Genomic DNA, 57,671 nt, shown 5'->3' on the forward strand with positions numbered 1-57,671 from the left:
GGCATCGGCAGCGTCTCGATGCTCAGGGCGAATTGGGTCGACTCGGGCACCAGATCAATCAGACCCGGCGTCGAATCCGCCGCCCACATCATCGGCCGCAGATACAGCTCGGCACCCGGCGCAAACATCTTGCAGCCTTCCTCCAGCAAGCCCTGCACGGTCTCGCCGTCCACCGGCGCAATCATGCCCATCGCCTCGGCGGATTTGACGATCCGCGCCGAATGCAGATCGAGGTCCGGGCGCACGCCGTCAAACTGCCGCGCGCCGTCAAACACACCCGAGCCAAGCCACGCGCCATGATCGGCGGCCTTGATCACCGCCACATCGCCGCGATGCCATTTGCCCTCAAACCAGGTTGCGATTTCCTTGCCGACTGCCATGTTGCGCCCTCCAATGCTGGGGGCGGATGTATCTGGCCCCCTGCAAGGCGTCAACGGTTGGCGCGGTCAGGACTGCTTGCGATCCCAGACACCCGGCAACGGCCCGGTTCCCTCGGGTTTGCGCATCGACTCCAGCAGCTTGAACGGCAGACCGAACACAGGGCCCAGCACCGGCGAGGCTTTGACCTTGGCCTTGGTTTTCTCGAAATTCATCACCCCGGCGATGCGACGATCCAGAAAAGCCCAGGTATCCGCGTGACCGGCGCTCTCATCGCCCAGCCAATACAGCACCGTCGAGGAATACACCGCCGACAGGATCGCGCGTTTCGAATACCAGTTGCCATCCTCCGAGGTATCGCCCAGCGCGTTCCAGATCGCATCCGCCGTGTTCCACATCGCGCGCGCGGCCTCGGGGGCGTTTTGCGGCAGCGCCATCAGCGTTGCGGCGCGGCGCACCACCTCGCGATCCGCCGCCTCCAGCCGCAGGCGCAGGGCCAGAGTCACGCGTTCAGAATAGCGCAGCGCCGCAAGGTCGGTCGACGCCAGTCCCGCCAGCATCGCCGCATCGCCGCGCCGATGATAGGCCAGCGCCAGATCCAGCCCGCCGCGTGGATAGATCACCCGCGCCAGCGCCAGATCCAGCCCGGTCTCTTGCGCCGCGGCGGCCAGCGTCGCCTCGGACCAGCCGTCAAACGGCACATGGTCCAGCGCGGCGTCCAGCAGGCGGTCGGCGGCGGTCTTTTGGTCGGTGGTCATGGCAGCCCCCTCTGGTGTTCCCTTTGATTTAGGCCGATGCGCACCAAAGGCCAAGGCCCGGATTTTGACAGCACCCGATCCTCTTGCGCGGATTCAAACGTAGACAAAGCCGCCAAGGCTTGCTAAGGGGGCGCTTCCTGCACTTTATGAAACTCTAACTTAGGAAGGTGGTGAAAACCACATGCAGGTAAGTGTTCGTGATAACAACGTTGAGCAAGCTCTTCGTGCTCTGAAGAAGAAACTTCAGCGTGAGGGTGTCTTTCGCGAGATGAAGCTCAAGCAGCATTTCGAAAAGCCCTCGGTCAAGAAAGCTCGGGAGCAAGCCGAAGCCGTCCGTCGTGCGCGTAAATTGGCGCGCAAGAAGGCACAACGCGAAGGCATGGTCTGAGTTACGTTGGCCTTTATGGCAAACGCAGACAGAACCCCCGGACCTTTGGGCCCGGGGGTTCTTTTTTGTCGTGCAGGTCGCTTACATCTCGTGGATTTCCGCGACTTCCACGGAGCCGGAGCCGTCAATCACCATCGGGCAGCCCGAGGCCATGAGCTTGGCCGCCTCGATATCGGTGGCGCTGACCACCGTGTAGCCAGACACCGGGTTGGCCCCGCCATGCGCCACAGAACCGCTGGCAGACACGGTGTGCGATTGCGAGACCGGGTTGCCCGGATCAACCACCGCGTCGCCCATCTCGGAATACCAGGTATTCCACGCGGCCATCATCCGCTCGCCTTCTTCTTGCGTCGCAGGCATGCCGCCGCCGTGATAAATATACAGATATTTTGCCATCGGTCTCTCTCCCTTGTTGAATCTGGTGCGCCCACCACAACCCGATCCGGCGCGCGCAGGCTCAAGGTCCAACCCTCGGCGTGGCGCAGAACCTGATCGTCGTCGGGCAAGTCTGCATGGCTCGGGACAAACTCGGTCCCGCCGTCGTTTTCGCGGCGCGTCAATGCCACATGCCTTTCAAAACCGCGCCTGTCGCTCCGATCTTGCCAGCCGCAAGTGAAACCCATGACATGCAGCGGGTCAACCTCGGTGCCGGAACCCTTGAAACGCCCCCCCGCGGCATCGGTCCACGTTTTGCGTCATGGGTCATGACTGGCGACCAAGGGCACGCCAACCATCGGTTTTTCGAAATACCCAGAATTCCGGTCAATCAACCGAAAGCTGAAAACGCACGCGCGCCGGCGTTCCGGGCGCCAAGCCATTGACGCATCAGCCAAGATCATCGACAAAGATCGCCTTGTAGCGTGAGAGTCCATGTCTGGAAATCCTGCCCCTTCAGCCCCGAGAATTCTCATTGTTGCAGACAATGCCTCGGCGCTTTTCGGCGGTGAGGCGATCTTGCCGCTCAAGTATTTCACCTTGTTGGCCCGCCGTGGGCGCGATGTGCACCTGATCACCCATGCGCGCAATCGCGACGCGCTGAACGCCGCACTCCCCGACCTGACCGACCGCATCACCTATTCCCCCGACACCAAGATCCATCGCGTCTTGTGGCGCATCGGCGCGCGCTTTCCCGGCGTGATCCGCGACCATTTGTTCGGCAATCTCATGGGGTTTGTGACCGGCTGGCAGCAGCGCAAGCTGGCGCGCGCCATGGTGCGCGCGGGCCGCGTCGATCTGGTGCATCAACCGATCCCCGTATCGCCCGCCGCGCCGTCGATGCTGTATGATCTTGGCGTGCCGGTGGTGATTGGCCCGATGAATGGCGGCATGAATTATCCCCCGGACTATCAGGATTTCGAGGGCCGCGCCGCGCACTGGTTCGTCAGCCTGGCGCGGCCGTTGGCAGGCCTGGTCAACCGTCTGATCCCCGGCAAACGCCGCGCCGCGATGCTTTTGGTCGCCAATGCCCGCACTGCCGCCGCCCTGCCCCTGCGGCACCCGCAGGTGATAGAACTGGTTGAAAATGCGGTTGATTTCGACCTCTGGGGCAACACGCCCGCCGCGGCATCGTCGGGCAATACCTTTCGGCTGGTGTTCATGGGGCGGCTGCAGGCCCTCAAGGGCCTTGCGCAAACCATTGATGCGCTGGCCCTCGCCCGCGAACGCCTGCCCGACATCACCCTGTCGCTGGATATCCTTGGCGATGGGCCGGAAATGCAGGCGTTGCAGGCGCAGGTTGCGCGTTTGGGCCTTGACGATGCGGTGCGCTTTCCCGGCTTTCTGCCGCAAAAGGACTGCGCCCGGTATCTTGCCAATGCCGATGCGCTGATCCTCGCCAGCCTGCGCGAATGCGGCGGTGCCGTGGTGCTCGAGGCGATGGCGATGGGGCTGGCGGTGATCGCCAGCGATTGGGGCGGCCCGGCGGATTATATCGACCAGAGCTGCGGCCTCCTCGTGCCGCCCTCGCCACGCGCGGGGTTTGTCGATCGCCTGGCGCAGGCAATCGCAACACTGGCCACGAACCCGGAGCTGACTCGCGCCCTGGGTCAGGCGGGTGCTGTGCGGGCGCGCGACCATTTTGACTGGAACGGCAAGATCGACCGGATCGAAGCGCTCTATCGGCAAGCGCTGCCCCCCCGCGGCACGCCGCTATAAATCCAGCGCCGTCGTCTTGACCACCGTGCGCAAGGCGAAAGAGCTTTGCATCTGCGCGACACCCGGCAAACGCGCCAGATATTGCCGGTGAATCCGCGCGAAGTCCTCGGTATGCTCGACGATCAGCTTGAGCAGATAATCGGCGCTCCCCGCCATCAGATGACACTCCAGCACATCCGGAATCCGCGCCACGCCCTTTTCAAACGCCTCCAACACCTCGTCGGACTGGCTGCTCAGCTTGATCTCGACATAAACCGTCGTCGGCTTGCCCAGCTTGCGCGGGTCCAGAATCGCGACATAGCCGGCAATGAACCCGTCGCTTTCCAGCCGGTGCACACGCCGATGACAGGCCGAGGGAGACAGGGCGACCTGCTCTGCCAGATCGGCATTCGAGATCCGGCCGTCGCGTTGCAGAACCCGCAAGATCCGGCGGTCTGTGGCGTCTAGCTGCATCGCAGCGCAATCATCATCGAAGAATTCCCGTTTTCGTCGTCATTTCTTGCCAAGTTCTGCGGAAATTCGGGCAAAAAATCAACCATTCGCGCCGCGCTTGCCGTACTCTTTTCAAAAAACACCCAACCCAACAGGAGACCCATGATGCTCATCGGATGCCCAAAGGAAATCAAGCCGCAAGAATTCCGCGTCGGCATGACCCCCGCCGCCGCGCAAGAGGCCATTGCCGCGGGGCATACGGTGATCATCGAGACGAACGCGGGTTTGGGGTCGGGGTTTACCGATGATGACTACACCGCTGCCGGGGCCGGGATCGTGGACACCGCCGCCGAAATCTTTGCCACCGCCGAGATGGTGGTCAAGGTGAAAGAGCCTCAGCCCTCGGAGCGCAAGCAATTGCGGGAAAATCAGGTGTTGTTCACCTATCTCCACCTCGCCCCGGACCCCGACCAGACCCGCGATCTGCTGGACAGCGGCTGCACCGCCATCGCCTATGAAACCGTCACCGACGCCAATGGGGGCTTGCCGCTGCTGGCGCCCATGTCCGAGGTTGCCGGGCGTCTTGCGCCACAGGTCGGCGCCTGGACGCTGCAAAAGGCGAATGGTGGGCTGGGCGTGCTGATGGGCGGCGTTCCGGGCGTGCGCCCCGCCAATGTGGTGATCATCGGCGGCGGGGTGGTCGGCACGGCGGCAGCGCGGGTTGCCGTGGGGATGGGCGCGAATGTCACGGTGATGGATCGCTCGATTCCGCGCATGTCCTATCTGGATGACATCTTTCAGGGTCGCTTGACCACGCAATATTCCAACGCCGCGGGCCTCGCCTCGCGGCTGCCCACGGCGGATATGGTGATCGGCGCGGTGCTGATCCACGGGGCCGCCGCGCCCAAGCTGGTGACCCGCGCGCAGCTGTCGATCATGCAGCCCGGCGCGGTGATCGTCGATGTCGCCATTGACCAGGGCGGCTGCTTTGAAACCTCCCGCGCCACGACCCATCAAGACCCGATCTACGCGGTCGATGGAGTGATGCACTACTGCGTTGCCAACATGCCCGGCGCGGTGGCCCGGACATCGACAATCGCGCTCGGCAATGCCACGTTGCCGTTCCTGATGCGGCTGGCGAACAAGGGTTGGCGACAGGCCTGTGACGAGGATGAACATTTGCTGCATGGCCTGAATGTCCACGCCGGCAATCTGACCTATGAGGCGGTCGGCACCGCCCTGAACCTGCCCGTCATTTCTGCGCGCGAGGCCCTGCGACTCTGATCAACGCCAAGCCCGGTTTTCACCCGAAAAATCGCATCTCGAACCGGCGGAAGGATCAAGCCTTTCCGCCGGTTTTTCCGACACGGGGCTTTGATGCGCATATCACGCGTCGCGGGTATAGCGTTCTTCCAGAACGTCGAACGGCACGCCCGGCTCGTCCTTGGCGCAGCGGATCACCAGCGAGGTTTTCACGCTGTCCACATTGTCGGCCGCCAACAGGCTCTCGGTCAGGAACGACTGGAAGGTGGACAGATCCGGGGCCACGCATTTCAGGATAAAGTCGATCTCGCCATTCAGCATGTGGCACTCGCGCACCAGCGACCACGCGCGGCAGCGATCCTCGAAGGCGCGCAGGTCGGCCTCGTTCTGACGATGCAGCCCGACCATGGCAAAGACCTGCACCTCAAAGCCCAATTCGCGCACATCAACGCGCGCATGATAGCCTTGGATATAGCCCGCCTCCTCCAGCGTGCGCACACGGCGCAAACAGGGCGGCGCCGAAATCCCCACGCGCTTGGCCAGTTCCACATTGGTCATGCGTCCATCGGCCTGCAGTTCGGCCAGAATCTTGCGGTCGATAGGATCGAGTTTCGCGCCGGGCATGTCGGCAGTTCTCCGTTCAGGTTTGCGCTTATGTAGGCCCGATAACCTCTGTGCGCAATATTGTTTCGCCGCCAAGCAACAATTGTTCTCGAAGGTTTTGCGCTCACGTCCGATCCGGCACAGGCCAGCTTGCCTTGGGGTGGCGCAAAGCGTTAGGACGCTTTCAACCCCTTGCACGGCCCGCAAAGCCTATTACATGCAGGATATCGAATATATATGGAGCGACCCGATGTCTGACGCCACCCACACCCGCCTGTTGATTATCGGCTCTGGTCCCGCCGGCTATACCGCCGGGATCTATGCGGCCCGCGCGATGTTGGAGCCCATTCTGGTGCAAGGCATCCAGCCCGGCGGCCAGTTGACCATCACCACCGATGTCGAAAACTGGCCCGGCGACACCTCGGTCATGGGCCCGGACCTGATGCTGCGCATGGAGGCGCACGCCAAAGAGATGGGCACAACCATCATCACCGATGTGATCACCGCGCTGGACCTGTCCAAACGCCCCTTCACCGCGCAAAGCGACAGCGGCACGGTCTATACCGCCGACGCGGTGGTCCTGGCGACCGGCGCACAAGCCCGCTGGTTGGGCCTGCCGTCCGAGGAAAAATTCAAGGGCTTCGGCGTCTCGGCCTGCGCCACCTGCGACGGGTTCTTTTATCGCGGCAAGGAAATCGTCGTGGTCGGTGGCGGCAACACCGCCGTCGAGGAGGCGCTGTTCCTGACCAATTTCGCCAGCAAGGTGACACTGGTGCACCGCCGCGACAGTCTGCGCGCCGAAAAGATCATGCAAGACCGCCTGTTCAAACACCCCAAGATCGAGGTCATCTGGGATCACGAGGTCGCCGAGATCCAGGGCACCGAAATGCCGCTGGGCGTCACCGGCGTGACACTCCGCCATGTCACCACCGGCACAGAGCAGACCGTGCCCTGCGACGGGTTCTTCGTCGCCATCGGCCACGCGCCCGCCTCGGAACTGGTCCGGGATCAGTTGAAACTGCATTCGGGCAACTACGTCTGGGTCGAACCAGGCAGCACACGCACCTCGATCGAGGGCGTCTTCGCGGCGGGCGATCTCACCGATGACAAATATCGCCAAGCCGTCACCTCGGCCGGCATGGGCTGCATGGCGGCGCTGGACGCCGAACACTGGCTGGCCGCACAGGGTTAACGCGACGCGCGGTCACCGCAAACGCCGGCGGCAAGACCTCGCGCCCGCCCCTCTGTCTGACCACATCATCTTGCCAAAAAATACTCTGGGGGTGAGGGCCGCAGGCCCGAGGGGGCAACGCCCCCTTCTCCGCGCGCCGATCATCATGCGCCACCGACACCCCAGGATCGCACGACACATCGGCGTCAACTCGCCTAACACGCGACTATGGGCTGGAAAAACAGGCGGCAATGGCCCATAATCCGGCTGCTTTAAATCGGAACCCTTTGCGACACGGTCATTTGCCGGACAAGCGTCCGTCACGATGCATCGATACCTGTCGAATGTATTTCAAATAGGCCATTATGCTGTCGTCTCTCACGACTCTTTCGCGCCCGGTCAAGAAAGCGATCCTGTTGGCGCTGGACGTCCTTCTGGTTCCGCTTTCCTTTGTGCTGTCCATCACCATCGCGTCGGGCAGCGTGCCAACGATGGCGTTTTTGCAAGCGGATTGGCCGGTCTTGCTCTTGCTCACCACAACTGCGGCAATCTTGTCGGTCGCATTGGGCCTGCCGCGTGTGCAACTCAAGTCCTATGAGCTTTCGGCCTTGGGGCGCAGCGCCGCCCTGGGCTCTGTTCTGGCCGGGGTTCTGGCAAGTATGGTGCTGCTTGGCCAGACCGATGTCGAGGTCGGTGTGCCCGTCATTTTCGCATTGATCTACCTCGCGTTATCCGCTGCTTCACGGTTGATCTTGCTGCAGATTCTGATTTCCATTTATCGCCATGGAACGCGCGAAACCCGCATTCTGATTTATGGTGCGGGCAAAACCGGCGTGCAGTTGGCGATGGCCTTCAAGGCAACCGAGGCGATCCGCATTGTCGGCTTCGTCGATGACAGCACGGTTTTGCAAGGCATGACGGTTGCCGGCCTCACCGTTCACCCCGCCAAGCGCATCGAGGCGCTGATTACCGCACACGCCATCGACAAGGTGCTGCTGGCGATGCCGTCGCTCAGCCTGCCACGCCAAGCCCAGATTGCGCGCCGTGTCGCCGCGATGAACGTCGAGGTGCAGACGCTCCCCTCCTTCGCGCAGCTCATCGGCGAAGAGCGCATCGTCGACAAACTGGCCGCGGTGCTGCCGACATCGGTTCTGGGTCGGGCACAGATGAAGGACAAACTGAGGGATGGCTGCACCGCCTATGCGGGCCGCGTCGTGATGATCACCGGTGCGGGTGGATCGATCGGGTCAGAGCTGTGTCGGCAGATTCTGAATTGCGAGCCCGCAAAGCTGGTGTTGCTGGAGTTGACAGAATTCGCGCTGTTCCAGATCGAACGGGAATTGCGCGCGCTGACCGAAGGGACCCGTTGTGTCATCGTCCCGATCCTGGGCTCGATCCTGGACCAGCGCCTTGTCAAGGGTGCAATCCAAAAACAGGGTGTTCAGGTGATCTTGCACGCCGCCGCCTACAAACATGTGCCGATGGTCGAACTCAACCCGGTAGCGGGCGTTCAAAACAACATATTCGGCACCCAGCAATTGGCACAAGCCGCACTCGAGGCGAATATCGAGCGTTTCGTGCTGGTCTCGACCGACAAGGCAGTGCGACCGCTGGGCGTCATGGGGGCGACCAAGCGGATGGCGGAAACCGTGATCGGCGACATGGCACGACGTTCGAAAACCACGGTATTTTCCATGGTGCGGTTCGGCAATGTCCTTGGGTCTTCGGGGTCGGTCGTGCCGATCTTCGAAGAACAAATCGCCCGCGGTGGCCCGATCACCGTGACCGATGCCGAGGTCACGCGCTATTTCATGACCGTGCAAGAGGCATGCCGCCTGGTGCTTTGGGCCGGAACCCTGTCCGAGGGCGGCGAAATCTTCGTGCTGGATATGGGCAAGCCGATCCGCATCATCGACCTTGCCCGCCAAATCGTTGCGTACGCCGGATATACGGTGCGCAACGCCGACAACCCGGATGGCGATATCGAGATCATCACCACCGGCCTGCGCGTTGGCGAGAAGCTGCACGAAGAACTGACCATCAGCCCAAGGCTGGAGGCCACGAGCCATCCGAAACTGTCCTGCGCGCGTGAAGTCTACCTGTCGGAATTCGAGTTGGCCCGCGCGTTGCAGGCGCTCGCCACCGCGGCAGAACAAGGGGACGAGGTTCGGCTGGTCGAAGAACTGATGCGGTGGGTTCAGCGTGATCTTGAAGCCAACCTGCTCCAGGTAAACGCGCGCCTTGATCCATAAGGTTGGCGCGCGCCGCAGTATTTACATGAATTCAAGGCTGTTGACCAACCCGTCCAGATCGTTGAATCCGTCCAGCACGATTACCGCACCGCCGACGTCGGTGAAGTCCAGCACGATATTGCCATCGCTATCCACGGATCCGAACCGTTCGACCACCTGCGCCGATGTCAGCGTGCCATATGACGCCCACATCGCGTCATCAAGCCGCAGACGGTCGCCTTCGGCCGGGTCAAAATCCATGATCCAGCCGGTGTCGTGATCGCCAAAGAATTCAAACACGTCTGCGCCACTCCCACCCCATAGCGCGTCGGTCCCTTGCCCGCCGCGCAACGTGTCATTCCCCGCACCACCATAGATGAAATCATCACCGCTTTCGCCGCTCAGCCAGTCATCCCCGGCGCCGCCGTTGATCAGATCATTGCCACCGCCGCCCCAGATGGCATCGGCACCCGCGTCGCCATAGATCGTATCATCGCCTACCGAGGCGCGCAGGACATCATCGCCGTCGCCGCCATAGATGACGTCATCGCCGTCGCCGCCCCAGATGGTGTCGTCGCCCGAGCCTCCGTCCAGCCAGTCATTGCCAGAGCCGCCAAACATGAGGTCGTTGCCCCCGCCCCCTTCGACATAGTCGTCACCTTTGCCTGCGCCCAACGTGTCATTGCTGACCCCGCCAAATATTGTGTCGTTGCCAGAGCCGCCGAAGATATGATCACTGCCAGAGCCGCCCATGGCCCAGTCGTCGCCGTCCGCCAGGCCGATCCGGTTGGTGCCGCCGCCTCCGTAGACAACATCGTCACCCGCGCCGGCCCAAAGCTGATCGTTGCCGGCGCCCCCGAAGATGGTGTCATTCCCGTTGCCACCCATGATCAGGTCGTTGCCGCCCTCGCCATAGATGTAGTCATTGCCACCGCCACCGTATATGACGTCTTTTCCACCGCCCCCGTAAACGGTGTCGGCGCCGTCTCCGGCCATGATCTTGTCACTGCCGGCGCCGCCTTCGATCCAATCATGCCCGTCGCCGCCATAGATCTCGTCGTTGCCACGAAACCCCTTGAGCGTATCGTCGCCGTCCGAGCCACGCAGAATGTTGCGGTACTGGTTTCCGCTATAGGTCTGCCCCGGCGTCAAATTGGTTGGTCCCGCGCCCTCACGAGGGTTCAGGTCCAACCCGTGGGGGCCGGGCTCTGGTGGCCTCGGCCCCGGTCTGTCATAGCCGTCCGGATCGGGGTCTGGGCCCGGATCTGGATCGGGGTCTGGGTCTGGGTCTGGGTCTGGGTCTGGGTCTGGTGCCACATCATCGGGCGGATAAAAATCAAAGTGATCCCCCCCTGCAAGACCATCTGGAAACACGTCGGATGGGCGCAGCGGCTGTCCGTCGGCCGAGTTAATGGTGATCGTATGTCCCCGATACTCAAGGCGCGCGCCCGTTGCCGTTGTCGTGAAGGTCAGTTGCGCCAGGTCCCGCAACATGGGCAAATCCGACAGGTCCAACCGGTCGCCGCCGCGTTCAAAATCGGTGATTGTGCTGGTGCCGCTGCCGTCGCCAATGACAAAGGTATCCGCGCCGGAACCACCGGTCAGTGTGGTGCGGTCATCCCCCGCCACCAGCACATCATCTCCGGCACCCCCGGTCAGGCGGTCGCCTTGCCCGACGGCGATCAGGATGTCGTCACCGCTGCCGCCGACCAAGGTTTCCTGAGCTGTGGTGCCAAGTTGCAAATCCCCCAACCGCGAGAGGTCCAGCGTGAAATGCGTGAGGCCCGCATCGTTTTGCGAGCCGACAAAGACGTGCAGTTGATCGCCATCGACCACAACCTCGATCGCGGTCACGGTGTGCATTGACGTCGATCCGGTATCCGCGATGGTCTGCAGATGGATCAGCGATCCATCGGGCAGCAGCAGAAACAACGACACACCATTATCCGCGCCTCCGGCCACGACGAATGTATGGTCGCCCGATTGCGCAATGGCCACATCCTGCACGCCTTCGAACCGCGTTGTACCGTTGTCGAGAACATGATCCGTTGGCACGAACCGACCGTCCTCTGTGACCCGCAACACCGAGAGCGACGAGGTTCCCGCCGAGGCCACGACAACAAAGTTCTGGCCGTTGATCTCGACCACATCCATCGCCGTTGGCGCGTCGATCCCCAGCCCTTGCAGCGCCCCCATCACGCCGGTTTCGGTCATTTCCCCGGTCTGTTGATTGACCCGGAACGCGGTGATTTCATTGTCAAGTTCACTGGCGGTCAGGACATAGACCTGCCCATTGATCGTGACACTGACCAGATCGACAACTTGCGAGCAATCAAAGCCGGTCGGGAACAGGCTTGGCGCCTGATCGGCCAGCAGGACCATGGCTTCGGTCATGGTCAGGTTGCCACCATCGACCATCGCCTGCACTTGTGCCCAATTGATTTGCGAACCGTCGGTCAACCCCTGTGCGTTCACACCATAGCCGAACAGCCCCTGCGCCGTGTCCCCGACATACAAGACAACGCCCGAGTCGGTCTCGGCGAACACCAGCCGATCACTGGCCGACAGGGTCAGGTTGGGCGGAAAGATCACGGTCGTTGTCATCGTGGCATTGCCATTTGCATCCAACTGATAGGCCGCCAACCCACCGTTGCGACCCGTGCTGGAAAACACATGCACCACACCATCGATAACCGTGACAGCGATATCCTTGATGCCCCGGTCCAAGAGCGACTCGCCAGTGTCAATTGTTTCACGCAGTTGCAAACGCATACCAGCCTCCTGTTCGCCTGCGTTTACACTCGCTGTCGGTGGTGGCCGATCGGGGGGTCAAAACATGGCGAAAACGCGGCTTTCACCTTGCATTTGATCTGCATTTTCACGGCCCACACGGCCCGACCCGCCACCAGACGCAGGGTCTCAGGGTTTGACAGCGCCGCAAGAACATGGCCTAGCAAGGCAGATCGAACGAGGCGCGACATGACCCTGACCGACACACAGATCACCCGGGAACGTCTGGTTGCCGCGGTGGTGACACATCAACGGCTGCCACAGTTGCAGACCACGGTGCGCGCGCTGCTGGCCCAGCCCGGTGCCGATCTGGCCGCGGTGCTGGTGGTCGACAACGCCTCGACCGATGGCACCGCCGATTGGCTGGCGCAACAGCAAGACCCGCGGCTGGTGGTTGTGCACAGTGCCGACAACCTTGGCGGGGCGGGCGGTTTTGCGCTGGGGATGCGGCACGCGATGGAAACCCTGTCGCCCGATTGGATCGTCGTCATGGATGACGATGCGCGCCCGGAACCGGGGGCCTTTGCCGCGTTTCACGCCTTGGATATGACCGGCTATGACGGATTTGCCGCCGCGGTGCGCCACCCGGACGGCACGATCTGCGAGATGAACCGGCCAACCTACAATCCATTCTGGCACAAGAAAGTGCTGGCCCGGACCCTGTTGGGCGGCGGCCGGGGGGCGTTCCATCTTGGCCCCAAGGAGTTCGCGACACCCGGCTTGCGCGCGGTCGACGGGGCGTCCTTCGTCGGCTTTTTCGTGCGCGCCCGCACCATCAACCAGCGCGGCTATCCAGACCCGCGGTTGTTTCTCTATGGCGACGACGCGATCTATACCATGAGCCTGACCCGCGCCGGGCACCGCATCGGGTTTGATCCCTCGGTCCGCTTCGAGCATGACAGCTCAACCTATTCCGTCGCCGACCCGCGCATCCGTCCGCTGTGGAAGGTCTATTATTACCACCGCAACCTGCTGATCCTGTACCGCATCGCCACCGGGATCTTCTTTGTCCCGGTGCTGTTGCTGTATGTGCCCAGATGGCTGCTGAAGCTGCGCCACTACCCCGGCGAGCGTCGCCGTTTCCTGCGTCTGTTCGCACTGGCACTGCGCGACGGATTGCTCGGGCGGACAACAACGCCGCACGCCGCCGTGCTGGCCATCGTGCAGGACGCCACCGTTAGCGAATAAGCAGCTCTCGGTTGTGACGCCGCAACAGAACAAGCCCCAAGACCATTGGCACCATGCTGCAGATCAGCACGAAGGTCACGGACACATATTGCGGTTCATACACGGAATAAAACCCGGCGCGCATCATCCCGACGGTGTGCACCAGCGGGTTGTACCACAGGATATCTTGCGCAAATTGCGGCATGTCATCGAACAAAATGAGGATGCCCGACACCAACATCAGCGGTCCGGTCAGGATTTGCCACAGGTTTCCGTAGACGTCGAACCGTTCCATCATGAAGGCGTTGAAAACACCGAATCCAAAAGCCATCAAGGCGGTCAACGCAACCGCGCTCAGGATCATGTTCCAATCCAGGATCAAACTGACCCCTTCGATCCAGATATCGCCGGCCAGAATGATGATCGTCACGATGATCGTGACCAGAAGATTCAAGAGGAATCGCGCCAGCACCGCGTCGATCCAGGTCACGCCCGGATAGGAAAGCAGCGCGCGCGAATAGCTCAGTGAGCTTCCAACCATGCGCGCCGGCACAACGAACAACTGAAGAATCATCATGCCGGTGGCCTTGAACAGGATAAAGCTGACCCCCAGCGAGGGCACCCGCGCCAGCACCGCGAACGCCATCGCCATCAACACGATCATGGCCAGGGGTTGCAGGATTGCCCAGATATAGCCGCCGGGCTGGCGGCCAAACCGGGTGCTCATCTCACGCAGCATGAGCGCCGCAATCGTCCGAGAGGCCGGAAAACTGCGCGTCATGGCATAAGGCCGCGCACCATTCGGCGCAAAAGCGTCGGCGTCCATCAGCGATGATTCCTTTTTCTGGTCTTTGCAGCGGCGAATATGTAGAAAACCACCTGATCACGCAAATAATCCTTTGGAGAGCCGTGTGGATGATGCCCAACTAGACGCCGCTCAAAAGAAAAAGCGACGCGCCGCACGATTGAAGGCGGAAGCAGAACTGCAATCGCTGCAGGCCAGGGGACAGGACCAAATGCAACCAGTGGCGCGACCGGCGCAACAAAAGCAGCCCAATCGGCCGGCCCCGTCGCCTGTCCGCCCGCCGGCACGGCCCGCACGGATCAAACCCCGGCATCGCCGCCTGCGGCTGGGTTTTGTCGTGTTCGTGATGCTGCCGATACTGGTCGTCACGATCTATCTTTATGCTTTTGCCAGCGATCGCTATGCGTCGAATACCGGCTTCACGGTCCGCAGTGAGGAAACCAGCTCTGCGACAGAGCTTGCGGGGGGGCTTTCCGCGTTGGTGGGCGGCAGCAGCTCGTCAAATGCGAATGTGCTTTACGCCTATATTCAAAGTCAGGATATGGTCGAGCGCGTGCAAGCCCAACTGGATATCCGCGCCCATTTCTCGGAAAACTGGGCGACTGACCCGGTCTATTCGATTTGGCCCGACGCCACGATCGAGGACCTGTTGTGGTTCTGGGGTCGGATCATGCGCATTTCCTTCGATTCCGGGACCGGGTTGATGGACGTGCAAATCCGGGCGAATTCGGCGCAATTCGCCCAGGATATCGCCCGCACCGTCGTCCGCGAGAGCGAACGCATGATCAACGACTTGAACGCTCAGGCGCGCACGGACAGCATGGCGATGGCCAATGCCGATCTGGACGCCGCCCTCGAGCGTCTGCGCAGCGCCCGCGAGGAACTGGCAGCCTTTCGGGCACGCACCCAGATTGTTGACCCGCAGGCCGATATTCAAGGGCGGATGGGCGTGATCAACAACCTGCAACAGCAGTTGGCGCAGGCCCTCGTGGACCATGACCTGCTGTTGCAAACCACCGCCGAGACCGACCCGCGCGTGCGGCAAGCGGAACGCCGGATCGAGGTGATCCAGGAACGCATCAGTTCGGAGCGTCTGAATTTTGCCACGCAGGATGTCACGGTGTTCGACACCGATTATCCGCGCCTGATCGCCCAGTTCGAAAGCCTGATGGTCAACCAGGAATTTGCCGAACGCACCTATACGGCGTCGCTGACCGCGCTTGACGCCGCGCGCTCCAATATCCAGCGCCAAAGCCTCTATGTCGCAACCTATATCCGCCCGACTCTGGCACAGAGCGCCGAATTTCCGCAGCGGAAATTGACCATAATATTATGTGCCATCTTCTTGATCCTGATCTGGGCCGCCATCACGTTGATATACTACAGCCTACGCGATAGAGGCTGACCCAAGCGCATCAGGATCGGGGCCGGGATCAGGCGATGATACAGTTCGACCAACTCAGCAAAGGGTTTTGGCTGCGCAATCATTTTGCGCCCGTCATCGACAACCTGACGCTGACCTTGCCCACCGGCAAATCCCTGGCCTTGTTGGGGGGCAATGGTGCGGGCAAATCGACGCTGCTCGAACTGATTGCCGGCACCATGCGCCCCGATTCCGGCAGCGTCTGGAGCGATGGCAGCATTTCTTGGCCGATCGGCTTCGGCGGCAGCTTCAACCGCGATCTCACCGGGGCGCAGAACACCCGGTTCCTGGCCCGCGTCTACGGCGTCGATACCGACGAACTGGCGGATTATGTTCAGGATTTCGCCGAAATCGGCCGCCATTTTCATATGCCCATCCGGACCTATTCCGCGGGTATGAAATCCCGCCTGACATTTGGCATTTCGATGGGCATCCCGTTCGACACCTATCTCGTCGATGAGGTGACTGCGGTCGGTGACCGACGCTTTCGCCGCAAGAGCAGCCAGGTCTTTGCGGATCGGATGAAGACATCCAGCGCCATTCTTGTTAGCCACAATCTGAACGAACTGCGCGAGTTCTGCGATGCGGCGATTTTGCTGCACCAAGGGCATTTGACCTATTTCACGGACCTGGCCGAAGCCGTCGCACGGCATGAGGAACTCATGGCATGATCCGTGAGTCATTTGGAAAAGTTTGAATTTATGACGACCCCACCGACGCTTATCCTTCACATCGGCCATTTCAAGACCGGCACCACGGCGCTGCAGGAATTCTGCATGGACAATCTGAAAGATATGGAGCGTCAGGGCGTGGTGTATTCGCCCTTTCCGCAACATCTCAACAAGCACTCGATGCTGGCGTACGCCTTGCTCTCCGAGGCCGGGGTCAAAAGCGTCGACCGGATGTTCCAATCGGAAAACAGCGCCGAGGAAGTCTGGACGCAGTTGTTCGAGGTCGTGCGCGCGCTTGACGACGGGCAATCCCTGCTTGTCAGCACCGAGGAATTCATGCGCATCGGCGAACACCCCGCCGCCGTGACCCGCCTGCGCGAGATTTTCGCCACGGCGCCCGACATCCCGGTCAAGATTGTGGCCTATCTGCGATCCCCCAACAGCCACCTGCACGCCTGGTACAACCAACTGGTCAAGCTGGGCAGCAAACATGGCAACTTCGACACCTGTGTGCAGTCGGGCATGGAACGCATCCATTGGGATTATGCCCGCGCCTTGCAGCCGTGGATCGAAATTTTTGGCGCGGAACAGGTGACGATCCGGCATTTCCACCGTGATTTGCGCCAAGACAACGCCCTGTTCATTGATTTCCTCTCGGCGATCGGATGCGAGTTCCTGCCGACCATGACCATTCCGCCGCGCGATCCGAACCCGCGGCTCGATGATCGGGTCGTGGACCTGAAGCGCGCCTATCTGCATGCCAATCTTCCCGACCCGATGATTGATTGGGCCGTCACCCGCGCCACGAAAAACCTCGAGGCCGAGACCGCGCCCAAACCCAACCGGCCGGAAACGGATTTTGACACCATCCGCGACGCCTCGAAAGCGGGGATCGCGGCTTTGGCGGACTTGCCGCACGCAAACCTGGATACCGCGCAACTCATTCAGGACCTGCCGCGCCCGCTGGCGGATGACGCCCGCAGGATGAGCGATCTGGTCGCCTTGCTGGGCGGCGAACTGGCGTCGGTGCGGTTACAGATGCGCGAGATGGGCCGGCGTCTCCATGCCTTGGAAAATCCAGCGACCCACGATGAGCCATCGGGGGAAACGCCTTGAGGATCCTGTATTACAACTGGGCCGATTATCGCGATGCGGAAAATCGCGGCGGCGGCGTCAGTGTCTACCAGCGCAACGTGATCGACGGGCTCGCCCAGCGTGGCGGCTTTGAAACGGCGTTTCTGTCGGCCGGGCTTGCGCATGATTTGCATCGTCGAAAGCCCCATGTCGTGACCCTGGAGGCTGGCGCAAGCCCGCGATATTGCATGGTCAACTCCGGCATCCTGGCCCCGTCACATGCAGAATTCGGCGGCGCGGCACAGCTGGATCACCCGGAAACCGAAGCCGCCTTTGCCGCTTTCGTGGACAAGACCGGCCCCTGGGATGTGATCCATTTCAACAATCTCGAAGGCCTGCCCGCGCATGTCCTGGCCCTCAAACCGCGCTGGCCGAACACGAAATTCATCCTGTCGCTGCACAATTATTACCCGATTTGCCCGCAGGTGAACCTGTGGCAGAGCGAATTGCGCCATTGCAGCGATTTCGACGGCGGCGCGCGCTGCACCACCTGCCTGCCCGCCAAGCCAGAGCCGCGCTCGGTGCGGGTTGCCTATGCCATGGGCTGGACCCTGTCGCGCATCGGTGCCGGGCCGGGCACTGCGTTTTATGAAAAGCTGTTCCGCCCCTCGGTTGGCTTTGCCTGGCGCCAACTGCGCGCCGTCTTGCACGCGCGACACACGCGCCGCGCCGCGGCGGCCCCGGTGCCGCCAAACCAAACCGTCACGCCATCAACCGCCGCGGCGCCGCACGCCATCACATCCGACACCATCGCGCCGCAGCCCGCCTCGCGCAGACCCGCCCCCAAAGCCCCGCTCTCCGAGGCTGCCGCCGCGTTTGGCGCCCGCCGCCGTCGCATGGTGGCGCTGATCAACACCCATTGCGACGCCGTGGTCTGCGTCTCGGACCGGGTGCGCCAGATCGCCGTGCATTACGGCATTGATCACAGCATCGCGTTGACCCGCTACATCGGCACCCGCGAGGCGGAGCAGTGGCACCATACCCACCCGCGCGACAGCTTTCTGCGCCCCGACGGCACCATTCATCTGGCGTTTCTGGGCTATATGCGCCGCGACAAGGGGTTCTATTTCCTGATGCGCGCGCTCAATGCCTTGCCGCCAAAGATCGCCAGCCGTGTGCGGCTGACCGTCGCCGCCCGGACCGGTGACGCCGAAGCCATTCGCCTGATGGCCGAGGTCGCCCCCCGTTTGGCCTCGTTGCGGCACAGGAACGGCTATACCCACGACGACCTGCGTGAACTTCTCAGTGACGTGGATGTCGGTCTGGTGCCCGTGCAATGGGAAGACAACCTGCCCCAGGTCGCCATCGAGATGCATTCCCGGCATATCCCGCTTCTGACCTCGGATCGCGGCGGCGCGCAAGAGCTGGGCGCGTGTCCGGATCTGGTGTTCAAAGCCGGCGACACGGCGGATTTCGCGCATGTGCTCACACGGATCCTGGACGGCACCACCACCACGGCGATGTATTGGTCGCGCGCCAATCCACCCGTTGAAATGCCCGAACATCTGGACGCCCTGATCGCGCTCTACAAAGCCGCCGCATGAAGGCGATCATCCATATCGGAACCCAGAAAACCGGGACCACGACGATCCAGTCGTTTCTGATGCAGAACCGCGCCGCGCTGATCCGCCAGGGGATTCGCTATCAGCCCTTGTCACCGCGCCGCACCGCGCAGATGGAGCTGGGGCTGGCCGGTATCGTCCGCGCGGGCGGCGTGCTGGCGGTGCCCAACAAGCAGCGCGCGCTGGGGGTGCGCGGGCAAGCCAGTCAGGCGGCGTTCGTCGACCGCTTCGACGACAGCCTGCGCGAGGGTGTCAAGACATGGCCCGAGCAGACCTATCTCGCCTCCAGCGAACAAATCCACGCGTGGCTCCACACCGCCGAGCGGATGCAAGCGATGCATCAGATGCTCGCCAAGCATTTCACGCAGGTGCGCTATGTCGTCTATTATCGCGCGCAGGAGGAGTTCATGCTCTCCACCTATTCCGAGGCCATACGGCGCGGCGAGATGAGCACGCTTGATCAGCATATCGACGCCTATCTGCCGCACATGAACTACCACCACCGCGCCATGCTCTGGGCCTCGGTGGTCGGGCGCGAAAACCTGACGGTGCGCCTGTTCGCCAAAGACGCGCTGCGCAACGGCGATTTGCTGGATGATTTTTGCGACGTGACCGGCATTGACCGTGGCCCGCTGTCAACGCCGACGCGCAAGAACCCCTCGCTCAGTGTCGAGGAAATCGCGCTTGCACGGCGCTTGGCGCAACGCTTGCCCGCCTATCTGCCAACCGGCCATCCAAACCCGGTGTTCCGGCTGGCCAACGCGATCCTGCGGCGCAAGCTGCCAAAACCGGGCACCCCGGTCACGCTGACACAGGCGCAAGCGCTCCGCATCCGCGAGGCCAACGCCGACGCCAACGAAAAGCTGCGCGCCGAGTTCTTTCCTGACCGTGAAACCCTGTTTTAATCCGTCAACCGCGCCCGCACGAACGCGCAGCGATCCCAGCGCACCGAGATCTCGGGATCAAACACCACATCGCGCCCCTCGGAAATCAGCGCCAGATATTTGCGGTATTCCTCGGCGTCGTTGAAATGCTGCTGGCGGGCGACTTCGGTTTCGGCCTTGGCGCGGAAGGCCGCGTTGTATTTGAAATGCGCAAACAGCAACTCGCGGTGCGACGGTTTGATATCCGCCACGAAATGCAACCCGGCCGACAGACGCATCCACGGCTGGTATTTCAACAGCGCATATTTCTGCGCCACAAACAGCTCGGCCCGCGAACCGGGGATCAGCCGGTGGCGCAGTGCGCTGGTCCAGATCCTTGAGTTGGAAAAAGGCCCGCGCGCGCCCGAAGTCGTCAGGAACGGATCGCGGTCCACGAACCCGGCTTGCGCGAACGGGTCCGCGGTCTTGAAATCGGCACCCGCCAGCGAGCCTTGCGGATACATGTCCAGCATGAAGATCCGCGCAGCATCGGCCCCCTCGGCGTCCAGGTCCTTGACCAGATCGGGCAGCGACCCCGTGTGCGCGGCGTTCCAGAACAGGAACTCATCGGCATCCGCCGCCAGCGACCAGCGCCCGACGCGGAAATTGCTGATCAGCGCCTGTTGCCAGGCCACGCCATAATGCGACAGCCGGTATTCGGTATCGACCGCGAACAAGGCCACATCGGGTTGCGCGTCGAGATATTCGAAACTGCCATCATCCGAGCCATTGTCGGCAATCAGGAACCCCTGCACGCCAAGCGTTCGATAATGCGCCAGAAACTGCGGCAGCATGAACATCTCGTTGCGCAGACAGGCAACCACCGCGACCGGCGCGGTATTCACCGCCGCCAGCTTTTCGGGCGTCGAGATCAGGTCCAGGGTGTTGCTGTTCCACCCCAGTTGGACCGGCTGAAAACTGGGCCACACCTTGTAGGCTTGCGGCCAGGGCGTGCGACTGCCAGCCAGAACTTCGTCCTGCTTTTCATGGCCGTCCAGATGCGCCAGCTTCACGCCAGAGCCCGCAAACGGCAAGAACCCGTTCTGCCACGCCGGAACCAGCGGCCCGCCCGGTTTCGTGCGGCGCAGCACCGCAATGCGGTAATCTTCGCCCGACACCGGGATGCCACCCATCTTGAGCAAATCCCCGGTCAGCTTGTCTTCCATGAACGAGGTATGGATCAGCTCTTGGCCCAGCGGCGTCTCGGCGATTTTGCAAAGCACTTCCATTGCCCGCCGCGACAGCGTGTACCCCGATCCGCCATCGGCATAGACCGAGGGTTCGGGCGATTTGTCCAGTTCCAACCGCCCGCGCGGATGGGACGATTTCGCCATATGCCAGGTGCGATCCATGTTCCCGCGATGTCGGATCAGCGGGCGGCCATAATAGTTGTGTTTCTGATAGGCGAGATCGCTGAAATAGGCCTGCGGGTCCAGAAAACAGTCGTCATCCACCTTGACCATGTAGGAATAGCGCGTGTTTTCAAACACCCAGCGCACCATCGCCAGGGTTTTCTGCGGCAGACCCTCATAATCGTCGGGCGCATCGAGGCTCACGATATCGCCGTTGCGCTCACCCTCGCCGCCGCCGACAAAAATCAGACAGGGCACCCCGATATCAGCCAACAGCCGCATCCAGCCCGCGCGGATCACCGCCACCCGTGTGTGCAGATTGGCGCGACAGGTGTACAGGCACACCACCGTGTCCAGCATCGGGTTTGTGTCCGGCTTTCGCGGCTGTGCCTTGGGGTGCAACAATTCCGCATGGGTCGAGCGGCCCAGCGCCTCCTGCGCCAGCCCGGTCAGCGGGTGATCCGGGTGCGCCTCTCGCAGCCTGAGCATCGCCAAATCGGGGGCGGGCGCAACAATCAATTCCTGCCGCATCCAATCCTCGGGCAAGGCCGCCACCAGATCCACCACCCGCCGCACCAGCGTTTCAGCCTCCGCCTCGCGGTTCTGCGACAACAGGAGGTTGGCCAGGATCAGCCCGATACCGATGCCCAAATAGCGGGCGGGCGCGCTTGCCGTGGTCTCCATCGCGCTGATGACATCTTGCAAGACCACCTTATCCGGGCGCTCCAGCAACACGGGCGCCTGTTTGAACAGCAAGACCTGCGCCGCATACTGAGGCGAATGCTCCACGACTTGATGCGCCGCAATCAGCCCCTGTGCCGCCGCCGCCGAGATCGCGGCAGTCGGTGGTCCGTCGGGGCGCGTGATCGACGGGTGCGCCAGATACCGCAAGGCGGCTTCGTTGGCGTCGATGCCGGTCTGGCGGCAGGCCTCGAAACCGGGCAGCGCGCCGGGTTCATGGCTCTCGCCCGCTGGCCCCAGCAACTCGCGCCCATAGTGCTGGCGACCCTTCACACGCCACTTGTGAAACCGATGCAACAGCGTCTCGATCTCGCGGCGGGCTTCCGGCGTGGTGGTCGCGCCGCTTTCGAGCCGCGCCCGGAGTTCGTCGAACGCCGCCCGCGCGTGCTGCAATTCCAACGGCAAGGTCCAGCGATGCGCGTCGAGCGATTGATCCACGGCCTCCCAAAACGACGGCGTCAACGCATAGGTCCGCAACAGCGCTCCTTGCAACGCATCCGCGCGGTGCGGCGACAAGATCTCTGCGCGGGACAGCAACGCGACCATCCCCGCGATCACGCAACGACACGGCGTGCGCTCCCAATATTGACCGGCGCGCGCCTTGAGCCAGATCACGGCATTCAAGACAATCGCCTCCTTCTGCGCGCTGGAGGCAAGGCGACCGTCGATATCCGGCGCGTTTCGCGCGGTTTCTTGCAGCACCCAGCCGATATTCGGCGTCAAGACCCAGCCTGTGCTCACAAGGGCCAACTGCCGCAGCGCAAGGGCAACGGCATCGAATTGACCCTGCGCATAGTAAAACGGCAGCAAAGCCGAGGTTGTCCATGCATCCTGTTCGGCCTCGGGCGCGGTCAATCCCGGCAGGTTCAGGTCGCGCCAAAGCCGCGCCAGATCCGACATTCCGCCATTGAGGCAGAACCACTCGGTCATCGCCGTCAGCAAGGTGACGATCGCCTCGGGGCGCAGCGCATTTTCCGCGATCCCCGATCGCAGCAGCGCGATGGCGTCGGTCTGTGGGGCGTCGCGCAGGGTCTGCATGACATGGTTGCGCAACGCCTCCACCCGCTGCCCCTGATCGTCAACCGTCAGCGACGGCAGATCACGCGTCAAGACCTCGGGCTCGGGGGCGGCGTCCAGCAGGTATCGCGCCAGCCGGAACCGATCAGCGACCGCAAGCAGTACCCGCATCTGGTCCTGCGTCAGCAAAGGCAGAAGACCCGCGTGGCGCGCGTGTTCGATGGCCAGCAAGGCCGCGCGATCATTCAAGTCCAGCCCGCCCGAGTCCGCCAGCCCGCCGATCCGGGCCGCAAGGTCTTCACGCGACACGGTAATCTGCGCCAGCACCCCGCCAGCCCCATCGGTGAACGTCATCGCCAGCCGGTCCAGACCGGCATCCCATACCCGACCGGGCACAATCGCGGCCAACTCGTGCGCGCGCCGCCGTTGCGGATCCTGCGGCAACAGATACACCAGCGGCAGCAGAACCGCGGGGATATCGCTCTCGAAGCCCTCGATCTGCAACACAGGCTTGCAACCCTTGGGCAAGGAGTCCTCGGTCATGCCTTGCAGCACCACCTCAAGCGAGTCGTTCAGCCGGGGAATGCCGGTATAGGCGATGGCAAACGCCGGGCTTTCGATCTCGAGGCTTTCATGGACCATAGGCCCTTCGATATCGACAAAGGCAATCTTGCGTAAATCCTTGAATCCCCGACGCAAAAAGAATCGCCCAGCACGATCGAATCGCGGCATTCCATCGAATCGCCCGACTTTCTCGCCGCCGACCGACACAATCACACGGCCGCGGGCAAAGGTGATCTCGACAGAAACCGGGCGGCGCTGAAACACTCGTGGAAATCTGATTTCCCGGTGCCATCCCGCCGCACTGCGTCGATTGATGACGATCAGGTTCTCATCACGGCGCACGGAAACATGGAACAAAATCGACTTGCCCGCGCTGTCGTAGAAGTCGAGATTCAGCGCCCACCAACTCGAAAAGTCGGCCTCGCATCGGAAGATCGCGCCAAGGCTCGTGCGAAACGGGATCATGGGAACAGCCTTGGAAGCCCGAGGAAATCTAGGCGCTTTTATGGCGGGTTCAGCGCCGCGATGCAACCGCACCGCGCGCTAGCGGTGCCGCAAGGCCCGGTACACCCAGCGCGGGTACTCATGGTCAGGGTCCACGCCGCGCTCGGCACGACCAAAGCCCATCAGCCACGCCACGCACACCACCCAAAGCCACGCCAAACGCCCGGCCTTGCCACCCAGTTGCGCCCGCACCATCCGCAAAAACAGCGTGCCGCGCCAACCCGCAGGCAGGTCTGCGTCGTGACGTGCCGGAAGCGCGCGCGCCCAGATCGCGCAGGTCAACGGCGTCGCCGTCCCGGTTGGCGCTTGCGCCAGCGTGGCAACCGGCAAGCGCGTATAGCCCACGCGATCCGTGGCCAGGGCACTGAACAGCACCGCGCCCTGAACCGCGCAAAGGTCCATGTTTTTGCCGGCTAAAGCGGGGATACTCCGCAACAGGTCCGGCCGCATGATCCGATTGCCCAGCATTGGATACAGCCGCAGCGCCTGCTGCGCGCCCATCGGGATCAATGCGCCCAGAAACGGCAACTCGGCCAGGTCGCATCCTGCCACGCGGTTATCGACCCATCCGTCATGGAACCCGCCCCGGTCACGATCAAGGGCCGCAAAAGCCAGTGCCGCGCCGCTGTCCTCCAAGGTGTTCACAAGCCACATCAATCCATCCGGCACGGGCTGCTCGCCCGGCGCATAGATCACCACCGCCGCCCCCATGAGGCGGCCCTGCAGCGCGTCGATCTGCGCCAGATCGACCCGCTCGACAGGCTGCCCGCAGGCCAGATGCGCCGGAACCGCAACGTCAGGCGGGGCCAGCACCAACAGTTGGAAATCGGCCATGCTTTGCTGCTCCAGGGCCTGCAATCCGCGCGCCAGCGCGTCGGGCTGCGCCGGGTCCGCCACCACAATCACCGACACCGGCGTTTTCCCCGCCAGCGCAAGCCCCAGCCCGCGGCTGATCGTCAGGTCGCCATGCGGCGTATAGGCAATGCCCCAAGCCTTGAAATGCGTGGTGATCGCCGCCAGGAACCGGCGCCGCCGCGCCCGATCCTTGACGACCAGCGCGCGCTCATGCACCAACCGCGTTGCCAGACGGGCAAACCCCGTCGCCGCATTGTCAAACCCGCCCCCCAGAACGAGGGGCCGCAGCCGCTCCAACACCGCGAATTGCTCGAACACGCGGTCGCTGTCGGTGCCGGTAATCTGCCCGTCACGGTCGCGCCGGTGGCGATAGAGCGGCCGCGCCACATAGGCAAGCCGCGGATGGGCCGCCGCAAAGGCCCAATAGACCTCGTGATCCTCGTACCAACTGCCCTCGGGAAACCGCAGCGCCCCCCAGGCCGCGCGCCGAAAGAGCTTGTTCCAGGCCGAGGGAAAAACCTGCACCGCAGCGCAGGCATCCGACAGATCGAGGCTGCGATCCGCGCCCCAGGCCTCTGCCCCGTGCAGGGCGGTATGCGGCACCACCGCGCCGTCAGGATAGGTCAGATCAACGCCGCACGCCGCCCATGCCGTGCCCTCGCGCTCGATCGCGGCATGCAGCGCGCCCAGGAACGCCGGCGCAAGGGTATCATCGCCGTCCAGAAAGGTCAGAAACTGCCCGCGCGCCAGCGCCAGCCCGGTGTTGCGCGCGCCCGACAGCCCCATGTTACGCTGCTGGATCAGCCGGAATCGCGGGTCATCGCCCCAGGCCTGCGCCGCGATCTCGCCCGAGCCATCGCGTGAGCCATCGTCGATCACCAGGGCCTCGAAATCGGCAAAGCTCTGGGATTGCAGGCTCGCGATAGCCTCGGCGATGTGGTCCCGGACGTTATAGACTGCGACAATAACCGACACAGCAGGAGGAGGAGAAATCACGGTCATGCCGCAGGTTTCGCACTCCCATGCATCGCCGTAAAGGCCCGTTTCGCGGCGCTGCATTTTGGGTTGGCAGGGGTCCGGGATGCGTATATCGGTAAAGGCCACGCTGACAATTGTAGCGACCCAAAATGGTGCCGAAAATTTCTGATAAAACTCAGCAAATTGAAAAGTTCGTGTTTGTCGTCACTTACGGTCGCTCTGGCTCGACGCTGATGCAAAACCTCCTGAACTCGCTGGATGGGGCCTGCGTGCGGGGCGAAAATGCCCACGCGCTGGAACCCCTTGCGCTGGCTTGGAATACTGTTCTGAATAACCCAAATTTGCGCAGGATGCAGCGGCGCGATAGCCCCTCGCCGCCGACAATCCCTTGGTATGGTGGCGAAAGAATAAACCCGGACCTTTATGGCCGCGCCTTGGCTGAGGTGTTTACCAATCAGATCCTGTCGCCGCCCGAGGGCACCCGGATCAGCGGTTTCAAAGAGATTCGCTGGGCCCAAAACCCCAAGAATTTCAACATCACACTCGATTTCGCCCGTACATTCTTCCCCAATGCGCGGTTCATTTTCAACACCCGCGATCATGGCGAGGTCACAAGGTCTGGCTGGTGGGTCACGACCCCGGAAGACACGGTACGCAGCCAATTGGTCAGCGCCGAGGCCCTCTTTGACGCCTATCTGTCCAAGCATCCGGACAGCGGAATTCGCATGCATTATAACGATTACGTCCGAGACCATGACGCTCTGCGGCCGTTGTTTACCTTTCTGGACGAACCCTTCGATCCAGACTCAGTCGCCCGTGTCATGAGCCAGAAATTGGCTCACCTCAAAACAGAAGAATAGCCCGAATGCTGATAGGTGTAAGAAAACGGTTCGTCTTTGTCGCGAACACCAAAACCGCATCGACGTCGATTGACTCCGTGTTGTGCCTGCATGCCGAAATCATGCGGGCGGGATCGCCAGAACGCAAACACATGAAGCTGGGGGCCATCGCGGCCGAGTATGGGTTTTTGTTCCGAAATCCCAAATTCAATTTCGACACGTTCTTCAAATTCGGCGTGATGCGCGAGCCGCTGTCCTGGATCAATTCCTGGTATCGGTATCGCCGGGGAAACAACGTCGATAGCCCGCTGCGCGCCGATATGACATTCGAAGAATTCTGGCACGCCCGCGACTGGAATACGCAGCGCGAAGGCGGCAAGAAATACCTGCAGAGCAATTTTTTTGTCGATGCCGAAGGCAAAAATCTGGCAGATGTGATCATCCCCTATGAGCGGATGAACGACTATATCCCCGAGATTTTCGCGGCCCTGAAAGTGTCAGGCACTTTGCCCCGTCAGAACGTCAGCGAGGTCCGCGAGACCCCGTTGCACTTGTCGCCCGAGCTGCGCGCCGAGATGCTGGATTTCTATGCGCCGGACTATGAGATCTACAATCAACTGGATCAAATAAACGCGGTCGGCATGGAGAAACTGCGGGAAATGACCCAAAAGTAGGGCCAAAACGAAAACGGGCCGCCGTCGCAGGCAGCCCGTTTCCCTTTGCCTTTGGTTGGCGCTTAGCCCTTTTTCAGGCAGCGCTGCCCCAGAACTTCGGCGATCTGCACCGCATTCAGCGCAGCACCCTTGCGCAGGTTGTCCGACACGCACCACAGGTTGATGCCGTTCTCGATGGTCGAATCCTGACGGATACGGCTGATATAGGTGGCATAATCGCCGACGCATTCGATCGGCGTGATGTAACCGCCGGCCTCGCGCTTGTCGACAACCATGATGCCGGGGGCCTCGCGCAGGATCTCGCGGGCCTCATCCTCGGCCAGGAAATCCTCGAACTCGATGTTGATCGACTCCGAGTGCCCCACGAACACCGGCACCCGCACGCAGGTCGCGGTGACCTTGATCGCCGGGTCCAGGATTTTCTTGGTCTCGGCAACCATTTTCCATTCTTCCTTGGTATCGCCGGAATCCAGGAACACGTCGATATGCGGGATCACGTTGAAGGCGATCTGCTTGGGGTAGACCGAGGGCGCAACCTCTTGACCCGGCACGAAAATGCCCTTGGTCTGGTTCCACAGCTCGTCAATCGCCTCCTTGCCGGTGCCGGACACGGATTGATAGGTGCTCACCACCACGCGCTTGATGCGCGCCCGGTCATGCAATGGCTTGAGTGCCACAACCATCTGCGCGGTCGAGCAATTCGGGTTGGCGATGATCATCTTCTTTTGATAGCCCAGCACCGCATCCGCGTTCACCTCGGGCACGATCAGCGGCACATCGGGGTCATAGCGATACAGCGACGAGTTATCGATCACCACGCAGCCCGACGCGGCCGCTTTGGGCGCGTAAATCTTGGTCGCCTCAGAGCCAACCGCGAACAAGGCAATATCCCAGCCGGTGAAATCGAACTGCTCCAGATCCTTGCATTTCAGTGTTTTATCACCAAAGCTGATTTCAGTCCCAAGGCTGCGACGTGACGCCAAAGCGGCGATCTCGTCGACAGGGAACTCCCGTTCAGCAAGAATGTTCAGAATTTCGCGACCCACGTTGCCCGTGGCGCCCACTACGACAATCCGATAACCCATGAGGATATCTCCAAACAACCGCCCCATCTCATCAGGGACGCCGCCGTATATCGTGCGCACAGCGCAAGGAAAAGCACGAAACGACCGCCCCCGGGCAATCGGCGAACGCCTAGGGATTCGCGGCACCAATCCGGTCCAGAAACGCCAGAACCGTGCGATCCTCGACGGTGTCGGCCTCGATGGCGTCGACGATGCGCATCACCCGGCGCGCGTGTTTTTCGGCCTCGACGTCCGAAATCGCGCCGCCCTTGATCTTGGCCTGCAATTCGGCATCCGAGCGCGTGTAATAATGGTTCAGTTGCAGCCGCTCGCGCGAGGCAAAATCGGGGTTCTTGCGGTCCTTGTGTGCCGCAGGTCGGCCGGCATCATTGACGCCCTCATTCTTGCCATCCACACCAAAGCCATGCACGCCGATTTCCGTCAACCGCGCCGGATCAACGAGACATTTGAAATTCAGCCCGTGGCGCAGCGCGAACGGGTCTGCCGCCCGCTGCAGATAATTGCGCAAGACCGCACCATCGGTCGGCTGGGTATTGCCGCAGCGCCCGAACATCTGCCACGGCAACGAGACATGCGCGTGCGCGTCCAACCCCTCCAGCGCCTCGGGGATCGAGCGGGCGGTCACCGGAACCAGAAACTCATCGACATCAATGAACGCCAACCAGCGGAAATCGGCGCCGAAATTCACCGCCGCATGGGCATAGGCCAACACCTGATTGTGAATCTCGCGGCCTCGTTGCGTGCGAAACCGCTTCTGCGCCCAGGGCACGACCGTCACGGCATCCGCGGGCAGCGCGGCGCGCAGGACCTCGGCGGTGCCATCGGTGCTGGCGTTGTCATACACAAAGACATGGCGCACCCCGGCACGGTGATGAAACTGCGCCCATTCGGTGATGTGGCGCGCCTCGTTCTTGGCGATCAGGACAATCGCCACGCCCGATCGCCCCGGCGCGGGGATCGGTGGCGTGATGCGCAACCGGCTGATTGCGCGCAAGAAAAACGAAAGTGCCATGCGATCTCATGTGCCACAGGGTTTCAGATGATGTCGCGAACAGGCACGCTTGGCAACGCCTATCCGGGCAGGCCACGCGCCTGTGCCAATTTTGCGGCAAAGGCGGCCTTGTCGAACCTCGGTGGCTGGCCCTTGGACCATTCGAACACCGGGTAATAGACCTGATCCAGCCAGTTCATGACCTGCGCCCGAAACCGTGCGTCAAAGCGCAGTTCCTGCGGCGCGGCAAACAAATCCTCCAACTCGGCTTGCCCGGCCGCCGGGGTCACCAATCCGGGCAGCGCCCAGAACGCGCGCCCCAAGGACACCACCGGCTTGTCGTGGAAAAACGCCTGCAATCCCATTGAGGAATTCAGCGTGACGACCCCACGGCTGGCGGCGATCTGCGCGAAACTGTCGCTGGCATTGTCCAGCACAACGCGCCCTGCCCGCAGCAGCGGCTCAATCAGCGGCTGCAACGAGTGTCGCGCGCTGGGGTGCTCCTTGAGGCGCAGGTGCCACCCGTCGGGCAGGTGGTTTGCTGCATGGCCAAGCGCGGCGACAAAGCCCACCATATCGCCGCACCAGCCCGAGAACAGCGTCACCTGGCTGTCATCGGGCACCTGCAACGGGCAAAACAGGAATGGCGTGTCAGGGAGCGCGTCCGAGCCCTGCCCAACATCGCTGCGACGGCTGGGCCGCGCGGTCATGCCCTGCCCGACCGCGCGCCAACCGTCGCCGTTGCGCTGCGCGTCCTGTCCCGCCCAGGCGGCATAGAACGCGGGGTCCTGTGGCACGCTGCTTTGTGCGTTCACGCCGTTCGGGTCCAGCGTGACGCGGCCCGGAAAAGGGGCCAGCTCGGCATAAAGCACCCCCGCCCCGGCATCGCGCGCGCCTTGCAAGAACGCGCCACGCGACCCGCCCAGCCCGTTCCACGCGACGGCCAGTCGATCCGGGTGCCGCGCAAAGTATCGCCGCGCGCCATTGTATTGACCGCGCACCAGCCAGTGTTTCAGCGCCTTCGCCACCCGGCCCGCCGGCTGTTTCTTGGCGCGACTCAAGGCGGCGGTGACCCGGCCCTCGGTCTCGGGGAAATCGCGATAGGACACCATCGGCAGGCGCAGCCGGTGCCCGCCGCCGTCCATCTGCGCCAAGGCGGCAAAAAGCGCCTCCTTGCGGGCGTTGAATTCGGCGGGATAGGTGATCATGCGCAATGGTCCCTCAGTCGGTGCGGTCCTGACTGAACAGGTAAATGGCACAACCGATCAGCATAAGCACGCCGAACATCAGGAAAATCGCCTGATAGGGGGCCTCGGGCGGGATCGGCGCCACGCTGCCATGCACCCGCGCCGAAACCGACTGCATGACGCCCACACCGCCGATGCCGAACAGGTTCATCAAGGTCACGCCACGGCCCAGCGTCTTGGGCGGCATGAAGCTGCGGCCATGCGCCATCAGCAGCGGGAACGACGCCCCGAACAGGCCCACCGCCGCCAACAGCAGCGTCGAGGTCCAATAGCCCGACGCCGGCGCGGCCCAGAGCGCCAACATCGCAGAGGCACACATCAGGTTGCCGCCCAGCACCACCCATTTGCGCGTCCTGAACAGCCGATCCAGCGGGCCATAGGTGAACGACCCCACCACCATCGCCATCGCCATGACCAGCGTCACCCAGCCGATGCTGATCGCATTCGCGCCGTAGACATCCGCGAAATACGGCCCCGCCCACAACCCGCGCATACCGGCGGCGGGCACATAGTTGACCGCCATCAGCGGGAAAATCAGCCACAGCGCCCGTATTTTCAGAATATCCAGCAACGAGCCCTTGCCGGTGCCGGTATCCTCGACGGCGGGCGGGTCCTGCACGAAGCGAAACAGCGCCAGGGCGACGATCACGGTGACCAGCGCCAGCGCGCCGACGGTTTGCCGCCAGCCGAATGTCTCGGCGGCCCAGGCCAGCGGAAAGGCTCCGGCCAGGTTGCCCAGCGTGCCGAAGCCGATGATCGCCCCGGCCAGTGTGGCAAACACCGCCGCCGGGTACATGCGGCCAAAGATGTAATAGGCGGCCATCAACACCGGCGAACAGCCGATGCCGATCAGGATCATCGCCAGATGAATATGCATCGGGCCTTGCGCCAGGGCGAACAGCAGCGCGCCGCCCCCCCCCCGCCACGCCCAGCAGCCACGCCGCCGTGCGCCGCGGGCCCAGCGTATCCAGCGCCCAGCCAACCGGGATCTGCATGGCTGCAAAGGTCAGGAACCAAAGCCCCGAGGACACCGCCAGATTCTCGGGCAGCGCGCCGATTTCGGCCCCCAGCACCGGGCTGAGGACCGCCAGGAACGCGCGGTAAAACTGGCTGAGCACATAGGCGATCACCAGAAAGAAGATCCCGAGTTTCATGGGCTGTCGTTCCTGCATCTGTTAAGTGTTGCGCGACTTTCGCCCAAAATCGCCGCCACGTCCAGCGGCTTCCAACGACGCGCGCACCGGCAATTGGTCTTGCAATCCGGGGCCCGATGCCATGTCATCACGCCATGACACAAAACATCCGCGCGGTTCTGTCTTCGGTGAAATCCCTGCTTGGCGGCACCGCTGCCTTCATGCTGGGCAACAGTCTGCTGGGCGTCGTTTTGCCGCTGCGCATGGAGGCGGCGAATTACCCCGTGGCGCTGACCGGGGCTGTCATGGCCGCCTATTATCTGGGGTTGGCGCTTGGCGGGTTGCGCGCCAAACATGTGTTTTTCCGCATCGGCCATATCCGCGCCTTTGCCGTGTTCGCCGCGCTCACCGCGGCAACCACCCTCGCCTATGCGGCGTTCTTCCATCCCGTCGCGTGGATACTCTTTCGCGTTATCAACGGGTTCTGCATCGCTGGCATGACCGCCGGCATCGAGAGTTGGCTCAACACCCGCGCCAGCAATGAGACACGCGGTCGGGTGCTCAGTTTCTACATGCTGACCTTCTACATCGCCATCGCGACCGGACAAACCATGGTCAATCTGGCCGATGTCGCCGGGCCCGACCTGTTCATGCTCGCCGCCGCCATGATCGGCCTGTCGCTGATCCCCATCGCCATGACCAGCCTTGGCGAGCCGAACCTCAGCAACAGTGGGGTGCTGCGCGTGCGCGATCTTTTTGCCGCCTCCAAGGTCGGCGTTGTCGGGGCCGCCGTCGCCGGTCTGATGGTTGGCTCGTTCTATGCGCTGGGCATCGTTTTCGCGCGCCGCATCGGGCTTGGCGTCTCCGAGGCCGCCCTGTTCATGAGCGTCGTGGTGCTGGGCGGGTTGATCGCCCAGCTTCCGATCGGCGTGCTGGCGGATCGCTATGATCGCCGCCTTGTCATGGCGGGGACGCTTCTGGCCGTCGGGGCGGCGTGGGGCACACTCGCCAGCTTTGTCGCGTCCGGCTTGCCATTTTTCGCCTTGCTGATTGTCGCCGGGGCGTTTGGCGGCGCGATGAGCAGCGTTTATCCGCTTTGCGTCGCACAAACCTTTGACCGGCTGGAACGGCGGTTTTACATCGCCGCCTCGGGGCGCTTGCTGATGGTCTATTCCGTCGGCGCGACACTGGGCCCGCTGCTGGCCTCGGCGCTCATGTCGGCCTTTGGCCCCTCCAGCTTTTTCCTGTTCGAATCCGGCGTGGCAATCCTCTATGCACTCTTTGTCTTGTACCGCGTGCGCACCGCGCCCTGCGTGCCCGAAGATCAGCGCGAGAAATATGTGCCTCTGCCGGACGTGACACCGGTGGCAATGGCGCTCGATCCGCGCACCGACCCCAAAGAGCAGCACGAGGCAGCCACTGCCTGACAGGGCACGCCGCTTGAAAACCGCGTCCGGGCCTTTTACGATGCCCGGGTCAAACCGAGGGGGGAAATGACAATGGACAAGCGCCACCGGTAATCCGGCAAACCGCTTTTCACAGGCACCGCGCGTCACCGACGACCGGTGTTTGCTCTGCATTTTCCAACCCCAAGGACGACACATGCCAAGACTCAGCGGAAAAACCGCCCTCGTGACCGGGGCCGCGCGCGGCATCGGTGCGGCCATTGCCCGGGCCTTTCAGGCGGAGGGCGCGCAGGTCATTGTCACCGATATTGACGGTGCAACCGGCCAGGCAACCGCCGACGCCATCGGCGCGCGTTTCGCACGGCTCGACGTCGCATCCGAGGCCGATTGGGCCGCGCTTGCCAAGGAGTTTCCCACCCTCGATGTGCTGGTGAACAACGCCGGCATCACCGGATTCGAGGGGCCGCACACTGGCGCGCCGCCGTCCCACGACCCCGAAAACGCGCAACTGGCCGATTGGCGCGCGGTCCATGCCGTGAACCTTGACGGCACGTTTCTGGGCTGTCGCTATGCCATTCGCGCGATGCGGCCAAAGGGGGCAGGTTCCATCGTGAATATCTCGTCGCGCTCCGGGATGGTGGGAATTCCCATGGCCGCCGCCTATGCCGCGTCAAAGGCCGCGATCCGCAATCATACCAAGAGTGTCGCGCTCTATTGCGCAAGTCAGGGGCTGAATATCCGCTGCAACTCGATCCACCCCGCCGCCATCCTGACCCCGATGTGGGAGCCGATGTTGGGCAATGGTCCCGACCGCGCCGACCGTGCCGCCGCGATGGTTGCCGACACGCCGATGCGGCGTTTCGGCACCCCACAAGAGGTCGCGGCAATCGCCGTGCTGCTGGCCTCGGACGAGGCGGCCTATATGACCGGGGCGGAACTCACCGTTGACGGCGGCATCCTTGCAGGATCAGCGGCGACACCGGGTTAGGGCGCGGTTTTGTCCGTGACGGGGTGAAAGGCGTTAAAATGCGGTAAACGCTGCATGGTAAGCCCTTGATTTTACAAGTCTCACGATCTGTCCCACGGGGGGACAGCAGGCGTCTCTCAGTCCAGATAAGGCCGGAACTGCGCCACCACCTGCCGATAGATATCGCGTTTGAAAGGCACGATCTTCTCGACGATTTCCCCCGACGGAATCCAGCGCCATTCGCTGAATTCCGGGTGCGGCTGGGCCAGATTTATCTGATCATCGCGGCCCAGATAGCGCAGCAGATACCATTTCTGTTTCTGCCCCCGATAACGCCCCTTCCAGATCCGCGGCACGATTTCCAGCGGCAGATCATAGGTCAGCCAATCGGGCGTTTCCGCGACCACCTGAACCAGCGCGGGCGGCACACCGATTTCTTCCTCCAACTCCCGCAGCGCGGCCTTTTGCGGGTCCTCCCCCTCATCAATGCCACCCTGCGGCATCTGCCACGCCGGCACTTCGGAATCGAAGCGCTGCGCGGCAAAGATCAGCCGGTTGTCATTGATCAGCATCACGCCGACATTCGGACGATACGGCAGGCCCTTGACCGCGTCAGAGTTCATCCGCGCCCCCCTCAGCGACCGCGTATCGCCGCCAGCCCGCGCAGGATATCCAAAGCATAGGCCAGTTGATAATCCTCGGTGCGAAGCTGGGCGACTTCTTCGGCGGCGCGCTCCTCTTCTTCGATCTGGCGGCGCTCATCGTCGGTGATGGTGCCGTTTCGCAACGATCCGCGCAGCGAGGATTCGGTGCGCTCCGGGCGCGCCTCCTCTTCGGGAGCAACCGGATCATCCAGGCGGCGCGGCTGATGCACGACGATATCGGGGGCCACGCCCAGCGCCTGAATCGAGCGACCCGACGGCGTGTAATACAGCGCCGTCGTCAGCCGCATCGCACCATTGCCGCGCAACGGGATCAGTGATTGCACCGACCCTTTGCCAAAGCTGCGCTCGCCGACAACAACCGCCCGGTTGTGATCTTGCAGCGCACCCGCCACGATTTCCGACGCCGACGCCGAACCGCCGTTGATCAGCACCACCATCGGCCGCCCCTCGATCAGGTCGCCGGGGGTCGCGTTGTGGCGCTCGCCTTCGGTCTCATCGCGGCCACGGGTGGAGACGATCTCGCCGCGCTCCAGGAACGCATCCGATACACTGATCGCTTGCAGCAACAGACCCCCCGGATTGTTGCGCAGGTCCAGAACCACGCCTTGCAGGTTCTCGATCCCGCCAAGCTCGGCAATGGCCTCTTCCAGCTGCTGGGCCAGATTGTCATAGGTCTGTTCGTTGAACGTGGTCACCCGCATCACGGCGATACTGCCCTCGATCCGGCTGCGCACCGCGCGAATCTGAATCGTGTCGCGGATGATTGACAGGTCGAACGGCTCGGCCACGCCTTCGCGCAGCAGGGTGACGATGATCTCGGAGCCAACCGGGCCGCGCATCAGATCCACCGCTTCGGGCAAGGTCAGCCCCAGCAGCGAGACCCCATCAACCGCCGTGATCAGATCACCGGGCTGCACGCCGGCATGAAACGCAGGTGTGTCGTCGATCGGTGTGATGACGCGGACATAGCCCTCTTGCTGGGTGATCTCGATGCCCAGCCCGCCAAACGCGCCGCGGGTCTGGACGCGCATGTCTTCATAGTCTTCGGGCGGCAGGTAGCTGGAATGCGGATCGAGCGAATTCAGCATCCCGTTGATCGCCGCGTTGATCAGCGCACCCGAATCCGCCTCGGTCACATATTGCGAGCGGATGCGTTCGAACACGTCGCCGAACAGATCGAGCTGCTCATAGATCGTCGTCTCGCTTTCCTGCTCTTGCGCAAGCAGCGGGCCAACCCACTGCGTCGTGATCAATGCGCCGCTCAGAACACCGGCGCAGACGGCCACAAGATATTTCTTCATCATTCTTTCCCGTCTCGCTGGACCCATCCCGCGCCCAGAGAGGCGGCGGTGGTGCCGTGTCAGATCATCTCTCACTCAAATCGAACCACTCGCCGGGGTCAATGGCCAGCCCGTTCTCTCTGAGTTCCAGATACAAGGTTTCACTGCGTCCCGCTACCGGGTCTCTTTGCACAAACTCGTCACCGGACTGCTCGCCGCCGGGCATCAGACCCAGCGCATCGCCTTGCGCCAGAACTTCGCCCATGCGGGGATAGACCACATCCAGCCCGGCCAGAATGATCAACCACCCTTCGCCGGGTTCGATCAAGATCACGTTGCCATAATCCAGCAAGGGGCCGCGATAGCGTACCGAGCCGTGCCACGGCGACACCACCAGGGCCCCCGGTTCGGTCGCCAGCACAAGACCGGGGCGGATGATCCCGGCGGCGTCGGCCCCTCCGGCGCGGTGCAGGACCGTGCCGACCACCGGCAAGGGCAGCCGCCCGCGCGAAGCTTCGAACACCGGCAAATTGGCGGAGACGCCGGCGGGGCGCATCGCCAGCCCGGTGGCCAGTTCCTCCAGGGTGCGCACCGATTCCAGCAAGACCATCATGCGGGTTTCATCCTCGGCCACGCGCGGCGGCAGGTTCCGGCGATCCGCCATCGCCTGCGACAACTCGGTGCGCGCGCCTTGCAGACTGGCCAGACCCAGATCGAGCGTTTCGATCGCGACCTGTTGCAGCCCGCGCAATTCCGCCAACTCGCGCGCCAATTGGCCGATGGTCTGCGCGCGGGCCTGCATCGCGGGGGCCAGGTCGGCCATCATCATGCCCGCGCGCGCCGTCGCCAGCGGGCCTTGCGGATGCACCAGCATCACCGGGCCTTCGATGCGCTCGACCGCCATCATTGCGCCCAACAGCCGCGACACGTCGGCCTGTTGGCGCTCCAGAACCCGGTTGATCGTCGCCTCGCGCAGCGTCGCATCGCGCAGCCCGGCCCGCAGCGCCGACAACCCGGCTTCATGCGCCTGAATCGCGCTGGTCAGGGCAATCACCTGATCGGGCGCGTCGTGGGCATCGGCCAGCCCATCAATCGCCGAGAGCAGGGACAAAGCCGCCGCGCGCGCGGTTTCCACCGGGTCGCCGGTTTCGGCCAAAGCCGGAGCCCCAGCCAGACAAGCCGCAATCGCCAAGGCCCGTGCAAACCGCATCCTCAGCCCCGCGCCATCAGGCTATGGCCGGTCATTTCAGGCGGTTGTTCCAGCCCCATCATCTCCAGCAGCGTTGGCGCGACATCGGCCAGTCGGCCCCTGTTCAGCGTCACAGCCTCTGGCCAGCCGATCAGCGCCACGGGCACCGGGTTGACGGTGTGCGCGGTGTGCGGGCCGCCGGTTTCCGGGTCGATCATCATCTCGCAATTGCCGTGGTCGGCGGTCAGCAGCATCGCGCCGCCCGCCGCCTCGAGCGCCGCCATGACCCGGCCAAGCCCCGCGTCAACCGCCTCGACGGCCTTGATCCCCGCCGCGACAATGCCGGTGTGCCCGACCATATCGGGGTTGGCGTAATTGACGACAATCAGGTCATAGCCATGCTCGATTGCCGCGACAAACCGATCCGTCACCTCGGCCGAGGACATCTCGGGCTGCAAATCATACGTCGCAACCTTGGGGCTGGCGGGCATGAAACGATCCTCGCCCTCCTCGGGCAACTCGCGGCCACCGTTCAGGAAAAACGTGACATGCGGGTATTTCTCGGTCTCGGCCAGCCGGAATTGCGTGCGCCCTTGCGCCGCAACCCAATGGCCCAGCGTGTTGACAATGGTCTTTTTGGGATACGCCGTATGCATGAAGGCAATATGCGCCACCGAGTAATCGACCATGCCCAGCATCATCGCCCATTTCACCCGGTGCCCCACATGAAACCCGTTGAACGAGGGCGCACCGACGGCGGCGAGGATCTCGCGGGCGCGGTCGGCGCGGAAATTGAGGCAAAAGAACCCGTCTCCGCCGCGTGCGCCGGCAAAGCCGTCGATCACGGTGGGCGGGATGAACTCGTCGGTTTCGCCCGCGTCATAGGCCTGATCAATGGCCGTCAGCGGATCGGCGGCCAGTTGCCCCTCGCCGCGCACAATTGCCTTGTAGGCGCGCTGCACGCGCTCCCACCGCGAATCGCGGTCCATCGCCCAATAGCGCCCGACCACGGTGCCGACCCGCGCGCCTTCGGGCAGATCTGCCAACAGGTCCTGCATATAGCCCGCCGCTGATTTTGGCGCGACGTCGCGGCCATCGGTGATCGCGTGGATCACCACCGGTACGCCCGCCTCGGTGATCGCGCGCACGGCGGCTTTCAGGTGGTTGATATGCCCATGCACGCCGCCATCCGACACCACGCCCATCAGATGCGCGGTGCCGCCAGAGCCTTGCAGCGTCGTGATGAATTCCTGCAAGGCGGGGTTCTTGGCGAACGAGCCATCCTCGACCGCCAGATCAATCTGGCCAAGGTCCATCGCCACCACCCGGCCCGCGCCAATGTTGGTGTGCCCGACCTCGGAATTGCCCATTTGCCCGGTCGGCAGCCCGACATCGGGGCCAAAGGTGGTCAACGTGGCATGCGGACAGGTCGCCATCACCCGGTCAAAATTCGGCGTATTCGCCAGGGCAACCGCGTTTCCCTCGGTGTTCGGGTTGATCCCCCAGCCATCGAGAATGCACAGTACGACGGGTTTCACTTGGCGTTTCGTCTGGGTCATCGGGTGTCTCCGCTTCTTGGCACTGTCTAAGCACTGCATGGCCAAGGGGCAATGCCCAGATCAAGCGGGAGAGCGGCCTCAAGCCCGGTGATACGGGCTTCCGGCCAGGATCGTTGCGGCGCGGTAAAGCTGTTCCGCCAGCATCACCCGCGCCAAAGCATGGGGCCAGACCATCGCCCCCAGTGACAGCGCAGCATCGGCACCCGCGCGCAGATCGGGGGCCAAGCCATCCGCCCCGCCAATCAGCAACGCCAGATCCTGCGCGCCTTGATCACGCCAGCGGGCCAGACGCGCGGCAAAGTCGGGCGAGGTCATCATCTCGCCGCGCTCATCCAGCACCACCCGCACCGCCCCCGAAGGACAGGCCCGGTCCAGCAAGGCCGCTTCGGCCTCCATGCCGCCGCCGCGTTTGTCCTCGACCTCATGCTCGCGCACCGGACCAAGGCCCAGCGCCCGCCCGGTGCGGTCAAACCGTTTGAGATAATCGTCGATCAAGGCGCGTTCGGGGCCGGACCGTATCCGCCCCACGGCACACAGATGCAGCCGCATCTATGCGGCGTCCGGCGCCACCTGCCACATGCTTTCGAGTTGATAGAACTCGCGCACTTCGGGGCGGAAGATATGAACAACCACGTCGCCCGTATCCAGCAGCACCCAATCGCCGGTTTCCTTGCCTTCCGAACGCGCGGTCAGGCGGAACTCATCTTTCAGCCGAACCAGCAACTTTTCGGAAATGGCAGCCACCTGACGAGACGAGCGGCCGGAACAGATCACCATGTAATCAGCCATGGCAGTGCGGCCGCGCAGATCAATCTGCACGACGTCTTCTGCCTTGTCGTCGTCAAGGGATTGCAGGACCAGTGCCAGAACGTCATCGGCCGTATAGGTCGGGGCCGTGGGTTTCGGGGCGGGGGCCGCAGAGGCGGCCGGGTCGATGTAAGACAGAGAACTGCCCTCCTGCATTTGATGTTGATCCCAATGTAACAATTGACGCCGGGAATCTCAATGCTTCGCAGGTGCAGCACGGCAAACTTACGCCGGAGGGGTGCGCAACCGGGAATTGCTGTTTTCCCGCAGGACGTTTTCTGCCACTCTGCGGCCAACGCCAGCCAAGGACCCCGCCATGTTTCGCCTTCGCCGCAAACCGCCCGCCGCGCCTACGCCCCCGACGCCCCAAGCGGCCACGCCGGGCAAATCCAGCCATTGGATCGACGGCCCGTCGGAAATGGTCAAGGCGTCGATGCAGTATTTCGATACGCCCGACCGCAGCCAGGAGATGCTGCTGGATGCGGTGCGCGCGCTTGTACCCTTTGCCTCGGTGGCGGATTTCGGCACCGGGCGCGGCACCTGGCTCAAGGCGGCGCTGGCCATGGGCGTGAGCGATGTGCGCGGCTATGACATCCCCGAAATCCCCGTCGAACAGCGCCAATTCCCGGCCACTGCTTTTTTGCCGCCGATCTGGGGCAGCCGATCACCATCGAGCGCCAGTTCGACCTCGCGATCTCCACCGAAGTCGCCGAGCATCTGCCCAAGGAACACGCCGCCACCTTCATCGCCAATATCGCCAGCGCCTCGGATATCGTGTTGTTTTCAGCGGCAATTCCCTATCAGGGCGGGGCCGGACACTGCAATGAGAACTGGGTGGAATACTGGGTCAAACTGTTCGCGGATCACGGGTTCGAGTGCTTCGATCTGCTGCGCCTGCCCTATTGGAACGAGGCCGCGATCCGCTCCTATTACCGTCAGAACGTGCTGATCCTCGCCAAGGGGGCCGCCGCCAAAACGCTGCGCGACAAGGGTCACGCGCCCAGCCCGAACGCGCCCAGCCTCATCCACCCCGAGCAATATCTGAAGTCCATCGGCCGCGCCCTGCCGCCCGAGATGGCCCAGGTCGGTGCCGATGTGCGTCACTACTACGACTGCGTGACCAAATCCCCGGCCGAGGTCGATGCCAACCCGGATCGGCGCAGCTATGGCGTCGAGGGCGTGGGCTTTGGTGCGATCCGCAAGTTTCTGGCCAAGCCCTGATTTTGGCGCTCAGTCGGCGCTGATCGGCGGCGCGGCGGGTTTCGCCGACGCCTCGCCCAGCATCCGCACCTCGCGCTGCGGGAAGGGGATCGAAATGCCGTTTTCCTGGAACGCATCCCACAGCGCCAGATACACATTTCCGCGAATATTCGTCAGACCCGCCGCCGGGTCGCTGATCCAGAAGCGCAAGACATAGTCCACCGACGAATCGCCAAAGCCGGTGATATGGCACACGGCAGCGGGCTCTTGCAAAACGCGCGCCGAGCCATAGGCCGCCTCGATCGCGATCTTGCGCACCTTGTGCGGGTCGTCGCCGTAAGACGTGCCGAAATGCAGGTCCAGCCGCACCAGATTGCTGGAGTGCGACCAGTTCACCACCTGCCCGGTGATCAGGTCCTCGTTGGGGATCAGGTATTCCTTGCCGTCCCGAGTCACCACCGACACATACCGCGCGCCCAGCGTGTTGATCCAGCCGAAGGTCTCGCCAAGGCTGATCACGTCGCCGGGTTTCACGGATTTATCCATCAGGATGATGATGCCCGACACCAGATTCGACACCACTTTTTGCAAGCCAAACCCAAGGCCCACGCCAATCGCACCCGACAGCACCGCAAGCCCGGTCAGGTCAAAGCCCACCGCCTTGAGGCCCATGAAGAACGCCGCGCCAAACAGGAACACCTGAAGCGCCTTGATCGACAGTTCCTGCACCGAGGGGCTGATGTCCTCGTTGCCGCGAATCCGCCGCGACAGCGTGTGGCTGAGGAATCGCGCCCCGGCGAACAACAGCCCCGTGACCACCAGCGCCTTGAGGATGGTCAGCGCCGACAGCCGGAAATCGCCGAACTCGACCGAGAAACTGTCGAGCAAATTGCTCGCCTCATCGCTCAGGCCGAGATAATGCAGCGTCGCATAGATCGTCATGCCCCAGACCACGAAGCGCCGCAGCACACGATTGCGCACCAGACGCCCGGCCAGGCCGATCACCAGCCAGGCGGCCGCAATCGTTCCCGCCAGCACCAGCAAATAGCGCCGCGACGGGAACGCATAGAGCGACGCGAACACGGCCACGGCGATCCAGATCAGCACAACATAGGCCACCAGCGGCAGTCGGCGGCGCAGCTGGATCAGCCAGCGCAATTGCCATGTTGCCCAGCCTTCGCGCGCGCGGATCCACGCCTCGAGTCGTCGATCAATAAACCGCCCCAGCACCCAGGCAATGGGCATCAACGCCAGCACCACCCCGATTTGCATCAGGCGATAGGGCAGCAGCAGGCTTTGGGCAAAGGTCACAACCTCGCCGGAAAACCCCTCGGCGCCTTGCAGCCATGCGTTGATCCAGGTTTGAAATTCACTATCCATTGCGGCAGTCTAACGGGCGGCTCGGGCAGTTTCCAGCGCCGCTTTTGCGGCGGCATCGCGATAGAACCGCCCGCAACCGTGCCCCGCGACGCCCCGCGCGCGCGCCTTGGCCCGGAACGCGCCATCTGTATTGCCTGCGCCGGGATTCACAGGTAAGACCTGCGGCCATGATCCGCTACTTTGACATGACCGACCACGCACGCCTTCCGCAGCGTTTCAGCCGGGTGACCCGGTCGGTGCGGGCGCGACTGGGTTGACCAGGGGCCAGCGCCCAAACCAGTCCGCCGTATCACAGCCATTTCGACACAAGTGAGACAGAGCCATGACCGCTCCAAAAACGCTCTATGACAAAATCTGGGACGCGCATGTCGCGCATGAGGCCGAGGACGGCACCTGCCTGCTGTATATCGACCGCCATCTGGTCCATGAAGTGACCAGCCCGCAGGCCTTTGAAGGTCTGCGCATGAGCTGGCCGCACGGTGCGCGCGCCGGAAAAAACCATTGCCGTGCCGGATCACAACGTGCCGACCACGCTGGACCGCGCCAATGCCAAAACCATGACCGAGGACAGCCGCATTCAGGTTGAGGCGCTGGACACCAACGCCAAGGAATTCGGCCTGCATTATTACCCGGTGTCCGACGTGCGCCAGGGCATCGTGCATATCGTCGGCCCCGAACAGGGCTGGACCCTGCCGGGCATGACCGTGGTTTGCGGCGACAGCCACACTGCCACGCATGGCGCGTTCGGCTCGCTGGCGCATGGCATCGGCACCTCCGAGGTCGAGCATGTGCTGGCCACCCAGACGCTGATCCAGCGCAAGGGCAAGAACATGAAGGTGGAAATCACCGGCAAACTGCGCCCCGGTGTGACCGCCAAAGACATCACCATGGCGGTGATCGGCAAGACCGGCACCGCGGGCGGCACCGGCCATGTGATTGAGTATTGTGGCGAAGCGATCCGCGATCTGTCGATGGAAGGCCGCATGACGGTCTGCAACATGGCGATCGAGGGCGGCGCGCGCGCGGGCCTGATCGCGCCCGACGAGACCACGTTCGAGTATGTCAAAGGCCGCCCGCACGCCCCCAAGGGCGCGGCATGGGAGGCGGCGCTGGCCTATTGGAAAACGCTGTATACCGATGAAGGCGCGCATTTCGACAAGGTCGTGACGATCAAGGGCGAAGAGATCGAGCCCGTCGTCACCTGGGGCACCAGCCCCGAGGACGTGCTGCCCATCGGGGCCACGGTGCCCGCGCCCGAGGATTTCACCGGTGGCAAGGTCGAGGCCGTGCGCCGCGCGCTGGAATACATGGACCTGACGCCGGGCCAGAAACTGACTGATATCAAGATCGACACGGTGTTCATCGGCTCGTGCACCAACGGCCGCATCGAGGACCTGCGCGCCGCCGCCGCCATCCTCAAAGGTCGCAAGATCGCCGAGGGGATGCGCCTGATGATCGTGCCCGGCTCGGGCCTTGTGCGCGCACAGGCCGAGGAAGAGGGTCTGGCGGATATCTTCATCGCGGCGGGGGCCGATTGGCGTCTGGCCGGGTGCTCGATGTGTCTGGCGATGAACCCCGACCAACTGGCACCGGGTGAACGCGCCGCCTCCACCTCGAACCGCAACTTCGAGGGGCGTCAGGGCTACAAGGGCCGCACCCATCTGGTCAGCCCCGGCATGGCCGCAGCCGCCGCGATCACCGGTCACCTGACAGACGTGCGCGATTTCATGTAAGGTTGCGTCCTGCAGCCATGAAGGAAGACTGACGATGAAAAACTCTACCAAGCTGATGTTGCTGGGGGCCGTGACGATCCTGTTCGGGGTCATCATTCTGGGCAATGCCGCGCTGGCCTCGCTGGCCGTGGTCACGCTGACCGGCGGCGTCTTGCTGGTGGGTGGCGGCATCCAGATCGTCGCCGGCTTTTCCATGAGCAGCCCCGGCGGCAAGCTGTTTGCCTGGCTGATGGGCGCGCTGATGGTGTTCCTCGGCTGGTCGTTCCTGTCAAACCCGCTGGAGGGCGTGGTGTCGCTGTCGATGCTGATCCTGATCCTGCTGGCCGCGGGCGGCGTCGTGCGGATCTTCTTTGCCTGGCGGGCGCGCACCACCTCGTTTTTCTGGCCGATGCTGATCTCGGGCGTGCTGTCGGTCCTGTTGGCCGCCTATGTCCTCAGCATCCCCGAGGCGACGATGATCCTGCTGGGCACCTTGCTGGGCGTTGAAATGCTGCTCAACGGTCTGGGCGCGGTGCTGTTCGGCCTGTTCCTGCGCCGCACCAACATCTGATCCCGACGCCACGCACACAGACTGAACCCGCCCGGCACATCCCTGCCGGGCGGGTTTTTCCATGGCTTAAAAGAACACCCGCTCGATGGTCCACCAGGCGCCGATCACACTGATCAGGATCGACCCCACCACCGACACCGCGCGGTACATCACCTGCACGTCGCGCACCGGCTGCTCATCCTCGGGCAAGGGCGCAATCCGCGCCAGTCGCGCCGCCAGCAAGACCAGAAGGAACGCCACAAGGATCAGCGCCAGTTGCGCGATCTCCACGCCCAGGTTGAACCCCAGCAACGCGCCGACAAAACTGCTGGCGGAAATCCCGAAATCGCCCAACACGCTGGCAAACCCCAGCCCGTGCAGCAGGCCGAACACGAACACCAGCGCCGTGCGGGCTTTGACATTGCCGCGCCCGCGCAGGTTCTCGACACCGACATAAACAATCGACGCCGCGATCAACGGCTCGACGATACTGGCCGAGAGGGTCACAATGCCAAGGCTCGCCAGCGCCAGCGTGATGGTGTGCGCCGCCGTGAAGGCCGTCACCTGAAACAGGATCGGCCGCAGGTGCAGCGAGAAGAAGAACAGCCCCAGCACGAACAGGATATGATCGAGGCCCAGCGGCACGATATGTTCAAACCCTACGCCGATATAGCGGGCAAACACCGACCAGCCGCTTTCGGTCCTGATCTCGAGGCGCGGCAAGGGCTCGGTCATCTCGCCGCCCGACAGGAACGCGGTATAGGCGTCATCGCCGCCGCCCACCTGCCGCACCACCAGCTCGCCATAAGGTTCCGCCCAGCCAAACCGCAGCGGCGCATCGCCCGCTGGCAACTCCGCCGCGATGGTGAGGGTCGAGGTCCGCGCCACCTCGAAATCGCCAACCTCGGGGATCTGCGCCGCAACCAGGTCCGGCAACAGCCGCGCGCCCGCCACCTCGATGAAAATCTGCGATGCAATGCGCGACCACTCCGCATCCAGCGCCGCGCGGAGTTCCGCAGGCGGCAGCGCGCGGAAACGGTCATAGACCTCGGCCTCGGGGGCCTGCGCCGTATCCACCTGCACCGACAGATCCACCTGCGCCAGGATCGGTTCCAGCGACACCTGCATGTCGATGCTCACCCGGTCCTGCGTCACCTGAATATCGGAAATCGCCGGGTCGATCTCGTGAGCGTGAACGCTGAATGCGCCAAAACTGATGAATAAAATTGAAACGGCGGCGAAATGCACCACCTTATGCCAAACCATATTGGAAAATCTCATGCCCACTCCCATTCGCGTTCTGCTCAGCCTTTACTTGACGCTGTTTACCGCCCTGCCAAGTGCAGCGCATGAATTTTGGATCGATCCGCATGATTTTTCCATCGCGACTGACGAACCGCTGATCGCCGATCTGCGCGTCGGCCAGAATTTCGAGGGCACCGCGCTCTCTTATATCGAGCGCAATTTCACCCGGTTCGAGCTGGCCGTGGGCGACAGCCTGCAACCCGTCACCGGGCGCCTCGGCGACCGCCCCGCCGTGCAGATCGCCGCGCACCCCGAGGGGTTGGGCATCGTGCTGTATGAGACCACCGACAGCTTCGTCGATTACGATGACTGGTCGCGCTTTGTCAGCTTTGTCGAGCACAAGGCCTTTCCCGAGACCCTCGCCCGCCACGCCGAACGCGGGCTGCCCGAAACCGGATTTACCGAGGTTTACACCCGCCATGTCAAAAGCCTGATCGCGATTGGCGCCGGCGCGGGGCAGGACCACGCCTTTGGCCTGCGCACCGAGTTTGTGGCCCTCGCCAACCCCTATACCGACGACCTGAGCGCCGGGTTCCCGGTGCAGTTGCTGCTCGACGGTGCGCCGCGCGCCAATGTGCAGGTGGAACTGTGGGACCGCGCGCCCGATGATAGCGTCACCGTCACCGTGCATCACACCGACGACACCGGTCAGGCGACACTGCCGGTTCAGCCGGGGCACGTTTATATGGTCGATGCTGTCACCATGCTGGAAACCGACCCCCTGATCGCCCCGCGCAACGCCGTCTGGATGTCGCTTTGGGCCGCGCTGACTTTCGCGGTTCCGGCGCGCTGAGGGCATCTTGTGTTGACCCGGCGAAGCCGCTATGCCGCAGGTGGACGCAAGGAGACCTCGTGACATGGAAAAATTCACCAAACTCACCGGGATCGCGGCACCGATGCCGCTGGTCAACATCGACACCGACATGATCATCCCAAAGGGATTCCTGAAAACGATCAAGCGGTCGGGTCTGGGCGTGAATCTGTTCGACGAGATGCGCTATGATCGCCAGGGCAACGAGATCGCCGATTTCGTGCTGAACAAGCCCCAATACCGCGAGGCCGAGATTCTGGTCGCGGGCGACAATTTCGGCTGCGGCTCGTCGCGCGAACATGCCCCGTGGGCCTTGCTCGATTTCGGCATTCGCTGCGTGATCTCGACCAGCTTCGCCGATATTTTCTACAACAACTGCTTCAAGAACGGCATTCTGCCGGTCGTGCTGCCGCGTGAGGCGGTCGATCACCTGATGGACGACGCCACCAAAGGTGCGAACGCCCGCCTGACCGTCAATCTGGAGGATCAGGTCGTCACCGCCTCCGACGGCACCCAATTCCCGTTCGAGGTCGATGCCTTCAAGAAGCACTGCCTGCTGAACGGTCTGGACGATATCGGGCTGACTTTGGAAAAAGTCTCTGCAATTGATGCGTTTGAGTCCGCGAACAAAACACGGTTCCCCTGGCTCTGATTTCTCAAGCTTTGCAACCTATTAGGGCACTCCTTCGGGGGTGCCTTCTTTTTTCCCTAAAGTTGATGCAAAGCTGCGACAGTTCGGCCTCGAAATTGCACGCCTTGTCGCTCATGGTCGTCGTGACTCTTGCAGGGGGACGTGAAAATGGGCACAATTGTGGCAAAATTGAGGCAGACGGTCACATTCCTGGATCGTAAGAAAACCTCCACCGGCCATCAACAGCCGGCAAGGAAAGCGACAATGGGCGACGCCAAAGCAAAGTCGAATGTGCCGGGTGCCCTTGCGCGCGCCGTGCTTGTCGTTGCCTTGGCGATTTTTCCCGCCATGGCCATGCCCTCGACCGCGCCTGACACCGCGCAAAGCACCATTCTGCTGGCGCTTTTCGCGGGTGGGATCGTTTTTGCCGAATACTCCTCCGACTACCCCGGACTCATCGAATTTCGCTTTGCCGCGCCCTTTAACCGCTCACGATTTGCCCTGGTCGCGCTGATGGCCGTGCTGCTGGCCCTGTTGCAACGCAATGTCGTCGACCCCGGAACCTTGAGCAGCCTGGCCGCGACGCTCGCTGCCGCTTGTGGCGCGATGCTCGATTTTCCCGGCAGCCCGGTCAGCCTGCTGGTCGCCGCCCTGCCCGATTCCGTACCCGCCGCGCATCTGGCGCTGGTCCGCGATGGTGCGGCGCTGGCGTTTGTGTTGTCGGCCACCACCGTTCTGGCCTTCGTCACCGCGATCCGCCTGGACGCCTGGCCGATGGGCACGGGGCCGTTCAACGTCTGGATCAACCTGCCCACGTTTGATCCGACCGCGGGCAATGATGTGGTGCTGCGCCTGCAACGTCATGCCCGCATTAACGTTGTGTTAGGGCTTATCCTGCCATTCTTGCTGCCAGGCGCGGTGATTGCGTCGGCGTTGCTGATCAAGCCGCTGACGCTGTTGTCGCCAATGGGGTTTGTTTGGGGGATCTTGCTGTGGGCTTACTTGCCGGCCGGTCTGGTGATGCGTGGCGTGGCCATGGCCCGCGTGGCGCGCATGATCCGCACCAGCCGCCGCCGCTTCGCCGACTCAGAGGGCAACGCCTTCGCCACCGCCTGACCGCAGCGCTTTGCGGGTTTTGCGCCCTTGTGCTGTGCGGCCTTGCGACCCCGCTGGCCGCACAATCCAGCCTGCGGCTGGCGCTCTATCACACCGGACTTGGCCGGGATGGTCCCGGCATACTGCTGCGCGACATTCGCCGCGATGTTGCGGATGTGGTGACCGCGCGCGACGCGATCACCGCGCTCGCCCCGGATATCCTCGTCTTGCTCGATATGGATTGGGATCTGGAAGCCATCACCCTCGACGCATTCGCCGAGGGGCTGGCGGCGGCGGGCCACGCCATGCCGCACCGCTTCAACCCGCGCCCCAACGCCGGGATGGCGACGGGCCTCGACCTTGACGGCGACGGGCGGTTCGGCACGGCGGATGATGCGCAGGGATGGGCGCGGTTCGCCGGATCGGGCGGCATGGCGCTGTTGTCACGCTGGCCCATCGACACCGCGCGACTGACGGATCACACCGCGTTCCTCTGGCGCGACTTGCCGGATGCCCGATTGCCGCAGCGAAACGGGCAAGCCTTCCCCAACGCGGCCGTATTCGACGTGCAGCGCCTCGCGTCGGTCGCGGCATGGGAGGTGCCGGTGCGGGTGGGGGAACACGCGCTGACCGTCATGGCCTATCACGCGGGGCCGCCTGCCTTTGGCGGCGCGGAAAACCGGAATTTCAACCGCAACGCCGACGAAACCGCGTTCTGGCGGTACCGCCTCGATGGCCGCCTTGGCCCGCCGCCCACCGCGCCCTTTGTGCTGATGGGCGACGCAAACCTCGACCCGGACGGCGGCGACGGCAATCACGCCGAGATACGCGCCCTGCTGACTCATCCGGCATTGCAAGACCCTCGCCCCCTGGGTTCCTCGCCGGTTGATGGCGCGCAAAGCCCGGTAACCGCGCATTGGCCTGATGGTCCCGGCGCGCTGCGCGTGGAATACGCCCTGCCCTCGGCGGCGCTGCGCGTGCTGGCCTCCGGCCTGATCTGGCCCAGCGACGAGGCGCGCCATGCCATCGTCTGGCTCGACATCGCCTGGCCACCCTGACGGCCTCAGGGTTGATCGCGCGCAACGATGGCCGCGCCCTCCTCCAGCGACGAGGCCGGGAACAGAACCACGGTGTCGCCCGCCGCCAGCCCGCCCAGAACCTCGGCCTGCCCCTCGGCTTGCTGGCCGATCTGCACAGGGGTCAGATGCGCGGCCCCGTCAATCGCGCGGAATACCGCCCAGCCCCCCGCACGCCGAAACAGCGCGCTCTGCGGCACTTGCAACACGTCGTCGCTTTGCCAGGTGACCACGCGCACAAAGACGCGAAACCGGTCGCCCAACCCCTGGCCGTGTCTCGGCGCCTTGCGTGAAATCGAGGACCAACCGCACGCGCTGCTCCTCGATGCCAAGCGCGGACACGCGGGTAAACGCCGCCGGCTCGATGCGCCGCACCACGGCCTCCAGAACGTTGTCGCCGCCCCACCGTTCGACCAGCGCGGGCGCGTCGACCTCGACGCGCACGGCATCCGACGACAGCAGGTCAATCTCGATCTCAAGATCGCGCAGATCGCCGATCGACAGCAACGCCGCCCCCGCGACCACGGGCCGCGAGGACAGGTCTGCAATGTTCAAAACCGTCCCCGAATGCGGCGCAAGGATCGACAGCGCGCCGCCGGAATCCGGGAAATCCGCCGAGGTCAGCAATTGCGCCCGCGCCCGTGCCAGCGTTGCGCTTTGCAAATCCCGCTCGGATCGCGCGGCGGCCAACGCCTGCGAGGCGGCGGTGAAACCGTGTTCGGCATCCTCGCGCGCCCGTTGCGAGATGGTGCCCGCCGCCGCCAGGGCCCGCGCGCGCTCCAGCGCGATTTGCGCGTTGCTCAACCCCGATACAGCGCGCCGAAAGTTGGTTTCCGACAGCGCCAGCGCCGCTTCGGCCTCGGTCACGGCGGCTTCGGCCTGGGCGCGGCTGCGGGCGTCCATCAACCCCGGCTCTGCGGGCCGGATCACCGCCAGCACGGTCTCGCCCTCGACCACCGGGTCGCCCACATGCACCGGCGAGCGCTCGACCATCCCCGAGATCGGCGCGGCAATCGCATAGGGTTCGCGCACCCGCGTGATCCCTTCCGCGGCAATCGTCACCTGCATCGGGCCGCGGCTGACCTGCGCCAGATCGACGGCTGCGGGCTGCGGCCACAGTGCCCAGACCAACCCGCCGACCAGCACCGCGCCCGCCCCTACCATTGTCAATCGCCGTGCCCAGGCCATGTTCAACTCCTCATTCCCGCGCCTTGAGCGCCATCACCAGATCCACATGATCCAACCGTCGCCGCACCAGCAATACCGCCGCCAACGAGGCCACGAACACCGCCACCCCCGCCAAGGCATAGGTGCGTTTGGTGATGATGAACGGCATTTGCATCAGATCATTCGACATTGCCGTGACCATCGCATCGGCCAGGAAATGGCCCACCAGCCACCCCACCGGGATCGCCACGAGGGTCAGCAGCATCATCTCGCCCACCAACACAAAGCCCACTTCGCCGCGCGAAAAGCCCAGCACCCGCAGCGTCGCCAATTCGTGACGCCGTTCCGAAAGCTGGATCCGCGCCGCATTATACACCACGCCGATCGCCGTCATCAGCCCGACCAGCGTCTGCATGACCATCACCGTCGTCAGGTTTTCGCTGAGCGTCGCATCAAATTGCCGCCGCACATCGGCCCAATCAGTCAGCCCGGCAACAGCGGGTGTCGCCTTGATCGCGTCGTTGAGCGCGGGCATGGTTTCGGGGCGGACCAGCAGGTTGATGTGGTTCACCTGCGGCGCAACGCGCATCGCGGCAAAGAGCGCGGCGGCCCCCATATGCGCCTCCTGGCCCATGCTTTGCGCGATCACCTGCGACACCGGCAGATCCAGCACATCGCGCGGCGGCGACAACATCTCGATGCGCAAGGTATCCCCGACCGCGACCCCCAGATTGGCGGCCAGTCGCTCGGGCAGGACCAGCCCCTCGGCGGGCAGCTCGATCACGCGGCCCGCGTCATCCATCAACCGGGACAAGGTATTGCCCGGGAAATGACCTTGCAGCGCGGTCAGCCGCTCGTGATGCTCATGGATCAGCCGCGCGGGGATCGAAAATCCGCCCTCGGCCAGCCGCACGCCGGGCAGCGTCATCGCATCGAGTATCGCGCGTTCCGGTGCCGCCTGGTTCAGGACCAGGGTCAGGTGTTGGCGATTGGAGCTTTCAAACATCGTATCGGCCAGCACGTCGATGGCGTCGAACATGAAATAGGACGCCACCAGCATCGCCACCGACGCGACCACGCCAAACACCGTGATCGCCGCGCGCCCCGGCCACCGCAGGATCGAGCGCAGGATCATCATTGTCGTTTGCCGGAACCCCAGCCAATCAATCACCCGGTCCACCGTGCCGCGGGTAAAACTGGGGGGCGCGGGGGGCGACATGGCCGCTGCGGGCGGCAACCGGACCGAGCCCCAGACCGCGCGCAAACCGCCGGTGATCACCGTGATCGCCGCCAGGATCGCCGACAGCGCCAGCGCACCATAGCCCGGATCGCGCAGAATGAACGGGAAGCGGAAGAACTCTCCGTACATGCCGATCATCACATCACCCAGCCAGAAACCCAGCGCCCAGCCCAGCGCAATGCCGATGACACCGATCAACAGCGCCAGTTTCAGATAGTGCCACGCAATATCAACCGTGCCATAGCCGACCGCCTTGAGCAGGCCGATCTGCGTGCGCTCCATCTTGATCAGGCGGCCCAGAACCATGTTCACCAGAAACGCCGCGACGATCATGAAGATCGGCGGCAGGAAATTGGCCAGCACGCTCAGCTGCGTCATTTCGCCATCGAGAAACGCGTGCGAGGTCTGGCGGTCGCGCTCATAGGCACCGGTGCCGCCGTAGGGGTCCAACACCCGGTCTACGGCGTCGATCACCGCGCGCGGATCAGCGCCGCGCGACAGCCGCAGCGCGATGTCATTGACCGCGCCGCCCATGTCCATCGCCGCCTCGGCAGCCGCTTCGCCCATCCAGATCAGGCCGAAGCGGCGGTCATCGGGCATCATCGAGCCCGGCGCAATCGTATAGACAAACTCGGGCGACAGAACCCAGCCGGTCACCGTCAACGCGCGCCTTTGCCCGTTCAGGATGCCGTAAAACGTGCGGCCCGGCAGCAGATCGTGCTGCTCGGCAAAGGGTTCGTTCAGCGCGACTTCCTGCGCGTGATCGGGGTCCGGCAAACGCCCGCGGCGCAACAAGGGCACATTGAGCTGCGCGCCCAGCGGCGGCAACGAGACGACCTGCGCCGTCGCCGGTTCCGCCATATCCGCGATATCGAGCACCGCATGAAAGCTGATCCGCCCTTCGACCTGCGCCACGCCGTCAATCGCCGCGATCTGCGTCACAACCGCATCCGGTGCGCGGCTTGCGCCCGCGAAAACCTCGGCGAAACGGTGGCGCTCGTAATAGGCGGTGCGCGTGCCCTCCAGCGTTCGTGCGGTCATCGTCATGCCAACCAGCATCATGATGCCGCAGGCCAGCACCAGCGCGATGGCGAGTGTTTGCGCCCAGACCCGGCGCAGATCGCGCAGCATTTTCAGGTCCAGCGCCCTCACCACGTCACCTCGCTGGGTGCGACGCGATGGGTGTTTGTCGTGTCCGATTTGATCAACCCATCGGCCAGCACCACCACCCGATGCGCGATTTTCTGGATGCCCGCGTTATGCGTGATCAGGATCGTCGCGGTGCCCAGATCCTCGTTCACCTGCGTCAACGCCTCAAGCACCTGCACGCCGGTCGCGCTGTCCAGGGCCCCGGTCGGCTCGTCGCACAGCAACACATCGGGGCGTTTGGCAATGGCGCGGGCAATGGCCACGCGTTGTTGCTCGCCACCCGACAATTCCGCCGGAAAATGGTTGATCCGATGCGCCAAGCCGACGCGTTCAAGCGCTTCCTCGGGCGTCATCGGGTTTTTGGAAATCTCGGTGACCAGCGCCACATTCTCGCGCGCGCTCAGGCTGGGGACGAGGTTGTAGAACTGAAAGACAAAGCCCACATGATCGCGCCGAAACACGGTCAGCTTGGCCTCGGAGGCGCGCGTCAGCTCTTGCTGGCGGAAAAAGACATGGCCCTCGGTGGGGCGGTCCAAGCCGCCCATGATGTTCAACAAGGTCGATTTGCCCGAGCCGGACGCCCCCAGCAGCACCACCATTTCGCCCTCGGTCAGCGACAGGTCAACGCCGCGCAATGCCTGCACCTCGACCGCGCCGGTGCGATACACCCGCGTGACGCCTTCGACGCGAAAAACCGGCTCTTTGGGTGTGCTTTTGGGGCCCATTGGCAGACGATAGGACGAAAACCTGCACGCAACCATGATTTATCGCAAGGTTGCGGCCCCGCTGTCAGCGGCGCAGCCGCCCCCACAGCGCCTTCGCCGCCGATTTCGCGCCCCGCCCGGCCCGCCGCGCATTGGCGCTGACACCGGGGGTCCGGGCGGCCTCGATCCGGTGGCGGTTGCGCTGGCAGCGGCGCGCTTCGGGCAGCGCTGCGGCAATCGCATCGCGCAGCGCGTCGATGTTCCAATCGGGCGGCTCGGCGCGGGTTGGCAACACCTGCGGCGCGCGCATCGACGCGCCGATGGATTGCAAGGCCGCGTCCACACGCGCGTGATCGGCGGCGGTCAAACGGTTCTCGGGGCGCGGCCAATCCGCCAGCAGCTGATCCACCCCATTCGCCACATGCAGCACCGGCGGCACCCGTCGCTGCGGCGCGTCGGCCATGACCTGCGCGAACTGCTCTGCCAGCGCGACATCCGGGGCGCGCCCCGGACGTGTCGCGCGATGCGCCCAGATCACCAGATCGGCCTGGCTCATCTGTTTCGCGATGCGCCGCGTCGTCTTGGCCGCGCCTTCGATGCCCGGCGTATCCACCAGACGGCAGGCGATGCCATCCAGCGACCAGTCATACGCCACCTCGGAGCCGGTAACCGGGACGGCATCGGCCTCGGCGGCCTCATGCCCCAGAAGCGCGTTGATCAGCGTCGATTTCCCGGCGCTCGTTTGGCCGACAACCACGATGCGCAACGGTTGGTCCTCTGCGGGGGCCAGGGCTTGATCACGCATATCGGCGGTCGCGGCGATATGCGCCAACTCGGCGTCCGAGGTGCGCAACCGCCCGGAATAGAGGTCAATCGCCGCCTGCGCGGCCTCCTCGAGCAGGATCGCCTGCGCATCGGTGCGAAAGCGCTCGGTCAGCCGGTCTTGCAAGCCCGACGCCAGCGCCCGCTCGGCCTCGCGCAGCAGGCCGATGGCCGGGTTGATCAGCAGCCGGACGCCGCGCCAGGCCAGAAACCCGGTCTCCCAGGCGGCCAGCGCGGTGTCCTGTTTGCGCCACGCCCAGTGCATCGTGCGCACCGACAGACGGTCGGACAGCGGCACGTTTTGCAGCAGGAACGCACGATATTGCAGGGCCACGCGATCAATCAGCAGCAGCGCCTCGGGCACGGTGAAATCCAGCGCGCTGCGTTTGCCCTCGGACAGATCGGCGGCGATGCCCTCGACCACCACCAGCGCCTCGCCGGGCAGATCCGCCCAGGGGATCGGGGCTTGCAGGCGGGCACTGATCCGGGCGCGGGCGCGCTCGAAAGCGGCCGTTTCAGCGGCCGACCACTCGGGATCGGGCTTTGGCCCTTGCAACTCGCGCGGGGTCTGTGCCGACCGGGTGCGCCAGCGCGCCAGCAGCACACCGCCGCGCACCGCCGCATAGAGGCCGACACTGGCCAGCGCAAACCACAACAGCCACCCGTGATCATAGAGCCAGAGGAACCCCAGAACCGAACTGACCAGCACCGGCAAAGCCAGCACCAGCGCCATGCCGAGCCGGTTCCAACGCAGGACCGCGTGGCGCAGGCGGTCAGTCAGCCGCATCGCGCGCGCCCTTCAGGGCCTGATCATAGAGCGAGCGCAGGGTCTTGGCATCCGGGGCCGCACCCCGCGCCGTGCCATAAAGCCATGCCGAGGCCGCGCGACCCAAGGCATAGGTCGTGGCGAAGCTGGCCCCGGCCGCCGCCGCCGCACCCAGCGTTTGGCCGGCAACCGGCACCAGTTTGGCACCTTGGCGCACCATGTGAACCGCCGCCAGACGCACCAGCGCGCCGGTGCCCAGCGCCGAGGCCAGCAGGCTCAGTCGCGCCGGTGTCAGCGCCACATTGTGCCGCTTGGCGAGGGCTTGCAGCATCGCGCCCTGCGCCGCAGGAACGGCGGCGGCCCCGACAAACGGCACCATATCACTGGCCGCCGCCATCGAGGCATAGCGCAGCACAAGCGGCCGACGTTTCAGAAAGTCGCGCGCCTCATCCGCGCGGCGCAGCGCCGCCGAGGCGCGGGGCATGAAGCTGTCGAGCGCATCCAGCAGCGCCTCGAGACCCGTCACCATGCCTTCGGGCGGCAGCGACAGGGACACGAACGGCAGATCACGCCCGATCACCTTGCGGGTATGCGCCCGCATCCGCTCGCGTGCGCCGTCATCGGGCACCAGATCGGCCCCCGTGAACACCAGAAGCACCGGAATTTTCAACCCGCGCACGATTTCTGCCACGGGTTCTTGCACCGGGTCATCATAGCGCAGCACAACCAGAGCCGCATTCGCCATGCGCTGCGCCGCCGCCTGATCCTGGCTGGAGTCGTACCCGGCCTCACCCAGACCGCGCGTATCCAGAAACCGGACCACCGGGTCGATCGCCGGAAAATCATGGACCGTCGCGGCCTTGGTGCCTGGTGCGAAGCCACTGCCAACCGCGCCCGCCCCGGTAAGCGCTTTCACCAGCGAAGTCTTGCCAGCGCCGGTCTTGCCCAGCAGCCAGAGCACCGGAACGACGGCCGGATCCAGGTCTTGTGCGGTTTTGCTCACGGGCGGCACCTCATCGCTGTTTCTCAACAGGTAGGAAGTGTGCCGCCCGGATGCAATCGTTTCAGCGGTTTACAACCACATCAACGATTTCACTGCGGCGGCTGGTGTTGGTATCATCATCGGACACCATCAACATACGGATGCGGCCGGACCAGTCACGAAAGACGCTGATGCCTTCGAGATTGGCGAACTGGCCGTATTCCGAGCGCATCACCACGCGGGGTTCGCTGATTGCACGCCCCCGCACGACAAACCGACGCACCTGGCTGCGGTATCCGCGCGCGCCGGTCTCGCGCTCCAGCACATAGAGCTGGCCATCGGGGCCGAAATCAGCGCCGACCGGCAAGAACGCGCCATCCTGCGGCAGCCGGAACGATCCGGTCCATTCGCCATTTTGCAAGCGGTAGGACGGAAATCCATAAGTCGCGCGCGCCGGGCGTTCGGGGATCGCATAGACCGTGCCATCCGCGTCCACGGCCAAGGCCTCCATCCCTTGCCCGGCCCGCATCCGCGAGAAATCGACGTGCTCGCCCAAGGATTCGGCGGGAGCCCCGAGGCGCGCGTAGCGCAGCACCCGATTGTGCTGCTCGAACGACACATAAATCCGACCCTGACGATCAATCGCCAAGCCTTCGGAATCGTGCAGCGATCCGGTCAGGGGCGTGCCACGTTCATTCAGCAACGGCACCCTTTGTTGCAGCTGGAAGCTCTCGATCTGCTGACCATAGCCGCGCACCAAGCGCCCGGTCACGACAAACCCGTGATCCGACAACAGCATGACATCCACGCCGTTGCGCGTCATCAGCCCCGAGAAATTGTTGATCCCGCCCTGCACGATCGGCAGCACATAGCGGGCAACCACACTGGTCGGCGGAATATTGGTCGCCGGGTGTTGCACCACACCGGCATAATAGGTTTCGGATTGGGCCATGGCACCGGCGGGCAGCAGCGCGGCGAACAGGGCAAGAGCGAGAAATCTGGCAGTCTTTTTCATGGTCTTTGAACAACTTGTGAGCATTGGCGTGGAAGATCGGCCAGCGTGTATTCGCGCGGATGACGACGACGAGGGGCAGGCTCGCTCGGTTCCGCAGGCTGGCCGGTTGAGGCCGGTGGGTTCAGATAATCCGTCACCCACCAGGTCAGCGTCGCGTCGCATCCATTCCCCCCATTGGACAATTCAGCGACAGACGGCGTTTGCGTTTCACAATTGCTCGACCCTGCGGGGCAGCGCAGGCGAACGTGGAAATGGTAATTATGGCCCTGAAGCGGGCGAATCCGTTGCAGCCAGGGCGTGTCGGCGGGCGTCGCGGTGCGACACAGCTCGATCTTCACCGGCGGCGTGACGAAAATGCGA

The 57,671-nt window shown here is 63.6% G+C and carries 50 protein-coding genes and 2 pseudogenes (2 of these 52 only partly in view); 22 read left to right on the forward strand and 30 right to left on the reverse strand.

Features of this window, described 5'->3' with window-relative positions; genetic code table 11:
- Positions 1 to 380 carry the 5' portion of a branched-chain amino acid aminotransferase gene (locus VDQ28_RS03630; RefSeq protein ID WP_323034639.1) on the reverse strand. The gene continues 478 nt to the left of window position 1, outside the view, so the window shows 380 of its 858 coding nt (coding positions 1-380); it begins with the start codon at positions 378 to 380; its stop codon lies off the left edge, out of view.
- 66 nt (positions 381 to 446) lie between these two features.
- On the reverse strand, positions 447 to 1,136 hold the full coding sequence (locus VDQ28_RS03635; RefSeq protein ID WP_323034640.1) for a COQ9 family protein: 690 nt from the start codon (positions 1,134 to 1,136) through the stop codon (positions 447 to 449).
- Between the two features lie 181 nt (positions 1,137 to 1,317).
- Here VDQ28_RS03635 and rpsU point away from each other — a divergent pair, with 181 nt between their 5' ends.
- Positions 1,318 to 1,524, forward strand: coding sequence for a 30S ribosomal protein S21 (rpsU, locus tag VDQ28_RS03640; RefSeq protein ID WP_323034641.1), 207 nt, complete (start codon positions 1,318 to 1,320; stop codon positions 1,522 to 1,524).
- Positions 1,525 to 1,605: 81 nt separating this feature from the next.
- Here the strand turns inward: rpsU and VDQ28_RS03645 are convergent, their stop codons facing one another.
- Positions 1,606 to 1,920, reverse strand: coding sequence for a hypothetical protein (locus tag VDQ28_RS03645; protein ID WP_323034642.1), 315 nt, complete (start codon positions 1,918 to 1,920; stop codon positions 1,606 to 1,608).
- A gap of 474 nt (positions 1,921 to 2,394) precedes the next feature.
- Here VDQ28_RS03645 and VDQ28_RS03650 point away from each other — a divergent pair, with 474 nt between their 5' ends.
- Positions 2,395 to 3,678 carry a glycosyltransferase family 4 protein gene (locus VDQ28_RS03650; RefSeq protein WP_323034643.1) on the forward strand — a complete coding sequence of 428 codons (1,284 nt, stop codon included), beginning with the start codon at positions 2,395 to 2,397 and terminating at the stop codon, positions 3,676 to 3,678.
- Here VDQ28_RS03650 and VDQ28_RS03655 read toward each other — a convergent pair.
- Positions 3,673 to 4,131, reverse strand: coding sequence for an Lrp/AsnC family transcriptional regulator (locus tag VDQ28_RS03655; RefSeq protein WP_323034644.1), 459 nt, complete (start codon positions 4,129 to 4,131; stop codon positions 3,673 to 3,675). The two genes, VDQ28_RS03650 and VDQ28_RS03655, sit on opposite strands and share 6 nt — an antisense overlap.
- A 144-nt stretch (positions 4,132 to 4,275) precedes the next feature.
- On the opposite strand from VDQ28_RS03655, the gene ald reads away from it, so the two are divergent.
- A complete protein-coding gene (ald, locus tag VDQ28_RS03660; RefSeq protein ID WP_323038059.1) occupies positions 4,276 to 5,394 on the forward strand; it encodes an alanine dehydrogenase in 1,119 nt (372 codons plus the stop codon).
- Between the two features lie 102 nt (positions 5,395 to 5,496).
- On the opposite strand, the gene VDQ28_RS03665 is transcribed toward ald, so the two are convergent.
- Complete coding sequence (locus VDQ28_RS03665) at positions 5,497 to 5,997, reverse strand: Lrp/AsnC family transcriptional regulator (RefSeq protein WP_323034645.1); 501 nt, start codon at positions 5,995 to 5,997, stop codon at positions 5,497 to 5,499.
- 229 nt (positions 5,998 to 6,226) lie between these two features.
- Between VDQ28_RS03665 and trxB the strand changes: the two genes are divergently transcribed.
- Both trxB and VDQ28_RS03675 read left to right on the forward strand, forming a co-directional pair.
- Complete coding sequence (gene trxB / locus VDQ28_RS03670; protein WP_323034646.1) at positions 6,227 to 7,168, forward strand: thioredoxin-disulfide reductase; 942 nt, start codon at positions 6,227 to 6,229, stop codon at positions 7,166 to 7,168.
- Between the two features lie 344 nt (positions 7,169 to 7,512).
- Complete coding sequence (locus VDQ28_RS03675; protein WP_323034647.1) at positions 7,513 to 9,399, forward strand: nucleoside-diphosphate sugar epimerase/dehydratase; 1,887 nt, start codon at positions 7,513 to 7,515, stop codon at positions 9,397 to 9,399.
- Between the two features lie 21 nt (positions 9,400 to 9,420).
- On the opposite strand, the gene VDQ28_RS03680 is transcribed toward VDQ28_RS03675, so the two are convergent.
- Positions 9,421 to 12,150, reverse strand: coding sequence for a beta-propeller fold lactonase family protein (locus tag VDQ28_RS03680; protein WP_323034648.1), 2,730 nt, complete (start codon positions 12,148 to 12,150; stop codon positions 9,421 to 9,423).
- Positions 12,151 to 12,357: 207 nt separating this feature from the next.
- On the opposite strand from VDQ28_RS03680, the gene VDQ28_RS03685 reads away from it, so the two are divergent.
- Positions 12,358 to 13,356 carry a glycosyltransferase gene (locus VDQ28_RS03685; protein ID WP_323034649.1) on the forward strand — a complete coding sequence of 333 codons (999 nt, stop codon included), beginning with the start codon at positions 12,358 to 12,360 and terminating at the stop codon, positions 13,354 to 13,356.
- Here VDQ28_RS03685 and VDQ28_RS03690 read toward each other — a convergent pair.
- Positions 13,346 to 14,161, reverse strand: coding sequence for an ABC transporter permease (locus VDQ28_RS03690; protein WP_323034650.1), 816 nt, complete (start codon positions 14,159 to 14,161; stop codon positions 13,346 to 13,348). The two genes, VDQ28_RS03685 and VDQ28_RS03690, sit on opposite strands and share 11 nt — an antisense overlap.
- 325 nt (positions 14,162 to 14,486) lie before the next feature.
- Between VDQ28_RS03690 and VDQ28_RS03695 the strand changes: the two genes are divergently transcribed.
- Genes VDQ28_RS03695 through VDQ28_RS03715 form a run of 5 tightly spaced genes read left to right on the forward strand, consistent with a single transcriptional unit; the run spans position 14,487 to position 19,835 of the window.
- Positions 14,487 to 15,545 carry a sugar transporter gene (locus VDQ28_RS03695; protein ID WP_323034651.1) on the forward strand — a complete coding sequence of 353 codons (1,059 nt, stop codon included), beginning with the start codon at positions 14,487 to 14,489 and terminating at the stop codon, positions 15,543 to 15,545.
- Positions 15,546 to 15,580: 35 nt separating this feature from the next.
- Positions 15,581 to 16,234, forward strand: coding sequence for an ABC transporter ATP-binding protein (locus VDQ28_RS03700; RefSeq protein WP_323034652.1), 654 nt, complete (start codon positions 15,581 to 15,583; stop codon positions 16,232 to 16,234).
- Positions 16,235 to 16,264: 30 nt separating this feature from the next.
- On the forward strand, positions 16,265 to 17,350 hold the full coding sequence (locus tag VDQ28_RS03705) for a hypothetical protein (protein ID WP_323034653.1): 1,086 nt from the start codon (positions 16,265 to 16,267) through the stop codon (positions 17,348 to 17,350).
- Positions 17,347 to 18,912 (forward strand): glycosyltransferase, encoded by a 1,566-nt coding sequence (locus VDQ28_RS03710; protein ID WP_323034654.1) that lies wholly within the window; start codon positions 17,347 to 17,349, stop codon positions 18,910 to 18,912. Before VDQ28_RS03705 ends, VDQ28_RS03710 begins: the two co-directional genes overlap by 4 nt.
- Positions 18,909 to 19,835, forward strand: coding sequence for a hypothetical protein (locus tag VDQ28_RS03715; protein ID WP_323034655.1), 927 nt, complete (start codon positions 18,909 to 18,911; stop codon positions 19,833 to 19,835). The genes VDQ28_RS03710 and VDQ28_RS03715 overlap by 4 nt, the downstream gene beginning before the upstream one ends.
- Here the strand turns inward: VDQ28_RS03715 and VDQ28_RS03720 are convergent.
- Positions 19,832 to 23,992 carry a glycosyltransferase family 2 protein gene (locus tag VDQ28_RS03720; RefSeq protein WP_323034656.1) on the reverse strand — a complete coding sequence of 1,387 codons (4,161 nt, stop codon included), beginning with the start codon at positions 23,990 to 23,992 and terminating at the stop codon, positions 19,832 to 19,834. The genes VDQ28_RS03715 and VDQ28_RS03720 overlap by 4 nt on opposite strands.
- A gap of 78 nt (positions 23,993 to 24,070) precedes the next feature.
- On the reverse strand, positions 24,071 to 25,945 hold the full coding sequence (locus tag VDQ28_RS03725; RefSeq protein ID WP_323034657.1) for a glycosyltransferase family 2 protein: 1,875 nt from the start codon (positions 25,943 to 25,945) through the stop codon (positions 24,071 to 24,073).
- 113 nt (positions 25,946 to 26,058) lie between these two features.
- Between VDQ28_RS03725 and VDQ28_RS03730 the strand changes: the two genes are divergently transcribed.
- Both VDQ28_RS03730 and VDQ28_RS03735 read left to right on the forward strand, forming a co-directional pair.
- On the forward strand, positions 26,059 to 26,724 hold the full coding sequence (locus VDQ28_RS03730) for a sulfotransferase (protein WP_323034658.1): 666 nt from the start codon (positions 26,059 to 26,061) through the stop codon (positions 26,722 to 26,724).
- A 5-nt stretch (positions 26,725 to 26,729) separates the two neighbouring features.
- Positions 26,730 to 27,377 carry a sulfotransferase family 2 domain-containing protein gene (locus tag VDQ28_RS03735; protein WP_323034659.1) on the forward strand — a complete coding sequence of 216 codons (648 nt, stop codon included), beginning with the start codon at positions 26,730 to 26,732 and terminating at the stop codon, positions 27,375 to 27,377.
- 62 nt (positions 27,378 to 27,439) lie between these two features.
- Here the strand turns inward: VDQ28_RS03735 and VDQ28_RS03740 are convergent, their stop codons facing one another.
- The 4 genes and pseudogenes from VDQ28_RS03740 to VDQ28_RS03755 form a co-directional block, all read right to left on the reverse strand.
- Positions 27,440 to 28,462 (reverse strand): aspartate-semialdehyde dehydrogenase, encoded by a 1,023-nt coding sequence (locus tag VDQ28_RS03740; RefSeq protein WP_323034660.1) that lies wholly within the window; start codon positions 28,460 to 28,462, stop codon positions 27,440 to 27,442.
- A gap of 109 nt (positions 28,463 to 28,571) precedes the next feature.
- Entirely contained in the window at positions 28,572 to 29,474 is a 903-nt protein-coding gene (locus VDQ28_RS03745) for a glycosyltransferase family 92 protein (protein WP_323034661.1), read from the reverse strand.
- 59 nt (positions 29,475 to 29,533) lie between these two features.
- Complete coding sequence (locus VDQ28_RS03750) at positions 29,534 to 30,661, reverse strand: capsular biosynthesis protein (protein WP_323034662.1); 1,128 nt, start codon at positions 30,659 to 30,661, stop codon at positions 29,534 to 29,536.
- Positions 30,662 to 30,674: 13 nt separating this feature from the next.
- Positions 30,675 to 31,854: pseudogene (locus tag VDQ28_RS03755) on the reverse strand (MFS transporter).
- 134 nt (positions 31,855 to 31,988) lie between these two features.
- Between VDQ28_RS03755 and VDQ28_RS03760 the strand changes: the two are divergent.
- Positions 31,989 to 33,260 (forward strand): MFS transporter, encoded by a 1,272-nt coding sequence (locus VDQ28_RS03760; RefSeq protein WP_323034663.1) that lies wholly within the window; start codon positions 31,989 to 31,991, stop codon positions 33,258 to 33,260.
- 175 nt (positions 33,261 to 33,435) lie between these two features.
- On the forward strand, positions 33,436 to 34,227 hold the full coding sequence (locus tag VDQ28_RS03765) for an SDR family oxidoreductase (RefSeq protein WP_323034664.1): 792 nt from the start codon (positions 33,436 to 33,438) through the stop codon (positions 34,225 to 34,227).
- Between the two features lie 116 nt (positions 34,228 to 34,343).
- Here the strand turns inward: VDQ28_RS03765 and VDQ28_RS03770 are convergent, their stop codons facing one another.
- The 7 genes from VDQ28_RS03770 to VDQ28_RS03800 form a co-directional block, all read right to left on the reverse strand.
- Entirely contained in the window at positions 34,344 to 34,829 is a 486-nt protein-coding gene (locus tag VDQ28_RS03770) for an RNA pyrophosphohydrolase (protein WP_323034665.1), read from the reverse strand.
- Positions 34,830 to 34,840: 11 nt separating this feature from the next.
- Positions 34,841 to 36,172, reverse strand: coding sequence for a S41 family peptidase (locus VDQ28_RS03775; RefSeq protein ID WP_323034666.1), 1,332 nt, complete (start codon positions 36,170 to 36,172; stop codon positions 34,841 to 34,843).
- Positions 36,173 to 36,236: 64 nt separating this feature from the next.
- Complete coding sequence (locus VDQ28_RS03780) at positions 36,237 to 37,361, reverse strand: murein hydrolase activator EnvC family protein (RefSeq protein ID WP_323034667.1); 1,125 nt, start codon at positions 37,359 to 37,361, stop codon at positions 36,237 to 36,239.
- 2 nt (positions 37,362 to 37,363) lie between these two features.
- Complete coding sequence (gene gpmI, locus VDQ28_RS03785; RefSeq protein ID WP_323034668.1) at positions 37,364 to 38,899, reverse strand: 2,3-bisphosphoglycerate-independent phosphoglycerate mutase; 1,536 nt, start codon at positions 38,897 to 38,899, stop codon at positions 37,364 to 37,366.
- 78 nt (positions 38,900 to 38,977) lie between these two features.
- Complete coding sequence (gene rlmH / locus VDQ28_RS03790; protein WP_323034669.1) at positions 38,978 to 39,448, reverse strand: 23S rRNA (pseudouridine(1915)-N(3))-methyltransferase RlmH; 471 nt, start codon at positions 39,446 to 39,448, stop codon at positions 38,978 to 38,980.
- A complete protein-coding gene (gene rsfS, locus VDQ28_RS03795) occupies positions 39,449 to 39,862 on the reverse strand; it encodes a ribosome silencing factor (RefSeq protein WP_323034670.1) in 414 nt (137 codons plus the stop codon). It lies immediately after the preceding gene.
- A gap of 69 nt (positions 39,863 to 39,931) precedes the next feature.
- Complete coding sequence (locus tag VDQ28_RS03800; protein ID WP_323034671.1) at positions 39,932 to 40,270, reverse strand: hypothetical protein; 339 nt, start codon at positions 40,268 to 40,270, stop codon at positions 39,932 to 39,934.
- Positions 40,271 to 40,483: 213 nt separating this feature from the next.
- Between VDQ28_RS03800 and VDQ28_RS03805 the strand changes: the two genes are divergently transcribed.
- The gene (locus VDQ28_RS03805) at positions 40,484 to 40,927 is read left to right on the forward strand and encodes a hypothetical protein (RefSeq protein ID WP_323034672.1); all 444 of its coding nucleotides are present in this window, start codon (positions 40,484 to 40,486) and stop codon (positions 40,925 to 40,927) included.
- Positions 40,928 to 40,936: 9 nt separating this feature from the next.
- Here the strand turns inward: VDQ28_RS03805 and VDQ28_RS03810 are convergent, their stop codons facing one another.
- The gene (locus VDQ28_RS03810; protein ID WP_416349349.1) at positions 40,937 to 42,286 is read right to left on the reverse strand and encodes a mechanosensitive ion channel family protein; all 1,350 of its coding nucleotides are present in this window, start codon (positions 42,284 to 42,286) and stop codon (positions 40,937 to 40,939) included.
- 322 nt (positions 42,287 to 42,608) lie between these two features.
- Between VDQ28_RS03810 and leuC the strand changes: the two are divergent.
- Positions 42,609 to 44,019 (forward strand): annotated as a pseudogene (gene leuC / locus VDQ28_RS03815) (3-isopropylmalate dehydratase large subunit).
- Between the two features lie 34 nt (positions 44,020 to 44,053).
- Positions 44,054 to 44,569 (forward strand): HdeD family acid-resistance protein, encoded by a 516-nt coding sequence (locus tag VDQ28_RS03820; protein ID WP_323034673.1) that lies wholly within the window; start codon positions 44,054 to 44,056, stop codon positions 44,567 to 44,569.
- A gap of 66 nt (positions 44,570 to 44,635) precedes the next feature.
- Here VDQ28_RS03820 and VDQ28_RS03825 read toward each other — a convergent pair whose 3' ends face one another.
- Positions 44,636 to 45,829, reverse strand: coding sequence for a HupE/UreJ family protein (locus VDQ28_RS03825; protein ID WP_323034674.1), 1,194 nt, complete (start codon positions 45,827 to 45,829; stop codon positions 44,636 to 44,638).
- Between VDQ28_RS03825 and VDQ28_RS03830 the strand changes: the two genes are divergently transcribed.
- The 4 genes from VDQ28_RS03830 to VDQ28_RS03845 all read left to right on the forward strand — a co-directional run bounded on the left by VDQ28_RS03830 (position 45,828) and on the right by VDQ28_RS03845 (position 49,448).
- On the forward strand, positions 45,828 to 46,646 hold the full coding sequence (locus VDQ28_RS03830) for a DUF4198 domain-containing protein (protein WP_323034675.1): 819 nt from the start codon (positions 45,828 to 45,830) through the stop codon (positions 46,644 to 46,646). The two genes, VDQ28_RS03825 and VDQ28_RS03830, sit on opposite strands and share 2 nt — an antisense overlap.
- Positions 46,647 to 46,710: 64 nt before the next feature.
- On the forward strand, positions 46,711 to 47,316 hold the full coding sequence (gene leuD / locus VDQ28_RS03835; protein ID WP_323034676.1) for a 3-isopropylmalate dehydratase small subunit: 606 nt from the start codon (positions 46,711 to 46,713) through the stop codon (positions 47,314 to 47,316).
- Positions 47,317 to 47,559: 243 nt separating this feature from the next.
- On the forward strand, positions 47,560 to 48,411 hold the full coding sequence (locus VDQ28_RS03840) for a hypothetical protein (protein WP_323034677.1): 852 nt from the start codon (positions 47,560 to 47,562) through the stop codon (positions 48,409 to 48,411).
- A gap of 29 nt (positions 48,412 to 48,440) precedes the next feature.
- On the forward strand, positions 48,441 to 49,448 hold the full coding sequence (locus tag VDQ28_RS03845; RefSeq protein WP_323034678.1) for an endonuclease/exonuclease/phosphatase family protein: 1,008 nt from the start codon (positions 48,441 to 48,443) through the stop codon (positions 49,446 to 49,448).
- A 5-nt stretch (positions 49,449 to 49,453) separates the two neighbouring features.
- Here VDQ28_RS03845 and VDQ28_RS03850 read toward each other — a convergent pair whose 3' ends face one another.
- The 8 genes from VDQ28_RS03850 to mepA all read right to left on the reverse strand — a co-directional run.
- Positions 49,454 to 49,666, reverse strand: a complete 213-nt coding sequence (locus VDQ28_RS03850) for a hypothetical protein (RefSeq protein WP_323034679.1) — start codon at positions 49,664 to 49,666, stop codon at positions 49,454 to 49,456.
- Positions 49,608 to 50,654, reverse strand: coding sequence for an HlyD family efflux transporter periplasmic adaptor subunit (locus tag VDQ28_RS03855; protein ID WP_323034680.1), 1,047 nt, complete (start codon positions 50,652 to 50,654; stop codon positions 49,608 to 49,610). Before VDQ28_RS03855 ends, VDQ28_RS03850 begins: the two co-directional genes overlap by 59 nt.
- A 10-nt stretch (positions 50,655 to 50,664) precedes the next feature.
- Positions 50,665 to 53,025 (reverse strand): ABC transporter permease, encoded by a 2,361-nt coding sequence (locus VDQ28_RS03860; protein ID WP_323034681.1) that lies wholly within the window; start codon positions 53,023 to 53,025, stop codon positions 50,665 to 50,667.
- The gene (locus VDQ28_RS03865) at positions 53,022 to 53,747 is read right to left on the reverse strand and encodes an ABC transporter ATP-binding protein (protein WP_323034682.1); all 726 of its coding nucleotides are present in this window, start codon (positions 53,745 to 53,747) and stop codon (positions 53,022 to 53,024) included. Before VDQ28_RS03865 ends, VDQ28_RS03860 begins: the two co-directional genes overlap by 4 nt.
- A gap of 64 nt (positions 53,748 to 53,811) precedes the next feature.
- Complete coding sequence (locus VDQ28_RS03870; RefSeq protein WP_323034683.1) at positions 53,812 to 55,335, reverse strand: GTPase family protein; 1,524 nt, start codon at positions 55,333 to 55,335, stop codon at positions 53,812 to 53,814.
- Positions 55,322 to 56,317: a GTPase domain-containing protein gene (locus VDQ28_RS03875; protein WP_323034684.1), complete on the reverse strand. Its 996-nt coding sequence runs from the start codon at positions 56,315 to 56,317 to the stop codon at positions 55,322 to 55,324. The genes VDQ28_RS03870 and VDQ28_RS03875 overlap by 14 nt, the downstream gene beginning before the upstream one ends.
- A 61-nt stretch (positions 56,318 to 56,378) precedes the next feature.
- Positions 56,379 to 57,311 (reverse strand): esterase-like activity of phytase family protein, encoded by a 933-nt coding sequence (locus VDQ28_RS03880; protein ID WP_323034685.1) that lies wholly within the window; start codon positions 57,309 to 57,311, stop codon positions 56,379 to 56,381.
- Positions 57,308 to 57,671 carry the end of a penicillin-insensitive murein endopeptidase gene (gene mepA / locus VDQ28_RS03885; RefSeq protein WP_323038061.1) on the reverse strand. 557 nt of this gene lie beyond the right edge of the window, so the window shows 364 of its 921 coding nt (coding positions 558-921); its start codon lies off the right edge, out of view; it ends in the stop codon at positions 57,308 to 57,310. The genes VDQ28_RS03880 and mepA overlap by 4 nt, the downstream gene beginning before the upstream one ends.

It is taken from the genome of Pararhodobacter sp., from assembly GCF_034676545.1.
Lineage (GTDB): Bacteria > Pseudomonadota > Alphaproteobacteria > Rhodobacterales > Rhodobacteraceae > Pararhodobacter.

Coding starts and splice junctions, on each gene's coding strand:
- VDQ28_RS03865 (WP_323034682.1), bottom strand. CDS start 53,747: ATGGGCCCCAAAAGCACACCCAAAGAGCCGGTTTTTCGCGTCGAAGGC.
- VDQ28_RS03810 (WP_416349349.1), bottom strand. CDS start 42,286: ATGGATAGTGAATTTCAAACCTGGATCAACGCATGGCTGCAAGGCGCC.
- VDQ28_RS03870 (WP_323034683.1), bottom strand. CDS start 55,335: ATGCGGCTGACTGACCGCCTGCGCCACGCGGTCCTGCGTTGGAACCGG.
- leuD (WP_323034676.1), top strand. CDS start 46,711: ATGGAAAAATTCACCAAACTCACCGGGATCGCGGCACCGATGCCGCTG.
- VDQ28_RS03775 (WP_323034666.1), bottom strand. CDS start 36,172: ATGAAGAAATATCTTGTGGCCGTCTGCGCCGGTGTTCTGAGCGGCGCA.
- VDQ28_RS03760 (WP_323034663.1), top strand. CDS start 31,989: ATGACACAAAACATCCGCGCGGTTCTGTCTTCGGTGAAATCCCTGCTT.
- VDQ28_RS03645 (WP_323034642.1), bottom strand. CDS start 1,920: ATGGCAAAATATCTGTATATTTATCACGGCGGCGGCATGCCTGCGACG.
- rsfS (WP_323034670.1), bottom strand. CDS start 39,862: ATGCAGGAGGGCAGTTCTCTGTCTTACATCGACCCGGCCGCCTCTGCG.
- VDQ28_RS03690 (WP_323034650.1), bottom strand. CDS start 14,161: ATGGACGCCGACGCTTTTGCGCCGAATGGTGCGCGGCCTTATGCCATG.
- gpmI (WP_323034668.1), bottom strand. CDS start 38,899: ATGACCCAGACGAAACGCCAAGTGAAACCCGTCGTACTGTGCATTCTC.
- VDQ28_RS03665 (WP_323034645.1), bottom strand. CDS start 5,997: ATGCCCGGCGCGAAACTCGATCCTATCGACCGCAAGATTCTGGCCGAA.
- VDQ28_RS03880 (WP_323034685.1), bottom strand. CDS start 57,311: ATGAAAAAGACTGCCAGATTTCTCGCTCTTGCCCTGTTCGCCGCGCTG.
- VDQ28_RS03680 (WP_323034648.1), bottom strand. CDS start 12,150: ATGCGTTTGCAACTGCGTGAAACAATTGACACTGGCGAGTCGCTCTTG.
- VDQ28_RS03700 (WP_323034652.1), top strand. CDS start 15,581: ATGATACAGTTCGACCAACTCAGCAAAGGGTTTTGGCTGCGCAATCAT.
- VDQ28_RS03705 (WP_323034653.1), top strand. CDS start 16,265: ATGACGACCCCACCGACGCTTATCCTTCACATCGGCCATTTCAAGACC.
- VDQ28_RS03765 (WP_323034664.1), top strand. CDS start 33,436: ATGCCAAGACTCAGCGGAAAAACCGCCCTCGTGACCGGGGCCGCGCGC.
- ald (WP_323038059.1), top strand. CDS start 4,276: ATGCTCATCGGATGCCCAAAGGAAATCAAGCCGCAAGAATTCCGCGTC.
- VDQ28_RS03780 (WP_323034667.1), bottom strand. CDS start 37,361: ATGCGGTTTGCACGGGCCTTGGCGATTGCGGCTTGTCTGGCTGGGGCT.
- VDQ28_RS03675 (WP_323034647.1), top strand. CDS start 7,513: ATGCTGTCGTCTCTCACGACTCTTTCGCGCCCGGTCAAGAAAGCGATC.
- VDQ28_RS03830 (WP_323034675.1), top strand. CDS start 45,828: ATGCCCACTCCCATTCGCGTTCTGCTCAGCCTTTACTTGACGCTGTTT.
- VDQ28_RS03825 (WP_323034674.1), bottom strand. CDS start 45,829: ATGAGATTTTCCAATATGGTTTGGCATAAGGTGGTGCATTTCGCCGCC.
- VDQ28_RS03655 (WP_323034644.1), bottom strand. CDS start 4,131: ATGCAGCTAGACGCCACAGACCGCCGGATCTTGCGGGTTCTGCAACGC.
- VDQ28_RS03735 (WP_323034659.1), top strand. CDS start 26,730: ATGCTGATAGGTGTAAGAAAACGGTTCGTCTTTGTCGCGAACACCAAA.
- VDQ28_RS03770 (WP_323034665.1), bottom strand. CDS start 34,829: ATGAACTCTGACGCGGTCAAGGGCCTGCCGTATCGTCCGAATGTCGGC.
- VDQ28_RS03720 (WP_323034656.1), bottom strand. CDS start 23,992: ATGATCCCGTTTCGCACGAGCCTTGGCGCGATCTTCCGATGCGAGGCC.
- rlmH (WP_323034669.1), bottom strand. CDS start 39,448: ATGCGGCTGCATCTGTGTGCCGTGGGGCGGATACGGTCCGGCCCCGAA.
- VDQ28_RS03635 (WP_323034640.1), bottom strand. CDS start 1,136: ATGACCACCGACCAAAAGACCGCCGCCGACCGCCTGCTGGACGCCGCG.
- VDQ28_RS03695 (WP_323034651.1), top strand. CDS start 14,487: ATGCTGCCGATACTGGTCGTCACGATCTATCTTTATGCTTTTGCCAGC.
- VDQ28_RS03715 (WP_323034655.1), top strand. CDS start 18,909: ATGAAGGCGATCATCCATATCGGAACCCAGAAAACCGGGACCACGACG.
- VDQ28_RS03725 (WP_323034657.1), bottom strand. CDS start 25,945: ATGCAGCGCCGCGAAACGGGCCTTTACGGCGATGCATGGGAGTGCGAA.
- VDQ28_RS03855 (WP_323034680.1), bottom strand. CDS start 50,654: ATGGCCTGGGCACGGCGATTGACAATGGTAGGGGCGGGCGCGGTGCTG.
- VDQ28_RS03685 (WP_323034649.1), top strand. CDS start 12,358: ATGACCCTGACCGACACACAGATCACCCGGGAACGTCTGGTTGCCGCG.
- VDQ28_RS03750 (WP_323034662.1), bottom strand. CDS start 30,661: ATGATCACCTATCCCGCCGAATTCAACGCCCGCAAGGAGGCGCTTTTT.
- VDQ28_RS03840 (WP_323034677.1), top strand. CDS start 47,560: ATGGGCGACGCCAAAGCAAAGTCGAATGTGCCGGGTGCCCTTGCGCGC.
- VDQ28_RS03800 (WP_323034671.1), bottom strand. CDS start 40,270: ATGGCCAGCGCCGCCTTGAGCCAGGTGCCGCGCCCGGTGCCGAAATCC.
- VDQ28_RS03820 (WP_323034673.1), top strand. CDS start 44,054: ATGAAAAACTCTACCAAGCTGATGTTGCTGGGGGCCGTGACGATCCTG.
- VDQ28_RS03650 (WP_323034643.1), top strand. CDS start 2,395: ATGTCTGGAAATCCTGCCCCTTCAGCCCCGAGAATTCTCATTGTTGCA.
- VDQ28_RS03745 (WP_323034661.1), bottom strand. CDS start 29,474: ATGGCACTTTCGTTTTTCTTGCGCGCAATCAGCCGGTTGCGCATCACG.
- trxB (WP_323034646.1), top strand. CDS start 6,227: ATGTCTGACGCCACCCACACCCGCCTGTTGATTATCGGCTCTGGTCCC.
- VDQ28_RS03740 (WP_323034660.1), bottom strand. CDS start 28,462: ATGGGTTATCGGATTGTCGTAGTGGGCGCCACGGGCAACGTGGGTCGC.
- rpsU (WP_323034641.1), top strand. CDS start 1,318: ATGCAGGTAAGTGTTCGTGATAACAACGTTGAGCAAGCTCTTCGTGCT.